At 40.5% G+C, this 50,408-nt stretch carries 42 protein-coding genes and 1 pseudogene; 16 read left to right on the plus strand and 27 right to left on the minus strand.

The window, feature by feature from the left end; all coding sequences use genetic code 11:
* Positions 1-231 precede the first annotated feature (231 nt).
* Together B4F08_RS06550 and B4F08_RS06555 are read left to right on the plus strand one after the other, a co-directional pair.
* The gene (locus tag B4F08_RS06550) at positions 232-576 is read left to right on the plus strand and encodes a hypothetical protein (protein ID WP_291373869.1); all 345 of its coding nucleotides are present in this window, start codon (positions 232-234) and stop codon (positions 574-576) included.
* Between the two features lie 119 nt (positions 577-695).
* Entirely contained in the window at positions 696-1,394 is a 699-nt protein-coding gene (locus B4F08_RS06555; protein WP_291373870.1) for a VIT1/CCC1 transporter family protein, read from the plus strand.
* A gap of 93 nt (positions 1,395-1,487) precedes the next feature.
* Here B4F08_RS06555 and B4F08_RS06560 read toward each other — a convergent pair whose 3' ends face one another.
* The 3 genes from B4F08_RS06560 to B4F08_RS06570 form a co-directional block, all read right to left on the minus strand.
* Complete coding sequence (locus B4F08_RS06560) at positions 1,488-2,009, minus strand: hypothetical protein (protein WP_291373871.1); 522 nt, start codon at positions 2,007-2,009, stop codon at positions 1,488-1,490.
* A gap of 63 nt (positions 2,010-2,072) precedes the next feature.
* Positions 2,073-2,849, minus strand: coding sequence for a TIGR03915 family putative DNA repair protein (locus B4F08_RS06565; RefSeq protein ID WP_291373872.1), 777 nt, complete (start codon positions 2,847-2,849; stop codon positions 2,073-2,075).
* Position 2,850: 1 nt separating this feature from the next.
* Positions 2,851-4,110, minus strand: coding sequence for a putative DNA modification/repair radical SAM protein (locus B4F08_RS06570; protein WP_291373873.1), 1,260 nt, complete (start codon positions 4,108-4,110; stop codon positions 2,851-2,853).
* Positions 4,111-4,316: 206 nt separating this feature from the next.
* Between B4F08_RS06570 and B4F08_RS06575 the strand changes: the two genes are divergently transcribed.
* Positions 4,317-5,369, plus strand: coding sequence for an NAD(P)H-dependent flavin oxidoreductase (locus tag B4F08_RS06575; protein WP_291373874.1), 1,053 nt, complete (start codon positions 4,317-4,319; stop codon positions 5,367-5,369).
* A gap of 43 nt (positions 5,370-5,412) precedes the next feature.
* Here the strand turns inward: B4F08_RS06575 and dusB are convergent, their stop codons facing one another.
* The gene (dusB, locus tag B4F08_RS06580) at positions 5,413-6,438 is read right to left on the minus strand and encodes a tRNA dihydrouridine synthase DusB (protein ID WP_291373875.1); all 1,026 of its coding nucleotides are present in this window, start codon (positions 6,436-6,438) and stop codon (positions 5,413-5,415) included.
* Between the two features lie 193 nt (positions 6,439-6,631).
* On the opposite strand from dusB, the pseudogene B4F08_RS06585 reads away from it, so the two are divergent.
* A pseudogene (locus tag B4F08_RS06585) lies at positions 6,632-6,803 on the plus strand (IS982 family transposase); the annotation flags it as partial.
* A 206-nt stretch (positions 6,804-7,009) separates the two neighbouring features.
* On the opposite strand, the gene B4F08_RS06590 reads toward B4F08_RS06585, so the two are convergent.
* The 5 genes from B4F08_RS06590 to B4F08_RS06610 are packed head-to-tail and all read right to left on the minus strand — an operon-like array spanning position 7,010 to position 11,027.
* Positions 7,010-9,007, minus strand: coding sequence for a hypothetical protein (locus B4F08_RS06590; protein WP_291373876.1), 1,998 nt, complete (start codon positions 9,005-9,007; stop codon positions 7,010-7,012).
* 35 nt (positions 9,008-9,042) lie between these two features.
* Entirely contained in the window at positions 9,043-9,699 is a 657-nt protein-coding gene (locus B4F08_RS06595) for a hypothetical protein (RefSeq protein WP_110975871.1), read from the minus strand.
* Entirely contained in the window at positions 9,699-10,109 is a 411-nt protein-coding gene (locus B4F08_RS06600; protein ID WP_110975870.1) for a PulJ/GspJ family protein, read from the minus strand. The genes B4F08_RS06595 and B4F08_RS06600 overlap by 1 nt, the downstream gene beginning before the upstream one ends.
* Complete coding sequence (locus B4F08_RS06605) at positions 10,096-10,584, minus strand: pilus assembly FimT family protein (RefSeq protein ID WP_110975869.1); 489 nt, start codon at positions 10,582-10,584, stop codon at positions 10,096-10,098. Before B4F08_RS06605 ends, B4F08_RS06600 begins: the two co-directional genes overlap by 14 nt.
* Positions 10,578-11,027 carry a type IV pilin protein gene (locus B4F08_RS06610; protein ID WP_110975868.1) on the minus strand — a complete coding sequence of 150 codons (450 nt, stop codon included), beginning with the start codon at positions 11,025-11,027 and terminating at the stop codon, positions 10,578-10,580. Before B4F08_RS06610 ends, B4F08_RS06605 begins: the two co-directional genes overlap by 7 nt.
* Before the next feature lie 1,079 nt (positions 11,028-12,106).
* On the opposite strand from B4F08_RS06610, the gene B4F08_RS06615 reads away from it, so the two are divergent.
* Positions 12,107-13,387 carry a sensor domain-containing diguanylate cyclase gene (locus B4F08_RS06615; protein ID WP_291373877.1) on the plus strand — a complete coding sequence of 427 codons (1,281 nt, stop codon included), beginning with the start codon at positions 12,107-12,109 and terminating at the stop codon, positions 13,385-13,387.
* Positions 13,388-13,559: 172 nt separating this feature from the next.
* Here B4F08_RS06615 and B4F08_RS06620 read toward each other — a convergent pair whose 3' ends face one another.
* Positions 13,560-14,420 (minus strand): DMT family transporter, encoded by an 861-nt coding sequence (locus B4F08_RS06620; protein WP_291373878.1) that lies wholly within the window; start codon positions 14,418-14,420, stop codon positions 13,560-13,562.
* 126 nt (positions 14,421-14,546) lie between these two features.
* Between B4F08_RS06620 and B4F08_RS06625 the strand changes: the two genes are divergently transcribed.
* The 4 genes from B4F08_RS06625 (at position 14,547) to B4F08_RS06640 (ending at position 18,348) form a co-directional block, all read left to right on the plus strand.
* Positions 14,547-15,941, plus strand: coding sequence for a PLP-dependent aminotransferase family protein (locus tag B4F08_RS06625; RefSeq protein ID WP_086209354.1), 1,395 nt, complete (start codon positions 14,547-14,549; stop codon positions 15,939-15,941).
* Positions 15,942-16,158: 217 nt separating this feature from the next.
* Positions 16,159-17,364 carry a DUF1615 family protein gene (locus B4F08_RS06630; RefSeq protein ID WP_291373879.1) on the plus strand — a complete coding sequence of 402 codons (1,206 nt, stop codon included), beginning with the start codon at positions 16,159-16,161 and terminating at the stop codon, positions 17,362-17,364.
* The gene (locus B4F08_RS06635; protein WP_119063822.1) at positions 17,331-17,987 is read left to right on the plus strand and encodes an HAD-IB family hydrolase; all 657 of its coding nucleotides are present in this window, start codon (positions 17,331-17,333) and stop codon (positions 17,985-17,987) included. Before B4F08_RS06630 ends, B4F08_RS06635 begins: the two co-directional genes overlap by 34 nt.
* A gap of 160 nt (positions 17,988-18,147) precedes the next feature.
* On the plus strand, positions 18,148-18,348 hold the full coding sequence (locus B4F08_RS06640) for a hypothetical protein (protein WP_291373880.1): 201 nt from the start codon (positions 18,148-18,150) through the stop codon (positions 18,346-18,348).
* A gap of 37 nt (positions 18,349-18,385) precedes the next feature.
* Here the strand turns inward: B4F08_RS06640 and B4F08_RS06645 are convergent, their stop codons facing one another.
* On the minus strand, positions 18,386-19,480 hold the full coding sequence (locus B4F08_RS06645) for a fatty acid desaturase family protein (RefSeq protein WP_086209358.1): 1,095 nt from the start codon (positions 19,478-19,480) through the stop codon (positions 18,386-18,388).
* Positions 19,481-19,494: 14 nt separating this feature from the next.
* The gene (locus B4F08_RS06650; protein WP_291373881.1) at positions 19,495-20,562 is read right to left on the minus strand and encodes a ferredoxin reductase; all 1,068 of its coding nucleotides are present in this window, start codon (positions 20,560-20,562) and stop codon (positions 19,495-19,497) included.
* A 140-nt stretch (positions 20,563-20,702) separates the two neighbouring features.
* Between B4F08_RS06650 and fabR the strand changes: the two genes are divergently transcribed.
* A complete protein-coding gene (gene fabR / locus B4F08_RS06655; RefSeq protein WP_291373882.1) occupies positions 20,703-21,398 on the plus strand; it encodes an HTH-type transcriptional repressor FabR in 696 nt (231 codons plus the stop codon).
* A 31-nt stretch (positions 21,399-21,429) separates the two neighbouring features.
* On the opposite strand, the gene B4F08_RS06660 is transcribed toward fabR, so the two are convergent.
* The 8 genes from B4F08_RS06660 to B4F08_RS06695 all read right to left on the minus strand — a co-directional run bounded on the left by B4F08_RS06660 (position 21,430) and on the right by B4F08_RS06695 (position 31,830).
* Entirely contained in the window at positions 21,430-22,245 is an 816-nt protein-coding gene (locus B4F08_RS06660; protein ID WP_086209361.1) for an alpha/beta fold hydrolase, read from the minus strand.
* Positions 22,246-22,389: 144 nt separating this feature from the next.
* Positions 22,390-22,656, minus strand: a complete 267-nt coding sequence (locus B4F08_RS06665) for a PAAR domain-containing protein (RefSeq protein WP_086209362.1) — start codon at positions 22,654-22,656, stop codon at positions 22,390-22,392.
* Between the two features lie 158 nt (positions 22,657-22,814).
* Positions 22,815-25,652 (minus strand): RNA polymerase-associated protein RapA, encoded by a 2,838-nt coding sequence (gene rapA, locus B4F08_RS06670; RefSeq protein ID WP_291373883.1) that lies wholly within the window; start codon positions 25,650-25,652, stop codon positions 22,815-22,817.
* Positions 25,653-25,789: 137 nt separating this feature from the next.
* On the minus strand, positions 25,790-26,476 hold the full coding sequence (locus B4F08_RS06675; RefSeq protein WP_291373896.1) for an RluA family pseudouridine synthase: 687 nt from the start codon (positions 26,474-26,476) through the stop codon (positions 25,790-25,792).
* A gap of 131 nt (positions 26,477-26,607) precedes the next feature.
* The gene (locus B4F08_RS06680; protein WP_291373897.1) at positions 26,608-27,723 is read right to left on the minus strand and encodes an ABC transporter permease; all 1,116 of its coding nucleotides are present in this window, start codon (positions 27,721-27,723) and stop codon (positions 26,608-26,610) included.
* Between the two features lie 19 nt (positions 27,724-27,742).
* Positions 27,743-28,873 (minus strand): ABC transporter permease, encoded by a 1,131-nt coding sequence (locus B4F08_RS06685; protein ID WP_291373884.1) that lies wholly within the window; start codon positions 28,871-28,873, stop codon positions 27,743-27,745.
* A 25-nt stretch (positions 28,874-28,898) separates the two neighbouring features.
* On the minus strand, positions 28,899-30,809 hold the full coding sequence (locus B4F08_RS06690; RefSeq protein ID WP_291373885.1) for an ATP-binding cassette domain-containing protein: 1,911 nt from the start codon (positions 30,807-30,809) through the stop codon (positions 28,899-28,901).
* A 4-nt stretch (positions 30,810-30,813) separates the two neighbouring features.
* The gene (locus B4F08_RS06695) at positions 30,814-31,830 is read right to left on the minus strand and encodes an HlyD family efflux transporter periplasmic adaptor subunit (RefSeq protein WP_291373886.1); all 1,017 of its coding nucleotides are present in this window, start codon (positions 31,828-31,830) and stop codon (positions 30,814-30,816) included.
* Positions 31,831-31,946: 116 nt separating this feature from the next.
* Between B4F08_RS06695 and B4F08_RS06700 the strand changes: the two genes are divergently transcribed.
* On the plus strand, positions 31,947-32,582 hold the full coding sequence (locus B4F08_RS06700) for a TetR/AcrR family transcriptional regulator (protein WP_291373887.1): 636 nt from the start codon (positions 31,947-31,949) through the stop codon (positions 32,580-32,582).
* Here the strand turns inward: B4F08_RS06700 and B4F08_RS06705 are convergent.
* Positions 32,573-34,327, minus strand: a complete 1,755-nt coding sequence (locus B4F08_RS06705; RefSeq protein ID WP_291373888.1) for an amidohydrolase — start codon at positions 34,325-34,327, stop codon at positions 32,573-32,575. The two genes, B4F08_RS06700 and B4F08_RS06705, sit on opposite strands and share 10 nt — an antisense overlap.
* Positions 34,328-34,480: 153 nt before the next feature.
* Positions 34,481-35,365, minus strand: a complete 885-nt coding sequence (locus tag B4F08_RS06710) for a LysR family transcriptional regulator (protein ID WP_086209596.1) — start codon at positions 35,363-35,365, stop codon at positions 34,481-34,483.
* A gap of 108 nt (positions 35,366-35,473) precedes the next feature.
* Between B4F08_RS06710 and B4F08_RS06715 the strand changes: the two genes are divergently transcribed.
* Both B4F08_RS06715 and B4F08_RS06720 read left to right on the plus strand, forming a co-directional pair.
* A complete protein-coding gene (locus B4F08_RS06715; protein ID WP_291373889.1) occupies positions 35,474-36,049 on the plus strand; it encodes a chromate transporter in 576 nt (191 codons plus the stop codon).
* The gene (locus tag B4F08_RS06720; RefSeq protein ID WP_291373890.1) at positions 36,046-36,561 is read left to right on the plus strand and encodes a chromate transporter; all 516 of its coding nucleotides are present in this window, start codon (positions 36,046-36,048) and stop codon (positions 36,559-36,561) included. Before B4F08_RS06715 ends, B4F08_RS06720 begins: the two co-directional genes overlap by 4 nt.
* Positions 36,562-36,707: 146 nt before the next feature.
* Here the strand turns inward: B4F08_RS06720 and B4F08_RS06725 are convergent, their stop codons facing one another.
* From B4F08_RS06725 to B4F08_RS06740, 4 genes are read right to left on the minus strand one after another with little or no spacing between them, the layout of a single operon-like run.
* Positions 36,708-38,105: an efflux transporter outer membrane subunit gene (locus B4F08_RS06725; RefSeq protein WP_291373891.1), complete on the minus strand. Its 1,398-nt coding sequence runs from the start codon at positions 38,103-38,105 to the stop codon at positions 36,708-36,710.
* 21 nt (positions 38,106-38,126) lie between these two features.
* Positions 38,127-41,234 carry an efflux RND transporter permease subunit gene (locus tag B4F08_RS06730; RefSeq protein ID WP_291373892.1) on the minus strand — a complete coding sequence of 1,036 codons (3,108 nt, stop codon included), beginning with the start codon at positions 41,232-41,234 and terminating at the stop codon, positions 38,127-38,129.
* On the minus strand, positions 41,231-44,344 hold the full coding sequence (locus B4F08_RS06735) for a multidrug efflux RND transporter permease subunit (RefSeq protein ID WP_291373893.1): 3,114 nt from the start codon (positions 44,342-44,344) through the stop codon (positions 41,231-41,233). Before B4F08_RS06735 ends, B4F08_RS06730 begins: the two co-directional genes overlap by 4 nt.
* 3 nt (positions 44,345-44,347) lie before the next feature.
* Complete coding sequence (locus B4F08_RS06740; RefSeq protein ID WP_086209375.1) at positions 44,348-45,556, minus strand: efflux RND transporter periplasmic adaptor subunit; 1,209 nt, start codon at positions 45,554-45,556, stop codon at positions 44,348-44,350.
* A 296-nt stretch (positions 45,557-45,852) separates the two neighbouring features.
* On the opposite strand from B4F08_RS06740, the gene B4F08_RS06745 reads away from it, so the two are divergent.
* The 3 genes from B4F08_RS06745 (at position 45,853) to B4F08_RS06755 (ending at position 49,928) form a co-directional block, all read left to right on the plus strand.
* Positions 45,853-46,368, plus strand: a complete 516-nt coding sequence (locus B4F08_RS06745) for a sigma-70 family RNA polymerase sigma factor (protein ID WP_110975441.1) — start codon at positions 45,853-45,855, stop codon at positions 46,366-46,368.
* Between the two features lie 20 nt (positions 46,369-46,388).
* The gene (locus tag B4F08_RS06750) at positions 46,389-47,345 is read left to right on the plus strand and encodes a FecR family protein (protein WP_087527872.1); all 957 of its coding nucleotides are present in this window, start codon (positions 46,389-46,391) and stop codon (positions 47,343-47,345) included.
* Positions 47,346-47,411: 66 nt separating this feature from the next.
* Complete coding sequence (locus B4F08_RS06755; protein ID WP_291373894.1) at positions 47,412-49,928, plus strand: TonB-dependent siderophore receptor; 2,517 nt, start codon at positions 47,412-47,414, stop codon at positions 49,926-49,928.
* Between the two features lie 124 nt (positions 49,929-50,052).
* Here the strand turns inward: B4F08_RS06755 and B4F08_RS06760 are convergent.
* On the minus strand, positions 50,053-50,408 hold a 356-nt coding region (locus B4F08_RS06760), incomplete at its 5' end, for a GNAT family N-acetyltransferase (RefSeq protein WP_291373895.1).

Here is a 50,408-nt window from a genome sequence, read left to right on the forward strand (position 1 = left end):
GAAAGCATCTCTGTCTGCTTTTGACTATATTATTCGTTCTGGGCTGTAACCCTCCCCCTCTCTACCCCCTCTAAAGGCTTATAGGCAACTCAGCTTATAAGCCTTTTTATCACGCTGTTTTTTATAAAAAATTACATATTTTTAACAATAATGTAGTCTGCTTTTCACACAAATTAGATTATATTTTGCCCACCCCCTACTTTTGGGTATAAAACGAAAAGGATAGGAAAAATGAATAAATTACTTATTGCTTTAGGTCTTGCTGCGACTGTTGCTCTTGTTGGTTGTTCAAAAGAAAAAGCACCTGAAACAGGTGCAACGACAGGTGAACACCTTGAGAATGCTGCTGAACAAGCAGGTCATGACATTAACAAAGCTGCAAGTGAAGCAGTATCTGACACTCAAAAAGCTGCAGATGAAGCATCTGCAAAAATTGGTGCTGCCGCTGACGAAGCTGCTGCAAAAACCGAAGCTGCTGCTCAAGATGTGAAAAATGCTTCTAAAGAAGCAACTGCTCATGTTGCTGGTGCAGTTGAACAAGGTGCTGCTGATGTGAAAGAGAAAGCACAACAATAATATCTAATGCCATAAAAAGGCCTCCTACTGGGAGGCTTTTTTATGGTCTGTGCTATAGTAGATGCAGAACGTATTATCAAATAAATCATAATTTTAAAATTTGAGGATGATCTATCACCATGTCTTACTCCCACCATGTTGAACCACATCTCATTCATCGTACAGGTTGGTTACGTGCTGCCGTTTTGGGTGCTAACGATGGCATCATTTCAGTGACCAGTTTAATTATGGGTATGGCTGCGAGTGGTGCATCTAGTCAAACCTTGCTCATTACTTGCATTGCTGGACTCATTTCAGGTGCAAGCTCGATGGCTGCTGGGGAGTATATTTCAGTTAAGTCTCAATCCGATATTGAAGAAGCAGATTTAAAACTTGAAGCTCGAGAACTCGATAAAAACCCACACTTAGAACTAAAAGAACTGACTCAAATTTACATACAACGCGGACTCAATCCCGAACTTGCTCATGAAGTTGCTGTGCAACTCAGTGCACATGATGCACTTTCAGCACATGCACGTGATGAAATAGGCATCCATGAAAATACCAGAGCAAAACCACTACAAGCAGCAGGCTCTTCTGCCCTCGCTTTTTCACTCGGTGCATTGCTTCCAATGCTGGCTATTCTTTTAAGCCCAGAGGGGCATTTAGCACAGTCTGTTGCCATTACAGGAGTACTGTCTTTATTAAGTTTGGGTGCTTTATCGAGCTACTTTTCTGGCACTGCAATCTGGACAGGTGCAATTCGTGTCACCCTTTGGGGCATTTTTGCAATGCTCTTTGCAAGTTGGATTGGTTCACTTTTTAATGTGCATGTCTAAACCCATACTACATTTACCAATCCGTTAAACATTCATAAAAAAATTCTTAAAAAGCCCACAACATTTTGGGCTTTTTACATTCATTCATCAGTATCAATTCAATGCTGCTTTTAAGTTACAACCATAATTCATCGTCTGCTGTACCTGACGATATGTACTATAACGATTGATAATAAAATCATAAAACTGTTCAGGTGAGCTAAAATTTTGCTTTAAGTTTTCTTGTTCAGTATGTGGAATATCCACATCACTGATAAGCTCTAAATTATAATGCCCTAAACGATACATTTCAGCAAAATAACCGTTCATCACATCACAATAAGCAATTTTGCTGGGTTTAAGCGCGCTACGGCTAACCAAATGTTGATTCAATGTTTGAAGATTATTTACATCCAAAGGCAGTTGCTGAGCAAAAGCAACACTTTCTTTTTTCTTTAATTGTTGAAAATCTCGCACTAATTGTTCATTAAGCTGACTAAAGCGCTGTTGCAAATTTGCAGCATCTTTAACGTGATAATGACTCGGATTAACTTTCACGCTAGCTTGATCTGCCTCTGAACATGCAACAAGACTTAGACTTGAAACAATCGCAGCGGTGGAAATGTACTTTATCATGCGATAGACACCTAAAAATAATCATGCTGCGGCATTATGCCCTAAAGCCTTGTTTATGGGCAGTTATATTATTTTCTCATTCAAGTACCGCCAATAGCGCTTAGGTACAAATTGAACATGCAGCTTGAGGTTTTTTCTCGCTTCGATATTGATACTTTTAAAATAATCTTTCCATAATTGATCATACAGTCGTTCATCATCATCCAATTGAATACTAAATGACTGACTATGCCCTACTTTGTAAGCAAGGTCGAGTTGCTCAACCTCCATCTTCACTTGATGCACCGTTGTTAAATCATAATAAATACCGAAATGTCGTTTTTCATCATAAATCAGCCATCTTTGATCTTGATAACGATTTTTAAAATGCCGTTCAATTAAGGGAAGAACATTAAAATCAGGTTGGATGAGACTCAAAAATAATCCATCACGGCATTTTTTAAACCGCACAAAAGCCTCCATACGATGCTTCTCACGACCCACCTGTTTGGCCCACTGCGAAACAGCCAACACATCCGCATGTGCATAGTTTTGGTCAACTACTTGTGTATTTTTAAATATATAAATACAAAAGTTAAAAAGATGCTGATGTGCCTGCTGTTGCTCTGACAGAAAACAATAATAAAAATACCGTAAACTGATGGGGTTGACTCTTTGTCTCAAGCCCTGCCACACTCGCTGTGCATGCTCCTCATTTGAAGCAACCTCAATACACTCATCAAACAAGCTGGCTTGGGAGTTGTTAGATGCAAGCTTGACGTCAAAATCTTTAAACTGAAAGCTTCTATATACACAACTCAGTAGTCCAGTCATGGTTTGATCAAAGCGATAGATCGACATACTAAAAGCCAAAGCCCAGTTGAGGTGAAAGCTGTTTCTGATATTTAGATTGCCCCGATTGCAAAATGTGCTGCCGAATTTGGCTCGCTTGTTGTTCTTTTTTAAACTTTGGCGTGTCTGCACAGCGAATAAAATGCTGTGCCCGATTGTAAGCAATACCCATACGCTTTAGTTGATCGATATGAATCTGCCCAAAACGCCGAGCTTGCACAATTTTTTTAGCCGATTGAACACCTATACCCGGAACACGTAAAATCATACGATAGTCTGCATATTGAATATCGACAGGGAAATGCTCAGGGTTACGCAGTGCCCAGCTTAGCTTCGGGTCAATGTCCAAATCTAAATTCGGATGCTGATCATTCACGATTTCCTGCGCATCAAAACCATAGAAACGCATGAGCCAATCCGACTGGTACAGCCGATTTTCTCTTAATAATGGTGGCGTAGAACCCACGACAGGAAGCATTTTCTCCTGTTCATTGATTGGGATATAACCTGAAAAATATACTCGTTTGAGCTGATACACTTTGTAATGGTGATCTGCCATTAAAATAATATCTTTGTCTGTTTCTTGATGTGCACCTACCACCATCTGTGTAGTTTGACCTGCAGGTACAAACTTCGGTACGTGCCGAATCAAACGTCGTTCATCACTCAACTGAATCAAGCGATCTCGTACAATAGCTAAATCCTTTTGTACCTCAGCATGTGACTTCTCGGGTGCAAACTGCTTTAAGCCAACTTCCGTTGGCATTTCCAAGTTAATACTCATGCGGTCTACATATAAACCAGCCTCGGTAATAATCTCTTGGGAAGCGCCTGGTATCGTTTTTAAATGAATATAACCATTAAAGTTTTCTTCAAGGCGTAACTTTTTCACCACCTGTAGCATTCGCTCCATGGTGAAATCAGCTGATTTGAAAATACCTGAACTGAGAAATAACCCTTCAATATAATTGCGGCGGTAAAAGTTGATGGTTAAATCTACTACTTCTTGTACGGTAAAAGCGGCCCGTTTGACATCGTTAGAGCGTCTAGAAACACAATACGAACAATCAAAAATACATACATTTGAAAATAGAATTTTAAGTAATGAAACACAACGTCCGTCTTCCGTATAACTATGACAGATGCCATTTCCTGTATTACCTAACCCTTTCGCTTTGTTTTTACGATTGCTACCACTAGAGGAGCAGGACACATCATATTTAGCTGCATCAGCTAAAATTTGTAACTTTTCACGAATACGATCGCTCATGACTCACTTCGGTAAAATCAAAAACAAAAGTATAAAAAATTTCGGTCCTAAAACATGTAGAAAGACTGCTTTCAACGACACTGTTTGTCGCTATACAATAAAATATGATACTCAAGGTTTTCTGTATTTTTCGATAAAATAATGAATATTATTTGCCAATTCTGCTGTGCTTGGGCAAAGTGTTGATATGAAAAAGGAGCAAGCACATGTCTTTATTATTAGAACGCCTTGGAATTAAGCATCCTATCTTTCTCGCACCTATGGCAGGTGTCTCTACTCCAGAACTTGCAGCAGAGGTTTCAAATCAAGGTGGACTCGGCTCACTAGGCTTAGGTGCCAACACCGTAGAAACAGCTCATGCACAAATTTTAAAAACTCAAGAACTGACTGAGCAACCATTTCAGGTCAACTTTTTCTGCCATCAAAGTGTTGAACTTGAACCCATAGCATCACAGGCATGGATTGATTTTCTAAGACCTCATTTTGAACAATACCATGCAGAACCCCCTACACAGTTGCACTGTATTTATCCAAGCTTTTTAGACAACGATGACTACTTAAATGTCGTACTCGAAACTCGCCCTAAAGCAGTAAGTTTTCATTTTGGAATCCCACACCCTCATCAAATACAAGCCCTAAAGGATGCGGGTATTTTGACCATGGTCTCTGCAACAAACTTAGCGGAAGCACGGGCAATTGAAGCTGCAGGTATAGATATTATCATTGCGCAAGGCACTGAAGCTGGCGGTCACCGCGGAATATTTAATGAACTTTTTGATAGCGCAATTCGGACTGTCGATCTGGTTCAGCTTTTGGTAGAGCACTGTCAGTGTCCAATTATTGCCGCTGGCGGCATCATGAATGGTGCGCAATCTCAACAAATGTTAAACCTAGGGGCGAGTGCAGTCCAATTGGGTACAGCATTTGTACAGTGTAAAAGTTCAAATGCAAATGATGCCTATCGTCATGCGTTATTTCATGAGCAAATTACGCAAATTAGCGCCAGCATCTCAGGTCGTCCCGCACGAGGACTTCTAGGTCACTGGCATACACAAGTCGACTTACCAAACCGCCCTGCAGTCGCTGCTTATCCATATGCTTATGATCTTGGAAAACAATTACATACTGCTGCAAGTCAACAAGGTGATCACGGCTTTGGTGCTTTTTGGGCTGGAAGCAATGTTTCTCAGATTCGTGAACTTGAAGCTCGTGATTTAATTAATCAACTCTTAGTCGAAATGCAACAAGCCAATTATTAAGTCATTCTATCTTTTAGCTAAGCTCCAATAATGGAGCTTTTTTTTATTTGGTTTCCAATAGATTAACTTGTTCCACCTGCACATCACTCATGGTTTCACCATGCGCAAGCAACTGATCAAAGTAGTCTGCAACCACTTTAAATTGCTCAGTTGTGCTTTCAACTTTATACATGTTTTGGCGGAACTCATTACTTGAGCGTAAGCCTTTGGTGTACCAAGCAATATGTTTACGTGCAATTCGACAGCCAGAGTATTCACCATAAAAACTATACAATTCAGAAAGATGCCCCTGCAACACCTCTTTAACTTCCTGAATATTAGGTGCAGCCAAATGCTCCCCTGTGTCCAAATAATGTGCTATTTCACGGAAGATCCATGGACGCCCTTGCGCTGCACGACCAATCATAATCGCATCTGCGCCAGTATAATCAAGCACATATTTAGCCTTTTCAGGACTATCAATATCTCCGTTGGCAATGACTGGGATTGACAATATTTGTTTGACTTCTTTAATCAGACTGTAACGTGCGGTATGCAAATACATATCTTCCCGAGTACGACCATGCAGTGCTAATGCTGCAATACCCGCCTCTTCTGCGCGCTTCGCCACCCGTAAAATATTTTCATGGCCATTTAAAAAACCTAAACGCGTTTTGAGCGTCACAGGAACATCAACCGCAGCAACAACTTCATCTAAAATACGAGCCACCAAGTCTTCATCTTTTAAAAGTGCAGAGCCTGCCAATTTATTACAGACCTTTTTTGCAGGGCAACCCATATTAATATCTACTATTTGCGCACCATTTGAAACTTGATAGCGCGCGGCTTCAGCAAGCTCTTTGGGATCTGATCCTGCAATTTGTGCAGAAATCGGTGCTAGTTCACCATCAAAATTTGCACGGTATAAACTCTTCTTACTCATGCGAAGTGTCTGATCTGCAGTCATCATTTCGCTGACCGCATGCCCTGCACCAAAATATTTGCATAATGTGCGGAATGGACGATCAGTAACACCTGCCATCGGTGCAACAATCAAATTATTTGAAAGTTGGTATGGGCCAATATACATATAGATTCATCATATTTTCGACCGAAACAGTATACTGCATCTATTCTTTCGGCTCATCTTTTATGATGTGATGTCTATTTATAAGTATAGAATCTTTATATAAGCTTTAACTACATGACCAGTTTGTAAAATCTGCAAATACAATATTATAAGTCTTAGTCAACTATTGTCGCCCATGGAAGAAGCTCTATAGGAGCACAATAAAATAGAAACTTTATTCAGTTTGCTGAAAGGGGCTTACAATCTAGTGACGACTAGACGAGAAGCATTGCAGGCTATTTGACGAGATTCATACTTCTTTATGTGCTTATCAAATATGTCATCAAAATAAGCCGATGATTCGTATTATGGAAATATCGACTTAAATAGGTTGCGGGTTCTTTAATATTCTATGAAGTCTAACAATTAATAAATACATGATGTGAATTTTCGAAAATACCAAAATTCACCTTTAAATTGCATTTCCATCTAAACGATAAATTCATTTAGGAGTTTAAAACTCCTAGATAAATTTACCTAAAATATAAATAATTAAAGTTAAAAATATTCATCATAATTATATAAATAACTCTCAAATATACCTTGCCCATTTAACAGACACTGTTTCGGTTTCATCACTACTTTCTGAATCATTATTACCTGTATTCGGAACAGTAATTGTATTCTGATCACTCGTTGTTCCATTAAAATCAATAGTTGTACTACCACCTAAAGTAGAACCAGTATTTTTTCCTAATGCTGCGGCGAGAATTGAACCTTTTACAATAGTTTGCCCACCAGTAATAAGCCTATTACCTGCAATAACATTTCCCTCAATTGTTGCTTGAGATGTTAAAGTTATATCTCCGCCTATATATGTTGCAGAACATTGTGCTGTGGAACTGGTATCCGTACAAGAGCCTGCAATTAAGGCGATGTTAGCAATACTAGCCAAACTCAATGTATCTTTTGATGCACACAAATTTGTAGGCGTTGGAAAATACGATGATCCACACACAACAGAAGCACCCGCATAGTTTGGTGCTTTCATAGATATGCTACCACCATAATTAATATTACCTGTTGAAATAATTGTGTTTGCATAGTTCCCCATTTCTAAGTTTACAGATGTGCCCTTAAAAAATATTACGCCACTAGCAATCGAACTTTCTGAATTTTGCATATCTCTTAATGTCCAGATACCATTAGAATAACTTATGATCTCGTTCACCCAGCCATATTTTTTGGCAAAGTTTGCCACAATACTGCTTGTACAAAAGTTATCCGAATCTACCTCTTTACATAAATACCCCCATGACTGAGAATAATTTATTTTTGTTTTGCCTAAATGATAACTACCTTCGGCTACGCCATTTACATTTCTAACATAAACTAAAATTTGATTCTGACTATTTACACTAAATACATAATTTGCCTGTTCCTCATAAGCAGACGCATTGATGAGAGGTTTCTCATCCATGGTCACCGTAACGAGTGCTCCTGTTGGAAAAGCAACTTTTGTGCCCGTAGCTACTTGTGTTAATTTATCAGCCGCATTCGTAGGGCATGACATAAAGTTTACGGCAGCTATATTCGTAAAATTATTCCAGTAAGGACTTACACAGGTAAAAACACCACCACTTTTTGCAGTATTAAGCTGATTCCAAACATTATATTTAATATCGGAATTTGCTAATGAATTCAAAATAGTTCCATTGTTAACGGTTATTTTATTTCCCGCTGTCGCCTTAGTAATGGTTGGGTTTGTGTCAACAGTGATGGAACCCTTGGTATCAATACTATTAAAATTACCACTACTTTTGATATTTACATCACCATCAGCATAAATATCTTTTACAGCAACACCGCCTGTTGTCGTAACACTCCCTTTTGCGGAAACCAGTGATGCTGTCCCGCTAGCATTTAAATTTACATTCCCATTTGAATAAATATTTTCCAGACCTGTAATCCCCCCTCCACCAATGTTCACATCTCCGAGTACTTTGAGCTCTTTAATTCCAGTTAAACCTGAACTAGTCGAAAAATTGCCAGAAACATTAACAATAGCCCGATCTCCAACATTAGAAAATGTAATGCCACCATTAGCATTAAGATCACCATAGAAGTTCATCGCACTTGGTAACTTTGTTGTATTTCCAGAACTTTGATGGTCCGAACCTGAACCCTCTGAAAACAAAATTTCATAAACGACTTGTATAGTTGATGATGATTCGGATTTATCGCTAATATTCTGAATGTTCGCAGTGACTTGATATATTTCGGGTGTTGTTCCCTGCGCTTTTACTTTGACATTATTTACATTTAATGTACGACCTTCTGGAATATTTAAGGTAAATGTTTGGGGAGATTTTTCCAAGTTTGAAAAATCATCCTGACTCAACGTTTTTAGATATTTGCGGAATATTTCGACGCCAGACCACGCACCAGATTGGGCATTAGTCAATGCATGACTCGATACTAATGTACGTTGCGAGATATTTATATAATATGCTGTCCCTAAAGCTGATACCGCAACAGCTAATCCTACAAGTAAAACGATTAAAACTGTTGCAAAGCCATGCTGTGACATTGGGCGCTGTTTATTCCTGATTATCATTTCTTTTCCTAAGACACAATATTGACAATACAAACAGGTACTTTTACTTGGCCTAATCCTGCAATTTTTTGTGTGCTAGTTTGTGCTGAAATCATTATAAGTGGGTGAGAAACACTATCACTTGAACCACCAACACCAAATGGCGTGCAAGTTGATACCGTTTGTTCAAAGCTAATTTGATTCGGGTTCGACTGATCTGAAGAGTAATCATCAAGTTCAGCCAAATTTGTCTGAATCTTCCATTTAAATGAACCTAAATTCGCTGTTTCATTACAGTCAGCTCCAGCATCATCTAAAAGTCCTTTTAACAATACAAACCTACGCTTTTTATTGTTAGAATTCTCTACATCTGCTAAACCTTGGCAGGAAATTTTTGTTCCCAATTTTAACCGCCAAAGAACAACCTTTACACTTTTTGACTCCATCTGAAGAGTCGTTGACAGTAAGTTTGATGACCCATCAAGACCAAATCCTGCATTTTGTAAAAGCATTTGGGCTGTCGTTAAACCACTTTGCAACTGAGTATCATGCGTCGATGCTTTGCGAGACTCAACACCTGCTTTTACGATAGTCCTGTAAGCACTTAATACAGCCAAAATACATAAGATACCTATGAGCAATCCAACCAAAAGGCTAATTAAAGTAACACCTGATTGATTATTCACTACAAAGACTCCCCTACAGTGACCTTGCCACCAAGTAAAGTACTTTCAATTTCAAATTTAACTGGTTGCCGCTCAGAAACCGTTCCATTAAGACTTATATTGGTACTATTTACAGTAACATTCATTGACTCACATATTACTGTGACTTCTGACGCATTCTTTTCATTGGGCAAATTAATGGTTGGATGAGCACTACCACTGCACCAATCTTCCTTTTCACTAACAGATGCATTTTGAAGTTTTGTACGTAGCTCATTAATTACAATATATTGAAGATTATTTTGTTGCTGGCTGACCAGCATTCGCCCCGTACTATATACTGCTCCCAAAATAACGATACTAGATAATGCTACTGCAATGAGTGCTTCTAACAAACCAACGCCTTTTTGCACTTTTTTAGCTAAGATCATATGCTTCACTAAGGGATCCACTACTTACCACCAAAGATAAATTTGTTTTACAATTTTCCGTGACTTCAGTAATGACTTGCCCTAGATTATTAAAGGCGAAACATTTGAAATCAGTCGAACTAACATTCTTAATTTCTATTGCTTGGTTTAATGCATAAGCAAAAACTATAGGGCTAGTACAACTTGCAGATTCTGTTGAAGTTGCTTTATGGACTGATAATTTCTTAGCACTTAAATCAAAACAAATTTGGCTAGCAGCCAAATCAGCTGTTTGAGCATATTCATTTCTGATCGCTGTTGCTCTTGCTAACCCCATAGCACTTTTCAATGACATAGTTGCTTTATCTAATTCAGCTTGTTTAGACCACAACCCTGTTAAGGACGCTGCTCCCACAACCAGAATCGCTAAAATAGTAATAGCAATCATTAACTCAATCAGACTAACTCCTGACTGCCTAGATCGCTGAATTACCATGTGCTTGTACCATTACAACTCGTAGTAGCTGTTCTTTCATTCGTATTTTTGATTTTTAAAGTACAACCAACTAAGTTACTCGAATCTTTAGCTGTAGCTATTAATTCATATCCTTTACCGCTATCCACTTTTTTGCTAGAAAACTCAAAAATATCTGTTTTACTGGCTGACCACTGAGGAAAAGCTGAAGTAGCAATCAATGCATTCGTATTTGCATAATCCTGATCAGGATAAGATAAATTACGTTGATAATAATTTTCAAAAACCAAACTTAACGAAACAAGATCTGCCTGAGCAGCTCTAATATTTGTTTTCTTAATATAGCTTTGGTAGGAAGGAAGTGCTATTGCAGCCAAAATAGCGACTATAACAACTGTTATCATTAACTCTATTAGGGTAAAACCAGAGATTTTAGGCAGATTAGCACTAAATTTAGGATGCATACGAAGTAGACATATGATTTATAACAAAGAATTTAAATTATCACATTAACCAATCATTTTTTCAACAAATTAAACAATAAAATATTTTATTAAGTTAAGCTTAATAAAATATTAATAATAAAGTGCATTCAGTCTAGCTGGATATTAATTGTAATAATAGTCTATGTTCTTTTAAATATAACACTTTCGGTTTAATATATTTACTTATTTTCTACAGAAAAATCATTAAGAAAATAAACCCAATATAAAGTTATATTTAATGATCTTGCTGTAATAAAATTAAATATTAAACAAAAAAGTAACAATTACATTTGATATTATTATAATTTTCATTAAAACATAAAAAAACCAGTGACTATAAGGTGTCTATCGACGTCCAAGAGCAACATTAATTATAAAAAACCTTATAAAATACCAACTAAAAAAGTCAGGATTTAAAATTAAACCTAGACTATAAAACAAACTCCTTATTCTGATTCATTGATACCTATATATTCAAAAAAGTGTATAAATCCTATTTTAATGCAAAAAATTATGACTAAATGATAGTTAATATTTTCATCAGAATTAGCGCGTATCAAATGCTATTTTTAAAAATAAATCCACCTAAAAATCACTTAGATTACCAATGAAGATTTGAACTCTCTATACTTATAAAAATCATATTTTCACAACAATCAAAGAACAAAAAACATGTTCCAAAACCCTATTGGTATTACCATTGTAACTAATAAAGAATATGCATAAATCATTACATTCACATCTCTCTCACAAAAAAAAGAATATCTCCCCATTACCAGAACCGAAGGTCTAAATAGTTAGAAAATCAATATCAAAAACAATTAACTAATAAATGATAATAAAATCAATAAATTAAACAAAAAAATTAATTAAAAACTGTAAATGAAATGCTTCTTAGCTTTTAAGACTTATAGAAGAACATCTAAATCAGCCTAAAAAACACTCACCCATAGAAGAAAAATCATGCAAATCATCTACACCAATTGAATCCAAATTCATGATTGTGTTATTAATATCTTCTACTTTTATTATAAAGAAATATAGAGGCTAACTCTAATATGTCTCAAGATTTTGAATATAAAAAACCCAGCCTAACTGAGCTAAATAGTTTAATGACTATGGCAATCCAACAATCATTTAATGCAATTGTCATAACAGATGCCTCTTTTGAAAAAGAAGGTCCAAATATTATTTTCTGCAACCCTGCTTTTTGTAAAATGACAGGCTACAGTGAAAATGAACTAATTGGCCAATCACCTCGTATTTTACAAGGTCATGATACAGACCCTGCTGTAATTCATGAGCTGAAACGTTGCTTAATCGAGGGGAAATTTTTTCATAACAATACAATTAATTATCGTAAAGACAAAACTGCATATCATGTAGAATGGAATATTTCTCCTATAAAAAATGAGTTTGGAAAAATCACTCATTTTGTATCTGTTCAACGGGATATTAGTGAAAAGAATGAAAATCTGAAGTATCAAACAATGCTGATTGCGACAATAAATACAACTCCAGATACAATAGTAATCACAGATGATCAAGCTAAAATCCAATTTATTAATCATGCAACAGAAACACTTTCAGGATACACCTTTGCTGACCTAAAAGATGAACCTATAACAAAACTATACCCTAGTAATCAACAACTTATAGAAATAAGAAAAATAAAAAAGCAGAAAGTTGAAAATACATGTGATGCCGAAGATAAAAATGATCATTCTGAAAAGCACTTTTTAGATCTGATTTCCTCTCCTCTAAAAGATCATAATGGAAAAATCACCCACTATGTCAGTATCGGTAGAAACATTAATCATCATATTCAGCTTAAGAGCCAACTGGAAGAATGGGCCAATTATGATAGTCTGACCAACATTTTCAACCGTCGATATGGTGAACGTTTATTAGATACTCTTCAAAAAGATATGTGTGCTGAAGATAATTCTTGTTGTGTGCTACTGGCTGATATTGATTATTTTAAAACGATCAATGACTCATACGGACATGCCCTAGGTGATGCAGTATTACAACAAGTAATCAATGAACTCTCCAAAAATTTGCGCAGCAGAGACACCCTCATTCGTTGGGGTGGAGATGAAATCTTGATAGTACTATCAGATATAAAACTGGTTTTAGCGTTAAAAATGGCAGAACGCTTACGGACAGTTATTGCTTCTTGCGCATTTCCAGTTGTCCAAAAAGTTACGATGTCTTTTGGAGTTGTTGCTTGGAAAAGGAAAGAATTGAAAAAGAGTGTTTTGCATAGAGCTGATGAACAATTATATATATCGAAAAGAAATGGCCGTAATTGCATATCACCAAAATTCCCACCCTAGTCTCAAATTAAATATACAAGCAAATGCATCTGAATTTTCGTAGTCCTACCCCTCTAAATCCTGAAGCTCAATACATCTCCAAAGCTTTAAAGGAGTTTTATGATCCACACTTAAATTCAAAACAAAACCCTCACCATGTTGAAAGTCGACTGCTGAAGATAAAAATTTTCCTTTAGGCATATTTCTTTGCCCCAACAACACAAAGTACAGCAGCCAAAGTTACAACTAACATCGTCCAACTTACTGTTTCGTGTAACAACCATCCTGCCAATGCAAGCCCAATAAAAGGCTGAAATAATTGCAGTTGCCCCACAGCTGCAATTCCACCCTGTGCCAATCCACGATACCAAAAAACAAAACCCAACAACATGCTAAAAAATGAAACATATCCCAATGCAATCCATGCAGATGTACTAGTAGCATGAAAAGATGCTGGCATCGTAAATAGTGTTAAAAATAACATCGGCGGCAAAGATAAAACCAAAGACCAACTTATTACTTGCCAACCGCCTAAATTTCGAGATAATTTCGCACCTTCTGCATAACCCAATCCACACAGAATAATTGCTATAAGCATGAGAATATCCCCCTTCCAAGAAACTCCCATATCCCCAGTAGCAGCATAACCTGCGACAAAAGATGCTCCAGCAAGTGCAAATAACCAAAAATATGGTTTGGGACGCTCCCCACCACGTATAACAGCAAATATTGCGGTACAAATAGGTAACAGACCTAAAAAAACAATTGAATGTGCAGATGTAACAGACTGTAGTGCAAAAGCTGTTAACAATGGAAAACCTATCACTACACCTATTGCAGTGACCACAAGTGAAGGAATCTCCTTTTTCTGTGGATGTGGCTGACGGAATAATAGGAGTAAGGCTAACCCAAATACTCCTGCAATTGTGGCACGGGCACTGGTCAAAAAAATCGGTGTAAAATCTGCAATCGCTACGCGTGTTGCAGGTAGAGATCCAGCAAAAATTACAACACCAATCAATCCATTGATCCAACCATTTTTCAGTACTTTCATTTAACAGGTCTCAAATATTCAACCACTCAAGTTGAACATGAATCCCTCTTTTTAAACCAGAAACAATTCAGTACAATTATTAGAAACTGTTATGTATATAAATCCAATACAGCTTAGAGTGAAGTCATGCGAAGCCATACCCGTATTAATGCAGTCATGCAAGAAATTAAGCTAAAAATTACTTCTCGTACTTATTTACCAGGTCATCGACTCCCTTCTGTCCGGCTCCAAGCTCGAACAATGCATGTGTCAATTTCTACCGTTGTTGAGGCTTATGAACGTTTAATTGCGGAAGGCATGATTATTTCCAAAGCTGGTTCTGGCTTTTATGTCTCAGGACCAATCGCTCCTCTTTCGTTGACTCAAATTGAACCTCAGCTTGATCGGGAGGTCGATCCTTTATGGGTCTCTAGACAAGCTCTTGAAACAGGCGTTAATGTTTTAAAACCAGGATGTGGGTGGCTCCCGCCAGACTGGTTATATGAAACAGGGGTGAGACGTGCACTTCGGACTATGGCAAAAGCAGATTCACTAGAGTTAGTCGAATACGCAACACCACTAGGGCACCCAGAATTAAGACAATTTATTTCGCGTCGCTTAAGTTCAGTTAAAATTGATGCATGTTCCAATCAAATCATGCTCACGGAATCAGGGACTCAAGCAATTGATTTAATATGCCGGCTGTTATTAGAAGCAGGCGATACTGTTATTGTCGATGACCCATGTTATTTTAACTTTCATGCTCTGCTAAAAGCCCATCGTATTAAAATTATCAGTGTGCCTTACACCCCCATAGGCCCTGATCTAAAAGTGTTTGAATCCATTCTAGAAGAACACTCCCCGCGACTGTATATTACAAATTCAGGTATTCATAACCCTACAGGTGCAGTGCTTTCCCCAGTAATCGCTCATCGTTTGTTAAAGCTAATTGATCAGACTAATTTAGTCATTGTTGAAGATGACATCTTCGCAGACTTCGAACAAAGTCCCGCTCCTCGTTTAGCCTCTTTTGATGGGCTAAATCGCGTCATACACATCAGTAGTTTTTCCAAAACAATTTCTGCATCTATACGTTGTGGCTACATCGCAGCCAAAGAATCTTGGATTGAAAATTTGATAGATTTAAAAATAGCCACTTCTTTTGGGGGAGGAAGGCTGGCTGCTGACATGGCGCTAATTGCATTAAAAGACAGCGGTTATCGAAAACATATGGAAAACATTCGCGCACGATTAGCGTATGAAATGCTGCAAGTAGCTACCAAACTTGAAGCATTGAAAATTCAGCCATGGATCATGCCACAATCAGGTATGTTTTTATGGTGTAAACTTCCCGATGGTTTGGATGCAGCCGTTATTGCTAGAGAATGTTTAAAAGATGGGGTGGTATTAGCCCCTGGAAATGCATTTAGCCAATCATTGAGTGCTCAAAACTTTTTAAGATTTAATGTTGCCCAATCTAGGGATGAACACATTTTTTCGACTTTAAAGAAAGTTCTTGCACAGTATTCTGTTGAGTTATAAATAAAACGAGAAAACCTAATCTCTTTATTTCCAACATATAACAAAGAACAGTCTTAATCCTTATTTTGGCTATAGACCTCACATGACAACCATACTCAATCAAATGATTTGACAGTTATCATCAACCAATATACATATAAAATTCATCACTTTTTCGACCAACATAGTATACTGCATCTGCTGTTCTAGCTTGTCTTTTATCATGTGTTCTCTATTTATGAATAAAAAGCTGTTTCTTTCTTCTGGTTTAAAAACATTAAGTGTCTTGGCCATATCTATAGGCTTAACCGCCTGTGGTGATCGCTCATGGTGGACAGATGATGAGCCAAAGCTCAATGCCGAGCAAATTGCCCGTATCATTCCAGCACGTGTCAATGATCGAAGCTCATGGGCAAAAGACATCTACGAAATTTCAGAACAGTTAGGTATTCCTCAAAACAAAGAGAATATGTGTTCAATTATTGCTGTAGTCGATCAAGAGTCGAATTTTGTGGCTGACCCAGAGGTCTATGGTCTAGGCGAGAAAGCAGTAAAAGAAGTTCAAGAACGCTTGGATGAAAAATTTAAAGATAAACTGGGTGATGCCATTGGTGGCACCATTGCAGGCTATTTTCAGCAGGTACTAAAAGAACAGCCAAGCCCTGAAGATAACTATTTAAGCCAAATGCGTCGTGTCAAAACAGAACGTCAGTTGGATGAGCTTTACCGTGAAATTTTTGACTATATGTCTAATCATTATCACGTCAGTGCTTTGACTGGAGCCGCTAAACTTGTAGGGCAAGACGTTGGTGAAAAAATGAACCCCGTTACAACCCTTGGATCAATGCAAGTACACATTGGCTATGCTAAAGAACATAAACGCGAAGGTGGTAGTATGGCTGACTTGCGTACAGACCTTTATAGCCAGTATGGGGGGCTTTACTATGGTATCCATCGACTCATGATGTACCCTGCTGACTATGACAAACCCCTTTATCGCTTTGCTGACTATAACTCAGGCATGTACTCTAGCCGAAATGCTGCGTTCCAAAGCATGCTAAATGACTTAACTGAAGCAGAACTTGATTTAGACGGCGACTTGTTACTTTATGGCAAAGATGGCTCCCCTAAGTCGGCAAAAAGCCAGTCTGAACGTGAATTGATTACGGTGTTTGCTCAACATAACATTTTGGTTACACCCCGTCAGATTCGCTCAGATTTAAAGAAAGAAAAAGAGAAAAAGTTTGAAGATACGGCAACTTATCGTGCAGTAACCAAACTTTATCAAGAGGTCACAAAAAAGGAACCTTTCTATGCCATGATGCCTGAAGTCGTGATTTCTGGTCCAAAGTTGAGTCGTGATTACAATACAAATTGGTTTGCAACCCGTGTCAATGGACGTTACCAATCATGCATGCAACGCTCAAAGCGCATAAAAATTTAGCTTTATTTGACTTTGATGGCACCCTGTATGGAAAAGACAGTTTTACAGGGTTCATTTTCTATGTGCATTCAAAGCGGCATATTGCTTTACAAGGGCTAAAAGTCCTCCCCTATATTCAAAGCTATTATTTAGGTTTTTATCCTGCACATCAAATGCGCCCGAAACTTTTTCAGGCCATGTTTAAACAGGCCGAAATTAAGGAAATTGATATGCATGCAAAGCTCTATGCAGAGCGCCTCATGCAAGGTCTTAATCCTGCGTTGTATAGCCAACTTAAACAACACCAAAACTTAGGCGATGATGTTGTCTTAGTCTCCGCTTCAATTGATATTTATTTAAAATATGTGTGTGAAATACTCTCGATTGATTTGATCTGCACGCAGGTAGAACAAAATCAACAGCGTTATACGGGACGCTATCTAACTCCTGATTGTAGCTGTGAGCAAAAGGCTGTCCGTATCCAAGAAAAATATGAGCTTGATCGCTACCATGCTGTTTATGCTTATGGCAACAGTGTTGAAGATATGCAAATGTTGTCCTTAGCCGATTTCACTTATTTTGCTGGAACAGATGCACAGCTTCCTGACCTCTCTAATCACCCCAATCATCGGCAAATTAGTTAATTATTAAGGCGTGCTTAATATTTAACCATATTAAAATTTTAAATATATTTATTATTAAAATTCAGCCATCTTTATTTACCAAAAAATATATTTATGATAAATTTTTACGAATAAAAATATTTTTGAAAACCATCCCACTTTATTATAAAAAGGCATCAATATGGATCAGTTTTCTCCACCAAAGTATGTCAAGGGTCTTTCTATCAAATTTGGTGAGAGCCCTTTTGTGCTATTGGCGCAGTTTGCTTTTAATGCATCTAAACAAAAATGGTTAAAACATGAAATTGAGCATGTACTCCACATCGCAAAACAAGGTGATTACGATCATTTAGTAAAAACCTTACGTCAATTTATTAAATAGCATAAAAAAGCCACTTCATATGAAGTGGCTTTTTAACTTACTTTTTAAAAGGAAATGCGTATTTAACAATACGTTTTATCACACTGCCATATTGTTTTACCAAGCTGGCATTATTGTAATTTAAACCATATTTTTCACATACTGCTTGTACTTTTGGCGCCATTTTACGGTAGCGACGTGCAGGAACATCAGGATACAAATGGTGTTCAATTTGGTGACTTAAATGTCCAGTCAAAATATGGAACGCTTCTGATCCAGTTAAATTTGATGATCCACGAATTTGACGCATATACCAGTGACCACGACTTTCATTTTCCAGTACTTTTTTCGGGAAAACTTCGACATCCTTAGTAAAGTGCCCACAGAAAATGACACTAAAAGTCCAAATATTACGGATGCCATTTGCTACCATATTCCCCGCAAATACAGGCAATGCAGCAGGACCTGCAATCAGTGGGAAAAATACATAGTCTTTAAACAGTTGCTTACCAATCTTACGTTGCATCGGTTTCCATTCAGCTAAAGTTTGCGCTTTACTCTTACGACCTTTGAAATATTTACCCAACTCCAAATTTTGAATCGCAACTCCCCATTGGAACAATAAGCAAAATGGAATGCTGTAAAGGGGTTGTAATAAAAAGCCAGGTTTCCAACGCTGTTCGGGGAATAAGCGAAGCAGTCCATAACCAATATCATCATCCATTCCTTTAATATTGGTATAGGTATGATGCTTATAATTATGGGTTTGACGCCAATTATCTGATGTGCCGACAATATCCCATTCATAGTTTGGACCATTAAATTTAGGGTCATTCATCCAGTCATATTGACCATGCATTACGTTATGGCCCAACTCCATGTTTTCCATAATTTTGGAAAAACCAAGTAGCCCCGTACCTAGAACCCATGCTGGCGGAAACCACCCAGCAAATAAACAGGCGCGGCCTGCAATTGATGAGTAACGCACTGCTGCATACACACGACGAATATATTGCGCATCTTTTTCACCAATATCATCGAGCACTTCTTGTTTAATGGCATCAAGCTCACGTGCAAGCTCGTCCAACTCAAATGAAGTCAACTCACGATTCTTTGGATTTTTAAAGTATTCAACTTTTACTGGCATATTCATTGTATTTATTCCCCTTATAAATCAACAATAAGATCAGTTTGTGCTGTATTCACACAGATTTTAAGAAAATTTCCAGGCTCAGAGTTTTGCGTACCATTAACCAAACTTTGAGTTGAACCTTCTACTTTATTACATGCACATTTATTACAAATTCCCATACGGCAACCATGTTGCGGTTTGACATTTTGCTGTTCTAAACTAGCAAGAATAGATTGTCCTTTTGGAATACTTAAAATCTTCTTCGACTTGGTTAATGTGATATTGACAAAACCGACTTCATCATTTGTAAACTGGCTCATGCTAAATGCTTCGGTTTTTAGGATTTTCGCTTCACCGAAAAGTGCATCAACCGTAGCAACAAAACCAGAAGGACCACATGCATAAACCGTGGCCTGATCAATCTGAGTCAATCCAATTAAGTGATCCGCATTTAAGCGCTGATCTGCATCTGGTTCTTGTGTGTAGAAAATACTGAACTGAAAACTTGGATATTGTGTAGCCAATTGTTCAAAATAAGTCTTGAATGCTGCATCTGCATGCTGTTTCACCCAATACATCAAATGTACAGGCTGTGTTTTAAGTTGAGTAGTATGATCCAAACGTTTAAGTAAGCTCAACATGGGTGTAATACCACTACCAGCAGCCAACAGGATCAATTCTGGATCATTTACAGTCAACTTCATGTCACCATAAGGCTGGCCAAACTCTAAAATATCGCCAATTTGAGTCTGTTCACACAGCCAATGACTCACTTTACCTTGATCCACTTTTTTCACGCTAAGCAACACATGCTGAGCATCTAGTTGAGTCAAACTGTAAGTTCGTTCGTAACGAATGCCCTGTACATCAACATAAACGGGATGATGCTGTCCCGCTTGGCCCATTTGAAAATGACGGTTAATTTGGATCGTCAAACTCACCATGTCATGTGCTGCTTCTTCTTTTTTCACCACTTTGCCTAATGCTTGGTGGATTGACCATAGTGGGTTAATTTTCTGGAGCCAAAAGTTTGCTGTATGTCTATCTACAACACTCTCAGCGAATTCAGTTAAAGGAGATTTTGTTCTTTCAAGGATATGCATAGTAAACGACCACGCCATAGATTTTGAATTATTATACACATGTATATATATTTGTATATATATTCCAATTGTTTCGTTTCGTTTCACAATGCCGACCAGTGGGGCTATAATAAAAGTCTTGATTTAATTGCTTGATAAATATGACACCGACCACCATTCAAACTCATACAACCAACACCGAGCATGAAGCTTCAAAACCCCATGCACCAGTGCTTGCACGTAGTGTCGGTCGAAAAGCAACAATCACAAAAGACGAACTGTTCCAAGCTGCTTTAAATTTAATTGGTCCTGAAAAAAGTATTGCATCTCTAAGTTTGCGTGAAGTTGCACGTGAAGCAGGCATTGCACCGAACAGTTTCTATCGTCACTTTAAGGACACAGACGAACTTGCAATTGAGTTAATTCAGCGTGCAGGTGTTGTACTACGTCAGATTTTGCATGAAGCACGCATTAAGGCGATTCGCCAAGAAAGTATTATTCGTAGTTCTGTTGAAGTATTTATTGAACAGTTAGATGCTGACGATGGCAATTTGAGTCTGTTATTACGTGAAGGTTATACAGGTTCCACTTCGTACAAAAGTGCAGTTGAGCGACAGTTAAACTATTTCCAGCAAGAACTTAAAGACGACTTAATTCGTTTAGAACGTTTAAACAACAGTAAACTCTTCCACCCTGAATTAGTCGCAATGGCAATCACCCAATTGGTATTCAATATGGGCGCCAAAGTGATTGATATGCCAAGTGTAGAGCGCAAGAAAATGGCTGAACAAACCATGATCATGATCCGCATGATTTTAGAAGGTTCACGTCATCTTGACGAAGCCATGATTCGTTGATGGCTTAACGCGAACATTCTTTACTCAGGGTTTAGTTAACTTGGCCTTGTTTTTCAATCAATTGCTGTACAAAATCTGCAGTCTGTTCAGGTTTCTCAAGTGGAAACATGTGGCTACCTTCTAGCACACTATAGTTGATGCCATAGGTTTTTTTCATCCCTTGTGGCAAACCCTGCTTATAAAAATGACTATTTTTTGCAGTAATAAGATGTATTGGCATGTTAGGTGCTTTGCGTGGGGTACGCCACCACCATGCAGGGACTGTTCTAAAAATTTTGGCTTCAGTCTGTTTAGGAACAGCAAGTGTCACGCCACTTCGTATTGGATCAACTTTCAAACCGCACTCAATAAAATCAGCAAAACACTGTTCATCAAAGTCCTTAAAAATACGATTAGGTCTTAGTGTTTGACTGGCTTGTTCAAGGCTTTCCCAATGATCTCGACGCTTAACGGTGACTGCCGCTGGGGTCAATTTATCAACCGACTTTGAACCCAGTTTTTGCAAAACTTCAAATAAAAATGCTTTAGGCCCGATCACAAATGGTGGGTCCATGATAATCACTTGCGAAAACAGCTGTGGTTTTTTATAGGCCGCCATCAAAGTGAGTAAGGAACCAAAAGAATGCCCTAAACCAATCACTTGTTGCTGGGGGAACTGCTGTTCTATATCTAAAATGACTTGATCCACCAACGCTTCCCAACGATATTCCACAGGATAGTGCGGATCTAGACCAATCATCGGAATGGCTTTAACATTAAAATCGTTGCTTAAAAAACGGAATAACTTTTGATAACTAGCAGATGGAATACCATTTGCATGGGTAAAGTGTAAGGCAGGTTTGCTCATATCTCTTTAAATCTATTTTTTCATACCGTGTTTACCATAGTCATTTTTGAAAATGAACGGAATGGCAAGACATGAAACATACGTCCCAACATTTGAGCATTTATGCCAGTTTCATGACTAGCAATAGAAGCATTCTAAATGACATCACTTGGCTGAAACTGTTAAGTTCTGATTACCTAGAAAAGTAGCGCCACAGTTAGTTTTGTCTCCTGCAATCACCACAGCACGCCCCAAGACTGTTGTGCTCTGGTCTGTTGCAATCGCAGAAACCACCATTCGGCACTTCGGACAAAAGTGTTTCATTCCATTTAAGTGCACAGCGATACCATTAATTACAAAACTGTTTTCACACTCAATGACTACACCACCATGTGTTGTTTTTGAACCCATTGTTATTAAAGCTTTAGGCATAATTTATTATTCTATAAGTTAGAGTTTTAATGCTGAAAATTCTAGCATAAGCAAGCGCTTAAAATTTCAATAGATTACTTTTCAAATACAACGTAGACATCCCTTTTTGAAGTTCATTAAAAAAGCACCCGAAGGTGCTTTTCATACAGCAATTGCGATTATGGTTTAACCACAACCATCACTTGAATGGCTTCTGGTGTGACCGATAGGCCATCGAGTAAACCAAGACCTTCTTTTTGCAGTTTTTGTAGACGCAAGATCTCATCTTCACGAATACTCGGATTAAACTGCTTTAAGTAAGTCAGACGGTCAATTTCGTATTGCCACTTACTACCGTAGACTTCTTTCGCTTGTTGCACAAAATTCGGTAAAGCCGAACGTGCAAGCTCTAATGCTTGCACATAACGCTGTTCAATCACTTCACGGCGTGCTTTCACCACTTGACGACAGCTATTGCCATCCAAATGATGCAAATACGGTTTTAAAATTTCAGGCGCAATTTTCTGCGACAGGTCTTGACCTTTTTCACTAAGCAAGACACGAACCAATTGTTGCGGTAAGCTTGAAGGTAAATTCAATGCTTTCGGTGCCACCACATCGACCTTAAACCAAACTTCTAACAGCACCGAACCTTGCGGTAAAGCAGCTGACTTCAACACTGCAACGTTAGTACTACCAAAACCTTGAGTGTTGATCATTTCCATCACACTTTCAGTAAATGGATGCTCAAGGGTTAAATACTGAGCATCTTCACGTACCTGAGCCTGATCACGATAGAAAGTCGCTGTCATACCTTCTTCGTCCAAGGTTAAACCTTGAACTTGCATTTGATCGGTTGGTTTAATGATGACTGTACCATTGCTTTGCTCGTCAAAATCAATATTTGTCGACGCCATAAAGCGCTTCATAAACATTGGCAAAGTGGTATTGTCATCATATTCTTCAAGCGCTTGCACGATTTCTTGCGCCACAATTGGGCGGCATGAGTTGTATTCAAGCAAACGGTCACGACCTGATTGTAACTCAGCCTCTAATGCTTCGCGTTGTACGCTGACCGCTTCGAGTAAGTCATCAAACTGCTGACCTTTATCTGCCAGTAAGCAATCTTTCAATTCAACAATAAAGTTTTCTTGTAAAGTTTGCGCAGTTGGAGAGATATTACTGAAAATATTTAATGCTTCGTTATACCAACGGAACATGCGTTCTTGCGCTGTGCCAATTAGATATGGCACATGAATTTGAATGCGGTTTTCTTGACCAATACGATCCAAACGACCAATACGTTGTTCAAGTACATCTGGGTTTGCAGGCAAATCAAATAAAATCAGATCTGATGCAAACTGGAAGTTACGACCTTCAGAACCAATTTCAGAGCACAGTAAAATTTGTGCACCATAAGACTCTTCGGCAAAGTAAGCCGAGGCTTGGTCACGCTCAAGTAAACTCATGCCTTCATGGAACATCGCGGTACGAATACCTGCATGTAAGCGGAGTACATTTTCAAGTGCTTCAACAACTGGACCACTACGTGCAATCAGCAACACTTTTTTGTGTTTTAAGTCTGTACGTAGTTTTTCCATGAGCCACATGACACGTGGGTCAGCTTCCATCCAAGCACCATCAAGTTGTGCTTCTTCTGGCCACATTTGTTCACGTAATTTACCGTCTTTAGACCAGTTTTCTGGGGCAGGCAAAGGTGCAGGCTGACAGTCACGACCAGGGAAGCCTTGAATAGCTTCACGGGTGTTGCGGAACAAAATACGCCCTGTACCATGACGGTCTAAAAGCTCATGAATGGCACGGAAGCGTTGTTCAGGTGCATCTTCAATGCGGTGCCCCAACAAACTTTCAAGCGCTGTCAAATGCCCTTCTTCAAGTGACATATCTGACATGAGCACTTCAGCAATTTTTGCAGTTTGCTGATACTGGGTTTCTTCATCCAAGAAGCGATCTAAAGAGCTAAAACGCTGCGGATCAAGTAAACGTAAACGCGCAAAGTGACTTTCCACACCCAGCTGTTCTGGAGTTGCCGTTAACAGTAAAACACCCGGTGTTTTTTCTGCTAACTCTTCGATCAAGTCATAACGGTCATTGCCACCGTCTTCCTCATTCCACATCAAGTGATGTGCCTCATCGACCACCAACAGATCAAAACCAGCTTCTAGGGCTTGTTCACGTAAGTCATCATGGTCAATCATTAAATCAATTGAGGCAATGATGCATTGTTCTGTTAAAAATGGATTGAGATCAGGGTCATGCTCTTTGATTGAAGCTGTACGGGTTAAATCAAATAACGAGAAGTTCAAATTGAAACGGCGGCGCATTTCAATCATCCACTGATACTGCAGTGAATCGGGTACCAAAATTAGGATGCGTTCTGAACGGCCCGTTTTAAGCTGTTGATGGATGATCAACCCAGCTTCAATGGTTTTCCCTAAGCCAACTTCATCGGCTAAAAGAACACGGGGAGCAAAACGCTGACCCACTTCGTGTGCAATATATAACTGGTGTGGAATCAGGCCGACACGTGAACCAACCATGCCACGTAAAGGACTCGACTTCATATTGGCTTGCATCAACATCGCTTCAATACGTAAGTCGTACCATTCTTTATAGTCAATTTGACTTGCCAATAAGCGATCAAGCGGTTTAGACAACTGAATTTGAGCGCCAATGCGAGTTTCATTCAGCGATTTACGCTCTTCAGTGCCATCTTCTAAACGACGTACAACGTTATAACGCACAACGCCGTGACGGTCTTCTTGAGACTCAACGATCCACTTCGTCCCTTCTTGATCTTGCAGCTCATCGTTCACGTTGAAGATGATACGGGATAAAGGTGCATTATTTCGTGCATAAACACGCGTTTCATCACTTTTAGGGAATAAGATGCTGACAGATCGCTCATCTACATCAATAAGAACTCCTAGACCTAGTTCCGTTTCAGTATCTGATAACCAACGTTGACCAATAGCAAACTGCTGCAATTTTTCCACCTTTATCTACAAGTATAGGACTGCAAATTTAATGCTCAAACACTGTTTGATATTTGAGCAAAATTATACACCTTTAAGCAATATATTTTGACATAAAGCTCACTAAAAAAGTGAGCAAATTTGATGATTCCAATGACTTAAAACGGTACTGGACAAATAAATTCGACACGTTCATCCGTTTGAGGATGATGAAAGCTCAGACGCTCTGCATGTAAACACAATCTTGGCATGAGAGCTTGCTGCTCAGGAGAAGCATAAAGCGTATCCCCAACGATAGGATGACCTAAAAACTGCATGTGCACACGAAGTTGATGTGAGCGTCCTGTAATTGGGGTGAGTGCTACGCGGGTCACGGACTGGCCCTGTATTTCAAAATGCTCTAAGGCCTTCCACTCCGTCACAGCAGGCTTGTTATGACTGGGCTCTGCAATATGTAACGGTGGACGTGCAGGATCATAAATAACAGGTACATCAACAATACCCTGACCCTCTAAATAACCAGCCACAATCGCTTGATAGGTTTTATCGGTTTGACGTTCTTGAAACTGACGAGAAATGGATTTTTGTCCCCAACGACTGAGAGCAAAAACCAAGATACCAGAAGTATCACGGTCAAGACGGTGGATCAGTAGAGTTTTAGGTTCAAGTCTGACTAAACGATTGATCATGCAATCTTGTAAGTCTTCTGTCTTCCCTGGAACGGTGAGTATACCTGCAGGCTTATGGATGACCATGAAGTCTTCATCTCGATGAATCAGGTGTTCGGTTAGAAAATTACTCAAGGTTCCATTCCAAGCTGATCGCGAAAACAAGCGGGCAATAATAAAAAGCTTAAGCTAGAAATACAATGCAAAAATCGTTTTTTTTGATGCTTAGGCAAGATTGAATGCGTTATTTAACGACAAACACATGTACTTCCTCGTATCACATAAAATATGTATCACCCATATTTCCGCTATGACAAACGATTTTTAAATAACCATGCAGCCAAAGGCAAGGTGATCAACGCCAAAATCAGCATCGGCAAAAAGTCCCATTTCACCTGACTAAAGCTTGCACCTTCTAAATACACCCGTTGTACCAAGTCAATACCGAAACGAAGCGGATTGGCATAAGTCAGCCAATTCAACACATTTGGCATATTTTGAACTGGCGTTAATAGACCTGATAAAAGCGTCAAAGGCATAATCAGAAAAAAAGTATACAGCATGGCTTGTTGCATATTCAGCGCAATCGCCGAAATAGACAACCCAACACCAACGACTGCAATATTAAAAGCAAACAATCCAAAATAAATCAGCAATAATGAGCCATTCATCGGGATCTGAAACCAAAACAGGATGATCGCTAAAATAATCGAAGACTGAATCACACCAATCAGTATGGGTGGAATTGCCTTACCAATCATAATCTGCGTCGGTGTGTAAGGCGTCACCAAGAGCTGATCGAACGTTCCCTGCTCCCGCTCTCGCGCCACAGATAAAGCGGAAAGTAAAAGCGTCTGCATCATACTTAATGTTGCAATCAAAGATGGCATCATGCCCCATCTGGACTCTAAATTTGGGTTATACCATGTGCGTGACTGAACGGTAACTGCAGACGTTGAACCCAACCGCTCTTGATTGACCTGAGTCACTATACTGCTGATATAAGAGCCCGCCATGCCTGCCGTAGACGAGTTCCTACCATCCAAGACCACTTGGATTGCCGAAGATTCATTATTATTGAGTTTATCCTCAAAATCTGCGGGAATCGTAATCACTGCAAGTGCTGAACGGTCATTAATGACCTGTTGAATCTGGGCGGTATTCTGCAAATCTGCTGTGCGTTTAAATACACCCGAACCATCCAAATGCGATAGTATTTGCTGCGAAGCCTGACTATGACTTTGGTTCAGCACAGCATAATCCACATGATTGACATCATAACTGGCAGCATAACCAAAGAGCAGAGCTTGCAGAAATATAGGAATAATCAATGTTATCCGATTAGCAGGATCAACCAAAATAGTCAAAAATTCTTTTTTGGTTAGCACCACAAGATAATGAAACCAGCGCTGAAATGTCGCCATGAATTGTTGCATGATGTTCTTACCTCAGACGCTTTTTCAATGTACGCGCTGTAATCACAGTGAGCACGACAATATAAATCAACAAAATGCCACATTCTTTGAGCCATAAAGACCAGTCATCTCCACCTAAAAATAAGGTTTTGACCAATGTCATATAATGTGTTGCAGGCAATACATTGCTAATAATCTGCACCACTAAAGGCAGATTTCGTGTATCAAACACAAAACCTGACAGCATCATGGCAGGCATGAAACTCGCTAAAAGTGCCATTTGACTGGCTTGGAACTGACTTTGCGATACCCCTGAAATCATTAACCCTAATAATAAAGACACCATTAAATATAAAAATGATGCACTGATCACCGATAAAAGTGATGCGCGAATAGGAACTTCAAATAAATAATGTGCCGCCAACAGACAGACCACAATATCGACCATACCAATCACGATATAAGGGGCTAACTTAGATAAAACAATTTCCAAAGGGCGAATGGGCGTTACAAACATTGCTTCTAAAGTGCCACGTTCTCGCTCACGTGCAATCAGTAACCCCGTTAAAAATGCACCGACCAAAGTCAAAATCAACACAATCAAACCAGGCACTAAAAACCAGGTACTATTGCCCGACTCATTGAACCACATGCGCTGATCTACACTGATTACACCTGCAGTTGAACTGCTGTTGGTACGGTCAGCTTGTATTGAACTCACCGTATTTAAGGCACTGGCAATATAGCCCTGTAGTGAAGACGCTATACTGGTGGAACGACCATTATTGATAATCTGCACCGTGGCAGAACCATTGGCATATTGCGCTGCAAAATCACTGGGCATATTGAGAATGGCATCAATATCATCATTCCCCATTGCCGCTTGCGCTTGTGCAAAACTTGGATAATGGATCACTGTGATATATTTCGAGCCGTTTAAACCACTGAGGACTTGGCTACTTTGTGGTGTCGGATTTTGATCGACCACACCGACACGACCATTGGTCAAGTCAAAAGACAGGCCGTATCCAAAAAGCAATATCAAAATAATGGGTAAAATAAAACCGATCGCCATGCTACTTTTATCACGCAATAACTGCTTCGTCTCCTTGCGTGTCAGTGCAATGAGCCTTGTCCAAAATGCTGAGCGATGACTCATACGGCTCTCCTCATTTGATCTCGTCTCATACGCTCGCCTCTTTTACTTGCTGACTCGCACGAGATTGCTCCACAATGGCAATAAAAGCACTGTTCATATCATTGACACCTTCACCATGCACCATACTTCGGATGTCTTTGGGTGTACCAAGTGCCAACATTTTCCCTGCATCCTGAATCGCGATACGATCGCAATATTCTGCTTCTTCCATAAAATGTGTGGTGATAATAATAGTAATGCCTTGATTGGCGAGCTCACCAATGGTGTACCAGAACGCACGTCGTGCCAATGGGTCGATACCACTGGTCGGTTCATCTAAAAACACAATTTCAGGCTGATGTAACAGTGCTGCTGCCATCGACAAACGCTGCTTAAAGCCATTGGGTAAATCACCACTTTTAGCATGTGGCTTGAGTTCAAACTGATGTAATGCCTGATCAACTTGTTGCTTTAGATGTTTGCCTGATAATCCATACGCACCGCCAAAAAACTTTAAGTTATCCAAAACACTTAAGTTGCCATATAGGGCGAATTTCTGAGATACATAACCAATTTTGGCTCTCGCTTGTGCACGTGCTGTACGCAGATTCATCCCCGCTACTTCGAGTACACCACTACTGGCAGGAAGCAGACCACACAGCATACGAAACGTCGTGGTTTTGCCTGCACCATTTGGCCCGAGCAATCCAAAAATTTCGCCACGTGATACATCAAACGAGGTACTGGCCACGGCGGTAAAATCACCAAATGTACGCACGAGATCCTGAACCACAATGACAGGTGCTTCTGCGTTACTATCTAAATCTGCGTTGCTGTCTAAACGCACTTTCGTATTCGGGACTTTTTCAGCATTGATCGGCTTGGTCTGAACGATATTCGCATTAATGCTCTGCTCATTGCTTTGGGCATAGCTTTGATCTGTGTTTAATCCTGTTATCGCCAGTTCGTTATTCTCAGCCGCACCTGAGTCTACGGTGTTTTTTTCTACATGCTTTGCTTCATGCAAAAGCAACATAAATGCATCTTCAAGTTCTGCTGCTCTCGCTTCTGCAACAACACCTTGTGGCAGTTGATCAGGCGGAAGAATTGGATGTTCAGTTCGGGTAATAAAACGTACCGCATCGCCTTTAGGCACTGCATCTGCAATGTATTTGTGATTATCCAGTAGATGTGCTTGTAACACCCTCGCCTTCATCCCTTGACTCGGTTTCACTTGCCAGGTTTGACCTTTGGCATAGTCTGTCAGTGCTTCAGGTGAACCCTGTTTGAGGACTTGACCCTCCAACATGACATACACATCATGACAACGTTCCGCTTCATCCATATACACTGTGCTGATAATGACACTCAAGTTCTCATCTTTCACTAACTGTTCAATGATGATCCACAAATCACGGCGTGATAGCGGGTCAACCCCAACACTGGGTTCATCGAGGAGTAATAACTCTGGTGAACGAACTAAAGTACAAGCCAAGCCCAACTTTTGCTTCATCCCTCCAGATAACTTCCCCGCAGGTCGCTCTGAAAATCGTGCTAAATCGGTAATTTTAAGCAAGCGATCAAAGCGTTCTTTACGTACATCCGCAGGTACACCATGTAGGTCGGCATATAAATCTAAATTTTCTTGAATGCTTAAATCTTCATATAAACCAAATTTCTGAGGCATATAGCTAATACGATCTTGTACAGACTGAGGGTCTTTGGCCACATCAATCCCAAGAACTTCCAAGCTTCCAGCAGTAGGCTCATACAAACCTGCAATCAATCTAAGCAATGTGGTTTTCCCCGCGCCATCAGGCCCAACCAAAGCAGCCAATTGTCCTGCCTTGATTTGCATATTCAGTCCTTGCAGCGCGTACACATCTTCAGCGCCTTTTTGCTCAGCTTTGAAAACTTGCTTTAAATCCTGAGCGATCATCACGCAATCTGAAGACATCGACTTACTCGCTTGTTTTTGCTTTGGAAGATTTATCAATATTGACCGTCACAGGTTGTCCCATTTTCAACTGGTCATTCGGATCATTGACATGAATACGAACTTCATAGACCAACGTGGTACGAATGTCTTCGGTCTGAACGGTTTTCGGGGTAAATTCAGCAACAGACGAGATATAACCAATTTTTCCAGTGATTGGCTGATCTGGTTGTGAATCACGCAGAATGGTGGCCGTTGACCCCATTTTGATTTGTCCAAGCTCTGTCTCACTGGCATAGACGCGTACCCATTTTGGATCAGTTAAAGCAATGGTATAAACCGATTTGCTAGATGTCGTCATATCGCCCACCTCTTGTAAGCGTGCCCGTACAACACCATCCACAGGTGAGCGTAATTCACTTTGTGCAATTTGATATTTGATCAAATCCAAACTCGCTTTAGTCGAGTCATATTGTGCTTTTGCCGCTTCGCGATCTTCTTTGCGTACCCCTTTTAACAGCAACTGCAAATTGGCTTCACTTTCACGCAAAGCTGCTTCGGCTGTTTTCATAGTGCTTTTAGCTGCATCAACTTCTTGCTTACTCACCGCTTGGCCTAACGAACTATTGTTTAACACCGCTAGACGTTGGTATTGTTTATCGGCATTTTCGAGTTGTGCTTTAGCTGATCCAACTTGTGCCTTTGCTTGGGCAATCTCTTCAGGTCGATTGCCCGCGGCTTGCTCATTTAAAGTTTGCTGTTGAACCTGCAATTGCGCATCCGCTTGTTGGGCTTGGATACTTAAAGATTCTGTATTTAAATGCGCTAGCACTTGGCCTTTTTTGACACGATCGCCTTCCTGAACAGTCATATTTTTAATACGCCCTGCGGTTTCAAAAGCAAGAGAGACTTGTCGAATATCAACATTGCCATACAACACGATGTGCTGCGCATCGTCCTTATCTCGATTCAACCACCAATATGCGACTGCCGATCCAAGCAAGACCAATCCAATCAGCACCGCAACATGACTCTTTTTCATGCACACCAGACCTTTGCTTATTTTTAATACAAGTTTAAATTTAAATTAAATTTAAACTACAATAATTAAGTAAAAAAAGATATACTCCTCTCATAATTTTTTACGCAGAGTAAACAATGTCTAGAGCTGGACGTAGCGATGGTGACTTAACCAAGTCGAAAATTTTGGATGCAGCAGGTCGTTTAATTGCTCAGAATGGTTTTGCAAAAACCACCAGCAAAGCGATTGCGAAGCTTGCCGAAGTCGATTTGGCTGCCATTAACTATCACTTCGACGGTCGTGATGGTCTATATCGTGCCGTATTAGCCGAAGCACATACGCATTATATTGATGAAGAAAAGCTGTTGGCTTTATTAAACAGCTCCCGCACCCCAACTGAAAAACTAGAAGTTTTTTTTGAAACCCTGATCAGCAAATTGGTTGAAACGGATGTGTGGCACAGCAAAGTATTTATTCGTGAACTTTTTTCGCCCACCACACATTTATACGATTTTATGCAAACTGAGGGCGCAAGAAAATTTCTATTAATCAAAAAGATCATTAGCCAAGTCTCAGGTATTGATGAAAACCACCCTGCATTATTAGCCTGCGTTTTGAGCACAGTTGCACCATGCATGATGCTGATTCTCGCTGATTCAAACTTACCTGGACCACTTAAAAATGTTTCGAAAGTTGAACCTGCGCTTTTGGTCAAACATCTCATGACCTTTTCAGTCGCAGGTTTAGCCGCCGCTAAACAACTTTATCTTTGATAAACCAACTGTCCTTGCTTATAAGTTGCAAGAACTTTGATGTCTTTGATTTTAGACGGTTCAATAGTGATTGGATTGGCGCTTAAAATAACAAAGTCACCGTATTTCCCTGTACTTAAAGTGCCTTTAATATCTTCTTCAAAATACTGATATGCAGCCCAGTCTGTCATCGTTTTAAGTCCGATATACGGGCTGACTTTCTGCGCCTCACCCAAAACTTTTCCTGTTCGCGTAGTGCGATTAACCGTTGCATCCAGTACCATCATGCTTTTCGGTGGGATGACAGGAGCATCATGATGCTCGGTGAAAATCATGCCTTTTCTTAAAGCTGAACCTGTCGGTGAAATATGTTCAGCACGCTTTTCACCTAATGTTTGTGCCACATGCCAATCCCCCCAGTAGTAGGTATGCAAAGAAAAAAATGAGGGAATTAGGTGAAGCTGTTTCGCCCGATCCAGTTGATCTTCACGCATGGTTTGCGCATGAATAATCACATCACGTCGCTTTGAAGCATCATATTTCTTTTGCGCATTAGCAATCACATTGAGGTATTGATCAATCGTGGCATCACCATTGGCATGTGCCAAAATAGGCCATTGTTTCTCGAAAGCCAAATCAATCATTTGCTGAACTGTTTTTTGTTCTGGAAATGCAGGATAACCACGATAGTTTTTATCTTTCCCTTCGGGTGGAACCACATAAGGTTCGGTTAACCATGCTGTTTTACCTTGGGGTGAACCATCTAAGCTAATTTTCACGCCACCAATTCTAAAGTGATTCACATAATTTTTACTTACCCCTTTTTCAAGCATATATGCCTGTTCAGAACTAATATCGGGATAAGAGACAACATCAATCGCTAATTTGTTTTGATTGGCCAAACTACGCCAAAGCTCTGAAGTGCCACGATCAGCTCGTCCCTCTTGTACCGTGGTATAGCCATTTGCCATATAGGTCTGTACTGCAGTCAATGCCATCTGTTGCATGATTTCAGGTGGTACGGTTTTAAAAGCTTGCAGCATTGCCTCAATCACGACACTTTCTTCCAGTACACCATTTGGAATATTTGTCCCGACCACGCGTCGAATCACCCCACCACTAGGATTGCTACTTTTTTCATTAATGCCTAACAATTCGAGTGCCTTGTGATTTGCAGAAGCCAAATGTCCAGACTGATGCAAAATCAGCACGGGTTGAGTCGTTGAAATCTGATCTAAGTCCGAGGCTGTTGGATGAACTTTCTCTTGTAGCTGGGCGTCATCATAACCATTGCCAATCATCCAACCAGAAGTGGCTTTTATAAACTGTGGATTTTGCTTTGCCCACGCCTTCATTTCTTGAACCAATGTGGCAATACTCACCACCTTGCCATCTGGTGGCGGATATAAATTAGCCACGGTTTGCTGCATACCGACAGAGTTTAAATGGCTATGGGCATCAATAATGCCTGGGATGACTGTCTTGTGATTCAAATTCAGACGTTTCGCCTGTGGCGCAAGCTTTTCAGCCTCAGACAATGCGCCTGTATAACGGATCTTTCCATCTTGAATTAACATGGCATCGACATAGCTGGGCTGCATGCCTTGCATGGTTAAAATGGGGCCACCATAGACCAATAAGGCATTTTTCATTTGTTGTTGTGTATTTGAAACCGTACTAGACGGACTGGATGTACAACCGCTTGTCAACAACACAGAGGAAGAAAGCACAGTTGTGAGTGCAAAAGAAACTTTATTAAAAAACATGGGCTAAACACCTCATATCACTAAATATTATATTTTTACTCTGTACGAGCATTCCTTATATCTATAAAACTTGGATACATCACATCATTACTCTACCTTAGCACTTTAGGTCAGCGCTTGTCAGGCAGAATAAAGTGCTAGATATACAACAGATTATTGTAATAATTTTAAAATGTGCTGCAAACGGATGTGATCTATATTTTCTTTATACACTGCATAAATGGGTGCAATACACGGATTATTGGCCTTGAGCGCTTTATAAACAATCTGCTTATTCCAAAAGTCACGGATGGCTTCAGGCACGATGGATAAGCCAATTCCGGCAGCAATCAAATTTAAACTTGAAGTTAAACGTGGTGCTTCTTGTACGATTTTTGGACTAAAGCCTGCTTGATAACAACTGGCCAAAATATTATCGAATAGATCTTGCCCAGCTAAACGTCGGTATAGCACAAAATCATGCGGTTCAAGATCCAGCAAATGAATCGGTTCGGCTTGCTCAGCCAAAGGATGATTGTTGGGTAGAGCCACAATGAGCGGCTCATCCAGTACATGCAAACTGGTTAAACCGAGGCCAATAGGTGCAGGTTTGCGTAAGAACACAATGTCATTTTTTTCATTGCTAATGGAATCAATCAGCGAGCTACTGCCATCTTCTTCCAAATGAATTGAAACACGTGGAAAAGTTTCCCGAAAGTTACGCAGCAACGCTGGTAAAAATGGATGTAAGCCAACCGAGTTGGTAAAGCCAATATTAATCTGACCTTCGACCCCCAAAGAAATATCCTGCACACGTTTGGGAATTAACTGTGCATGCGCCAATATCGCAAGGGCTTCTTTGTACAAAACCTTACCTGCTTCTGTGACCTCAACACCACGCGGCAAACGCTTTAATAGCTGCGCATTCAGTTCTTCTTCCAAGCTTTTGATAATCCGTGTCAACGGTGGTTGTTGCATATTCAAACGAACAGCGGCATGCGAAATATTACTTTCTTCTACCACTGCAACAAATGCTCTGAGTTTATGGATATCAATCATGTCTGCCCCATCAAACATACTTTTTCAGTATATATAACGTCAAAAATAGCATTTTTCAACATATCTCTACAGGTTCATACTGAGCTCATTCAACAAAAGGTGAAAGACATGAACACTGAAGTGCTCCCTGCTGAACAAATAACCCACCCGACTTCTCGGGAACTATTTGCAGGCTTTATGAAGCTGGGACTCATGGGCTTTGGTGGTGTATTGCCACTTGCACACCAAATGGTTGTAGAAGACCAAAAATGGCTCAACACGGAAGAGTTCACACACTTATTGGGTGTCTGTCAAATCCTCCCTGGTGGAAACATCATCAATATGGCTGTTGCGATTGGCTATGAATTTCAGGGAGTTAAAGGTGCGATTAGTGCCGTTCTCGGATTAATTTTTGCACCGACGGTGATTGTGATTTTTCTGTATGAACTCTATGCACAATTTCAAAGTATCCCCGTGATTCAGCACATGATTCAGGGGCTGGCAGCAGCGGCAGCAGGTTTACTGTTTGCCATGGGTTTAAAAATGTTGAAACCGATTCTCAAAAGCTACCTCACAATCTTTACTATCGCGCTAACCATCGTCTTTATGTTGATCATTAAAATTCCACTGGCACTGACTTTACTGATTTTAGTAGGCATCAATGTCGCTGTCTTAAGCTTGAAAAAAAGAGGAAAAAACGCATGATTTTACTCACCTTAGCCATCGTTTTTACCCAGCTTTCTATATTGGCCTTTGGTGGAGGCAATGCCATTTTGCCTGAGATGCAACATCAGGTGGTTGAAGTGCATCGCTGGCTTACTGCTACAGAGTTCAGCACCATGTTTGCCATGGCTCAAGCGGCTCCTGGCCCCAATATGATGATTGTACCTTTGGTCGGCTGGCATGTGGCTGGGCCTACTGGACTGTTCGTGACTTCACTGGCGAAGTTTGGTCCCTCTTCTGTACTGACTGTATTTGCACTCAAATTTTGGAATCAGTTTAAGGATCACCCACTACGTAGCATGTTTGAAAAGGCATTGAAACCCATTACCGTCGGCTTGGTTTTGGTTAGTGCCTATATTATTGCCGCTGCATCTGCTCAGAACTGGTTACTCATCGCAATCGTTATCGTCGCTACTGGTTTAAGCTTAGTGAAAAAACTTCATCCACTGTGGGTCATGCTCTTTGGGGCAGTATCAGGCGCACTGTTTTTATAAACAGTCTGTTCATTATAATCAGTATCCAATTACACATGCTTTCTGTTTCACCGTTACTTTCAAATAAATAGTTTAAGCCTTGCATCTGAAAACCAAGATGCAAGGCTTTGCCATTTGAGTCAATAAACATGTGAAAAAATCAAGGGTTAGGAAATATTTCCACCCAATGCAGTGATTAATTGCGCTGTATTTTTTAATTGGATTTGTTGCAACTCTAATGTGCTCTGTTCAGCTTGTAGCCTTAAATTCTGCGCCGTGACCACTTCCAAATAACTCACTAAACCTGCGTTATAACGTCGCATCACCACTTGTTCATTTTCTTTGCTCAGTTGTAGTAACTGAGCTTGTTCCAGTTGTTGTTGCTTCAAACTTGAAGTCTGCATTAAGGCATCATCGACTTCCTTCCAGCCCGTAAGTACAGCTTGCTTATAGGCTGCTAATTTTTCGTCATAGCTTGCCTGCGCTTGGGCAATTTCAGCTTGACGTTTTCCACCATCAAAAATAACCGAAGCCGCTTCTAATCCCGTAGACCATAAGTATGCAGGGGCTTGAAACAATTGGCCCAACACTTGACTATTTAAACTCGCATTAAGACTAATACTAAGATCTGGTAACCAAGCCGTTTGCGCTAAACCCAACTGCGCATGTGTGCTCGCAAGCTCCCGCTCTGCACGAATCACGTCGGGACGTTGCATGAGTAAACGACTGGGTAGCTGGGCAGGTACAGCAGGAATACTCAGACCTTGCTGACGTTTTGCCAATTGAAACTGAGCCACACTTTTACCCTGTAAGACTGACAGCACATTTTCCTGTAAATTGCGTTCACGCTGCGTTTCGATTTGCTGTATTTGCACTTGTTTCAACTGCGTTTCTGCCTGTATTACATCTGCCCGCGCAATCATCCCTGCTGTATATTGATTTTTTAAAATTTGCACCGAACGTAGGTAACTTTTTTGGGTTTGCTGTAATACATCAAGCTGCGCATCCAAAACACGAATGTTCCAATAAGCCTCAGTCGCCAATAACTGCTGATTTAACTTGACTGCGGCTAAGTCAGCCTGCACCGCTTCTAAATTTGCCTGTTGTTCCTCTATCGCTTTTGCTACACGTCCCCACACATCGGGAATCCAACTGGCCTGAACCCCTGTACTAAACTGGCTATTTGGAGAAACATGCTTTGCACCATTACGGTTGGCAGCACCTTCTAAGCTTAGACTGACAGAACGACTGGCTTTTTGCTGTTCAAGTAAAGCATTTGCTTGTCTATAGCGTGCTTCGGCCTGTTTCAAATTTAAGTTTTCTGCATTTAACTGTTGCAACAGTTGACTTAAAATAGGGTCTTGATAAATGTCCCACCATGCAACTGCCTTACCTTTTAACTTTGCGGTTTCTGTCCAATTAAGCATCGCATATTTGTATTGATCAGCCACTTGAATCATCGGTGTTTTATATTCAGGAGGACGTACGACCGCCGTAGAACTACATGCAGTCAACAACAATACACAACTTAGGCTGAAGACATTTTTATAAACCAAACCTGACATTCTATTTTCCTATTTTTTTATCTATTTGCCTAAGCTTTGCAGCATAAATTTACGTTTAAATCTTGAACAAGATTCAGCCCATTTTTCAAAGAGCAGATACAAAACAGGCGTTGTATACAAAGTTAAAAGCTGCCCAAGCGCTAAGCCACCCACAATGACCACACCTAAAGGCTGACGTAACTCTGCCCCTTCTCCCCAACTACAAGCCAGCGGAATCGCACCCAATAATGCTGCAGTATTGGTCATTAAGATCGGGCGAAAACGTAGAGCTGCAGCAGACAACACAGCTTGATATGCTGACTTTCCTGCACGCCGTTCATATAAAGTAAAATCAATCAATAAAATGGCATTTTTCACCACGATACCAATGAGTAAAAACATGCCCAACAATGCAATCAAGGTGAACTCAAAGTTAAATATCCATAAGGTTAACAGTGCGCCCAAAGCCACAGCGGGTATGGTCGATAAAATCGTTAATGGATGCACCACACTTTCATAGGTCACCCCAAGCACGATATAAATCAGCACAATCACCGCAAGAATCAGTAAGGGGGTGCTTAATCCCGCTTGTAAACTTTCTGCCTCGACATCTTTATCTGTGGTCATAAAAACATTATTTGGCAACATCACTTCAGTGAGGACAGATCGGATCGCGGCATCAGCCTGTTCATAGCTATAGCCCTGTTTCACCACATAACCAATACCCATCGCGGCATATTGATTACGTCGATACACCCGATCATTGCTAATTCCATAAGACCATGTCGCAAAGTTACGCAGTGGCACAGCCTGTCCATCTTTATTGGGAACTTGTACATTGGCTAAGGATTCAGGATGTTCCGTGAAGTGTTTATCTACTTCCATGACCACATGAAACTGTTGGGTCTGATCATAAATGGTTGAAATCTGGCGCTGTGAAAATGAGTTATTCAATACACTCGAAATGCTTTCAATATCAACGCCCAAACGACGTGCTGCTTCACGGTCTACATCTAGGGTGACATGCTGTGCACCTTCATCCCCCATGGTTTCGACTTCCTCAAGTTCAGGCAGTTTTTGCATGGCCTGTGCAACTTTTGGCACCCATTGGCGTAGCTGTGCAACCTCGTCTGACTGTAGTAACAGCATATAATCTTGACCACTACCACTTGAAAAAGGATCATCCAGTTCTAATTCTTGTTCCACACGTGCTGAGAAAATTGCCCCAGCCTGCCACGGCGCATTTTTTTTCATACGCTCGACAATGGCATGTGAACTTTGCCCCTCACGTTCCGATTTGGGTTTTAAACTCACCATGAAAAAGGAATTGGTGGTTCCACCTGCTCCCCCTGAAGTTCCAACCACATCTTTTACAGCAGGATCACTCAGCAAGCTTTGGCTAAAGGCTGCAATTTTGGGTTGCATAATTTGAAAAGAAAACCCGTCATCACCACGAATAAAAGCCTCAACTCGTCCTGTATCTTGCTCAGGCAATACTCGTTTAGGGAGGTGCTGATAGACATAGAATGAAGCACCTATCGCACCTAACCAAAATAAAATCACGACATAGCCATGTGCTAGCATCCATTTTAAAGATGTTAAATAAGCATGATTGAACTGCTGCATGCAACGATGGCTAAATTGATATAAAGGCTGATGTTGGTCGCTCTCTAGCGATTTTAAACAACGTGCAGATAAGCTTGGTGTTAGTACCAAGGACACAAAAACCGATAACACTACAATAAAAACTAAGGTCAGTGAAAACTCGCGGAACAGCCGCTCAATCACACCGCCCATAAACAGCACTGAAATAAAAATCACCACCAATGCCAAATTCATGGCCACTAAAGTCAGCCCCACCTCCTGAATCCCTTTAATGGCAGCCTGTACAGGAGAATCTCCCTCCTCAATATGACGTTCAATGTTTTCCAGCACCACAATCGCATCATCCACCACCAATCCAATAGCGACAATCACCGCCATAATGGAGAGGTTATTGAGCGAAAAGCCTGCCAAATACACCAAACTACACGCCCCGACCAAAGTCACCAGCATGGCAATACTTGGTACAAGGGCGCTTTGTACACGCCCTAACATTAAAGCAACGACAATAATCACCAACAGCATGGAAAACAACAGCGTATCTCGGGCTTCCGCTAAGCCTGCGCGAATGATTTCAGAACCATCCATCACCGTAGTCAATTGTGCATCTGCGGGTATGAGTGATTTTAGTTCAGGCAGTTTTTCTTTGATTTGATCAATGGTCGCCACAGTATTGGCATTAGGTTGACGGCTGATTTTGATAATCACTGCTGGTTGACCATTATGAAAACCACTGACATAGCGGTTTTCAACAGAATCTTGCACCTCAGCCACATCTTTTAAACGCACAATTGCTTGAGCATTACGATGAATCACCAAGTTGGCAAAATCTTGCGCTTGCTTTAAATCATGCGACAGTGCAACTTGCCAACGAAGTTGATCGCTTTCAATCACGCCCAACGCTTGTACTGTATTACTTTTTTCAATTGCGGTACGTACTTGTTCCAATGAAACACCCTGTGCAATGAGTGTATTCGGATTTAAGGTGATCCGCACCGCAGGCATAGACGCGCCATCAATTTCAACCTCACCAACTCCACTTATCTGCGCAAGATTGGGCTGGAGTTGATTGCTGGCAATTTCATATAATTTACCCGCAGATAAATGCTCTGAACTCAATGCCAAATAAAAAATTGGGCTTTGGCTGGGATTAACCTTGAAATATTCAGGTGGGCTAGGCATCCCTGATGGAAGTTGCGACATTGCAGCATTAATCGCAGCCTGTACTTCTCTCGCCGCTTCATTAATGTCCGTATCTAAGTCAAAGTGCAAAGTGACTTGCGTTGCATTTTGACTACTGGAAGAGTTAATCGCTTTTACCCCAGAAACACCCATCATGGCCCGTTCTAAAGGTGTTGCAACGGTTGCCGACATACTTTCAGGACTTGCTCCAGGTAAACTGGCCCGCACCACAATGGTCGGAATATCTGCCTGAGGTAAGGACGCCACGGGTAAGCGGAAATACGCCAATACACCAAGCAACACAATTGCAATGCCCAATAACACACTGGCAACAGGACGATGAACCAAAGCAGAGAGCAGTTTCAAGACTCGCTCCTTGTTTCATCAAATTCAGCTAAAGGCAGCTTTGGTTTTTGAAAAGCATGCTGTAAACGGTCAAAAAACAAATAGACCACAGGCGTGGTAAATAAGGTCAGCACCTGACTTAAAATCAAACCACCAACCATGACAATCCCCAGAGGCTGGCGTAATTCAGCCCCTGAACCAGATGCCAACATGAGTGGAATTGCACCGACCAATGCCGCCAATGTCGTCATTAAAATGGGGCGGAATCGCATCAACGCTGCCTGATAAATCGCTTGCTGAGGTGAAAGACCCTCTTGGCGCTGCGCTGCCAAAGCAAAGTCCACCATCATGATGCCGTTTTTCTTCACCAAACCGATCAATAAAATAATGCCGATTAAAGCAATCATATCGAGTGGTCGACCTACCATAAACAGCGCCAGTAAAGCACCAATTGTAGCAGACGGTAAGGTTGAAAGAATGGTGATGGGATGAATAAAACTCTCATACAGCATCCCAAGCACGATATACATGGTCACAATCGCTGCAATCACCAACCAAAAGGTATGCTGTTGCGAGTTTTCAAATGCAGCAGCCGCCCCTTGTAGCTGAAGCTTAACTTCAGCAGGTAAATTGAGCTGCTGTTCCACACGTTGAATGGCTTGGATGGCATCTCCCAAAGCGACGCCTGTTGCAAGGTTGAAAGAGATACCGTTGGCAGGAAATTGAGCTTGCTGCTGTAAAATAATTGGGACACGTTTTTGCACAATACTGGCCACAGAACTGAGTAAAATCGGCTCTCCGCTGGCATTATGGATATAGCTTTGTTCTAAAGCTTGTATACCTTGAGTTAATTCTGGCGCCAGCTCGAGCACAATGCGGTACTGATTCGACTGGGTATATAAAGTTGCAATTTGTCGCTGTGCAAACAGATTTTGCAAAGCCAAACTAATGTCTTCTACTGTTAAGCCGAATCTCGCTGCTGCATCTCGATTGACATCAATATACGCCTGTAAACCTTGCCCAGCATTTTCACTGCTCACTTCTGCAAACTCAGGTTGTTGGCGTAAAGCATCTACCAAGACAGGTGTCCATAACGCTAAATCTGTGTTTTTTGCTGCTGTCAAACTAAGCTGATATTGAGTTCGACTAATTTTATCTTCAATACTTAACTCCTGCACAGGTTGCATCCAAGCTTGAATACCCTGAACATGAACCAACTCTTCACGCAGACGTGCCATCACTTGATCTGCACCCGCTCGTTCTGCATGGGACTTTAAGTTAATAAGAATTCGGCCATTACTGAGTTTCGGGTTATTGGCATCAATACCAATAAATGAAGACAGGCTTTCAACAGCGGGATCTTTTAAAATTTTAGCCGCTAGTGCTTGCTGGCGCTCACTCATGGCTTGAAATGAAATATCGTCTGGGGCTTCGGTCACTACTTGGATAACGCCACTGTCCTGCACAGGGAAAAAGCCTTTCGGAATCATCCAATACAAGAACCCTGCGAATAACACTGTACTGAGCATAACTGTCAGTGTCAGGGTTTGATGCCGAAATACCCATTGTAAAGCTTTTCCATACTGCTGAATGATGCCATCCAAACTCCATCTATTCGCTGAAGTTTGATGCTCTGCTTCTTTTAGTGAAGCTTTGCCTTTGAGCAAATAAGCACACATCATCGGCGTTAAGGTTAAAGAGACCACTAGAGAAATCGCAATTGCAGCCGCCAAAGTCACTGCAAACTCATGGAACAAACGTCCGACGACATCCCCCATAAACAACAGTGGAATGAGAACTGCAATCAATGAAATGGTTAAAGAAATGAGCGTAAAACCAATTTCCTTCGACCCTTTGAATGCCGCTTGCATCAGGCTTTCACCCGCTTCACGATGTCGTGCAATATTTTCCAACATCACAATCGCATCATCCACCACAAAGCCTGTGGCAATGGTCAGCGCCATTAAAGTCAGGTTATTGACTGAAAAACCTAAAAAATACATCAGTACAAACGTACCAATGATTGAAAGTGGAACGGCAATACTCGGAATAATGGTGGCAGATAAATTTCTCAAAAAGAGAAAAGTTACCATTACGACTAAACAAACCGCAAAGACTAATTCCTTTTGCACATCGTGGATTGAACTACGAATACTCTCTGTACGGTCGGTCAGTACTCGAATTTTGACGTTTTCGGGCAGGTTCTTTTGCAGCTCAGGCAACAATTGCTTAATCTGATCGGCCACTTGAATCACGTTGGCATTCGGTTGACGCTGTACATTCACCAAAATGGCAGCTTGACTGTCTGCCCATGCCGCCATATAGCGGTCTTCACTGCCTTCAATCACCTGTGCCACATCTTTTAATCGAATTGGGGCACCATTATTCCAGCGTAAAATAAGGCTTTCATAGTCTCCAATTGAACGAATTTGATCATTGGCATCCAGCATCGTACTGCGATATGGCCCATCAAAACTGCCTTTGGGTTGACTGGCATTGGCGGCATTGATTGCCGTGCGGACATCTTCGGCACTTATTTTATAAGCGGCAAGTGCAGCAGGATTCATTTGCACCCGTATTGCTGGTCGTTGCCCACCAGCAAGGCTCACCATCCCCACACCCGTCAGTTGAGATAGCTTTTGTGCCACCCGAGTATCCACCATGTCATAAACCGTGGTGAGGGGTAAAGTTTCTGAACTAATTGCTAAGGTAATGACCGGCACATCGGCCGGATTGACCTTTCGATATACGGGTGGTGTTGGCAAATCACTTGGCAATTTACTGCTAGCAGTGCTTAGTGCAGATTGTACTTCTTGCTCCACTACACCCAATTCAGCACTTAACTCAAACTGTAAGGTAATGACAGATGCCCCGACAGAACTCTGCGAAGACATTTGTTTTAAGCCCGCAATTTTGCCCATTTCCCGTTCAAGCGGTGCGGTGATAGTCCGTTGTACCGTGTCAGGGTTTGCCCCAGGCTGAAAGGTATAGACCTGAATAATGGGATAGTCGACCTGTGGTAGGGCTGATACGGGTAAAAGTCGCCAAACCAATAGTCCACTAAACAGCAATGCCAACATCAACAACGTGGTTGCGACTGGACGGACAATAAAGAACTTTGAAATATTCATGTCTTATCCAACAGCAGGTTTTGATGTGGCCATCGCTTGAGGTTGATCCGAGACAATTTGAACTTCTTTGCCTTCTGCAAGACGATCAATCCCTTCTAAAACCACCTGCTCCGTTCCGTTTAAGCCTGTTAAAACTTGAATCTGACCGTTAGAACTTAAACCCAAAGTGAGCATACGAATTTCTGCTTTTTTCTTCGGATTAACGATATACACATAAGTCCCTTTGGCCCCATGTTGCACGGCGTCACTTGGAATGCTGACAGCATTTCGAATAGTGTGTGCATTTAAACGAACATTGACAAACTGATTGGGAAATAAGACATCATCACGATTATCAAAAATGGCTTTAATCTTTAATGTGCCTGTATTGGCATCAATCTGGTTATCCAACGCCTGTACATGACCAACCGCAAGCTGCTTTTGTTCTGCTTTATCCCATGCCTTGACTGGGACTTGATGTCCCTGTTTCATGTTGTTACGCAAATGAGCCAAATCATGTTCAGCCACTGAAAACTGTACATAAATAGGATGAACTTGAGTGATGCTGACCAAACCTGTCGTGTCATTGGCCTGTATTAAATTACCTGCATCTTTCTGCTGAAAACCAACTCGACCATTAATCGGCGAATAAATTTTGGTATAAGACAATTGTAATTTGGCTGCATCAACCTCAGCTTGATTGGCCTGTATTTGCCCTTTCAACTGATTGACTAAAGCTTGCTGTTGCTCTACTTGTTGTTTAGCAATTGAGTCTTGCTTAAAAAGCAGTTGATAACGTGCTAACTCCGTTCCTGCATTTCGGAGTTGCGCTAAGTTTTGCTGTTGTGTGCCTTCTGCCTGTGCCAAAGCCACTTGAAATGGTGCAGGGTCAACTTGAGCAAGAAGTTGTCCTTTTTGAACCGTCTGACCTTCTTTAAAATAAATCTGCTTGAGAACACCAGAAACCTGAGTTTGCACATTCACTGTATGGGTCGGAACAACTGTACCGATGGCTTTAATTTCCACCTGCAAGTCTTGTCGCTGTACAGACACGATACGTACAGGCACAGGTTTATCCCATTGACTATATTCTTCGCTAGGCTGCGACATAGTATTTTTCCAATACAGCCCTCCCATGCCTAACAACAAAATGACAATAATCAAGCCAATATAATATGTTCGACGATGAAGAAAATGCTTTGCTGGGTCGTTATTGTTCAATGGCTCACTCATTACATTTCCTATTCATTACAAAAAATTCTCGCCCAACACGTACTGTTCAAAACGATAAGACCCATACAATTTTTTAAAATTTGATCAAATTAAGTATTTAAAAAATTGACACTTCTTATTACAAATCACGCATATCTATTTATAAGACGGATGAAAACCTAAAAAAGCTCACAGCAAATGTTGCGTTTTGTAATTGCATTTAATAATGATTATCATTAATATTCAACCATTCATTTACTTATTCCACTTTTACTGCTGAGATTCAGGATATTTTTCTAGGGTCATGAGTTGAAAATATGAACTTAAATGTCCAAAAAAAAATGTGGTTTAGCCAGATATACAGCACACACCAAACCACGCTGTTGTCATGGTTTAAACATAAATTGCAACATCATCATCAGTCTGAAGACCTGAGTCAGGAGGTGTTTTATCGTGCACTTAAAAGTGAATACTGTTTTGAAAAAATTAAAGAGCCTCAAGCATGGCTCATGGGTATTGCAAAACATGTGATTATTGATCACTGGCGACATCAACATGTTGAAAGGTTGTATTTAGATGCTTTGACTCAGTTACCTGAAAACTACTACCCTTCGGCAGAGCATGAGGTGTGCATTCGAGAAACGCTTTATCAAGTACATCGCATGCTTGAGAAGCTACCGACGCGTACAGCACAGGTCTTTCTAATGTCCCAGTTAGATGGTCTCACCTATCGGGTGATTAGTGAGAAATTGAATATTTCTGAAGCAACGGTAAAAAGAGATATGAAACAGGCTTTTTTAGCTTGTATAAGTCTTTATAATCCTGTTGATTAATTCATCTTATTATAACACTTATGCCACAGCACTCTTCTTTACCTAATCATATCCTAGATGAAGCAGCCGATTGGCTAGTACTGATTCATTCTGGAGAGGTAACCGAGGAACAACGAGAGCAATTTGAGCAGTGGAAGTCAAAAAATAAAGAACATGCTTTGGCTATTTCACAGATTGAACGTTTTACACAAGGATTGTCTGATTTACCCAATTCTTTCCAACCAGATACCTTAGTTAAGTCTAAACATACATTTAGCACCTCTTTAAAGCACAATATGCTGTTTGGATTATCAGGGTTCTGCATTATTGGCTTAAGTCTTTATTGTATCCCTTGGGCAAAGCTACAAGCTGATTACCATAGCCAAGTGGGTGAAATTAAAACTGTGCCTTTAGCGGATGGCACAGAATTGATTTTAGCCAGTAATAGTTATGTCAATATCGACTTTTCAAAACAAACCAGACAAGTTGAATTGGTTGAAGGTGAGATTTATATTCAGACGGCAAAAGATCCGAAGCATCGCCCATTTATAGTCACGACCAAAGATGGAAAGATTGAAGCCTTAGGTACACAGTTTACAGTTCGCCAAGAAGACGAATATCGCACTAAAGTCAAAGTTTATGAACATGCGGTAGCCTTATATCCTGCCAAAACAGATACACGCAAACTTTTACAACAAGGCCAACGTACCAGTTTTGATGCCGATACAATTTCAGTCATCTACCCGCTTCAAAATGACCAACCCTATTGGACACAACATTTACTGGTTGTAGAACAATGGCCACTTAAAAAAGTATTGGATGAATTGTATCGTTATCAAAATGGAACTTATTTTATTGATCCTGAGTTAGAAAAAATTCGTGTTTCAGGGGTGTTTTCATTAAAAAGCCCAAAGCAAAGTCTAGAGAACTTGGCCTATACTCATCAGCTTGAGCTGGATTATTACAGTTCATATCTATTAAAAATAAAAAAAAGATAAAAATATGACCCTTTTTTTGAGCTGACTCGACTTATACAGAAATACACTCCCAGTCGAGAACACCGCATGAAGGATTATCAGGCAAAAAGTAGATTAGCGATGGCTATTCGCGCTGTTTTATGGGGCATGCCACTGATGGCAGGAAGCTTTGCTACCACTGCTGTTTATGCTACCACAACGTATCCTGTGAACATTACTCAACTCCCTTTAGATGAAGCACTCAAACAACTCGCAATCCAAACAGGGACAACCATCAGCTATGACTCAAAGGCTCTTTCAAATTTGCAAGCGAAGGCGCTAAAAGGTAATTATGCTGTCGATCAAGCATTGGCTGCGTTATTGCAGCCCCATGCCTTGCTTGCAGTCAAAGTCAACAATGGCGGCTATAGTGTTCAAGCAAAACAACGAGTTCAAACTCAAACAAGAGAAGTTCAACTCGAAGCCATTCATAGCCAAGCCAAAAATGCTTCAGGTGCAAATAGTAGTCAAGTAATGAGTGCAGATGGAACGGCTCAGCTCGCGACTATTTCTTTAACAGCAAACTCAGGCAATAACTTAACGACTGAAGGCTCGGGTTCTTATACAGCCAAAGCCACCACAGCTTCGACAGGTTTGGCACTTTCACTCAAAGAAACGCCACAATTAGTGAGTGTCATTACCCGCCAACAAATGGAAGATCAAAACCTCACGCAACTGACCGATGTTGTTTCACAGGCCGCAGGTTTAACCATTAACCAAAGCGGCAACATTGGTAGTGACTTATCGCCTATTTATGCACGTGGTCAAACGGTTGATAACTATTTGCTCGATGGCGTAAAGCTGATGAGTTCATATAGCAGTATCTTCCAAAGTCAGGACACCGCTTTATTTGACCGAGTTGAAGTCGTACGTGGTGCCAATGGCTTAATGACGGGTGCAGGCTCTGCCAGTGCCAGTATTAATATGGTACGTAAGAAACCTTTACAAGACTTTAAAGCCTCGGTCAGTGCGAGCGCAGGTTCATGGGACACTTATCGTACCGATGTCGATGTCTCATCTCCATTAAACCAAACAGGAACGATTCGCGGACGTACCGTTTTAGCCTATCAAACAGGCGACTCTTATATCGACCGCTATAGTGAAGAACGTAAAATTGCCTATGGTGTTGTTGAGGCAGACCTTACAGAAAAAACTAAAGCCAGTTTAGGCCTCAGTTATCAAAAAATGGATATCTCAGGTATTGCCCGTGGTGGTTTACCTTCATTTTATACCGATGGCACCTTAATTGATTGGTCACGTTCAGACTCAAATGCTGCAAGTTGGAGTGAGTCCGATCGAACAACAACAGCTTATTTTGCAGATATTGAACACCAGTTTAACGAACGCTGGAAACTCAAAGGTGTCATATCTCGTACGATCACAGCATCTGATGAAATTGTCGGTTATGGGTACTCACGCTCAGGAATTAATAAAGAAACAGGGGCTGGTGCTGTACTTTATGGATCTCATTGGGACTATGAACCAACTCAGGACTTATTTAACTTAACCTTAAATGGTTCATTTGACTTACTCAACCAAACCCATGATGTGGTTTTAGGTACAACCTATGCCAGAAGTAAAAATAAACGTCCAACCTATTCGGGTTGGAGTGTAAGTACTTTAGATAATATTTTCGAATGGGACGGAAATACGCCTACACGCCCTGAAATGCCGATTGGAGGATGGTACAGCAATGATGAAAAAAGCCAGTCAGTATTTGGTGCAATACGTTTAAAATTGGCAGATCCATTGGCTGTGATTTTAGGAACACGTTTAGAAAATTGGCAACGCGTAGATAAAGACTACACCAACTCTGATCAGAAACTGGTTACCTCAATACGTGAAGAAAAAAATAAATTCATTCCTTATGTGGGCATTACTTATGACTTAACAGAGCAATGGACAGGTTATGCAAGTTATACCAATATTTTCTTACCACAAGACAAGCAAACCACCACAGGTAGCTATATCGATCCACTGGTCGGAAATAGTACAGAGCTGGGGATTAAAGGTGAATTCTTTGATAACCAACTAAACGTCGGTGCTGCCATTTATCAAACCCAAGAAGACAATAAAAGCATTGCAATAGAGGGGGAAACTGCACCAGACGGCTCTCAAGCATACCGTACAGAATCTGGTACAAAAAGTCGCGGTTTTGAGTTAGAAGCTACTGGGAAACTAACAGATACATGGCAAGTTTCTGCAAGCTTTTCACGAAATATCTCTCAGGACAAAGATGGTAATAATTTAAATACCAATATCCCAAACAATACCGCTAAATTATTTACCACTTATACCCTGCCTTATCTCGACGAAGCTTTAACAATCGGTGGCGGACTACGCTGGCAAAGTGAAATTTATCAAGATAATGTGCCAACTAAGACTCGATTCACACAAGATAGCTACGCATTGGTTGACTTGATGGCACGTTATAAAATCAATGAAAATCTTTTAGTGAATTTCAATTTAAATAATCTGTTTAATGAGAAATATCATCTATCGACCACCAACAGCTATTATGGTGCGCCAACCAACTTTAGAGTGGGTTTGAAATACGACTGGTAAATATAGGTCAAATATCATTGATCATATAGTTGCACATCTACGGCATTATTTTCATATAAAAATAATGCCGCTTTTTTATGTATTATTTTTCTCTCATGAAACGCGTCAACTAAACAAAACGTTATTACTGATTCAAGAGCGCTCTCAAATGCTGCCGCACCGCTGGCCATTCACTTTTCAAGATACTGTACACATATGTATCTCTTAAAATATCGTTTTGTACAATTTGATGACTTCTAAGCACCCCATCTAATTTTGCCCCCAAACGCTCAATCGCAGCCCGACTTTTAAAATTAAAATAGGATGTACGGAACTCAACCGCAATACAATTCAAAGTATCAAATGCATGCGAAAGTAGCAGATTTTTACACTCCGTATTGACATAACTGCGCTGCGCGGACTGGCTATACCATGTTGAACCAATTTCAACACGGCGGTGCTCGGCTTCAATATTCATAAAAGTCGTCATCCCTAACAGCC

Origin of the sequence: Acinetobacter sp. UBA6720 (assembly GCF_002454215.1) — a bacterium.
GTDB lineage: Bacteria > Pseudomonadota > Gammaproteobacteria > Pseudomonadales > Moraxellaceae > Acinetobacter.

What these genes read in the sequence shown, in the direction of transcription:
- B4F08_RS06565 (WP_291373872.1), bottom strand. Translation starts at nt 2,849, where the DNA reads ATGTCGATCTATCGCTTTGATCAAACCATGACTGGACTACTGAGTTGT.
- B4F08_RS06705 (WP_291373888.1), bottom strand. Translation starts at nt 34,327, where the DNA reads ATGTTTTTTAATAAAGTTTCTTTTGCACTCACAACTGTGCTTTCTTCC.
- B4F08_RS06605 (WP_110975869.1), bottom strand. Translation starts at nt 10,584, where the DNA reads ATGGTAATTCAGCGATCTAGGCAGTCAGGAGTTAGTCTGATTGAGTTA.
- B4F08_RS06715 (WP_291373889.1), top strand. Translation starts at nt 35,474, where the DNA reads ATGAACACTGAAGTGCTCCCTGCTGAACAAATAACCCACCCGACTTCT.
- B4F08_RS06550 (WP_291373869.1), top strand. Translation starts at nt 232, where the DNA reads ATGAATAAATTACTTATTGCTTTAGGTCTTGCTGCGACTGTTGCTCTT.
- B4F08_RS06590 (WP_291373876.1), bottom strand. Translation starts at nt 9,007, where the DNA reads ATGTCACAGCATGGCTTTGCAACAGTTTTAATCGTTTTACTTGTAGGA.
- B4F08_RS06665 (WP_086209362.1), bottom strand. Translation starts at nt 22,656, where the DNA reads ATGCCTAAAGCTTTAATAACAATGGGTTCAAAAACAACACATGGTGGT.
- B4F08_RS06720 (WP_291373890.1), top strand. Translation starts at nt 36,046, where the DNA reads ATGATTTTACTCACCTTAGCCATCGTTTTTACCCAGCTTTCTATATTG.
- B4F08_RS06690 (WP_291373885.1), bottom strand. Translation starts at nt 30,809, where the DNA reads ATGTCTTCAGATTGCGTGATGATCGCTCAGGATTTAAAGCAAGTTTTC.
- B4F08_RS06660 (WP_086209361.1), bottom strand. Translation starts at nt 22,245, where the DNA reads ATGAGCAAACCTGCCTTACACTTTACCCATGCAAATGGTATTCCATCT.
- B4F08_RS06640 (WP_291373880.1), top strand. Translation starts at nt 18,148, where the DNA reads ATGGATCAGTTTTCTCCACCAAAGTATGTCAAGGGTCTTTCTATCAAA.
- B4F08_RS06745 (WP_110975441.1), top strand. Translation starts at nt 45,853, where the DNA reads ATGAACTTAAATGTCCAAAAAAAAATGTGGTTTAGCCAGATATACAGC.
- B4F08_RS06710 (WP_086209596.1), bottom strand. Translation starts at nt 35,365, where the DNA reads ATGATTGATATCCATAAACTCAGAGCATTTGTTGCAGTGGTAGAAGAA.
- B4F08_RS06630 (WP_291373879.1), top strand. Translation starts at nt 16,159, where the DNA reads ATGAATAAAAAGCTGTTTCTTTCTTCTGGTTTAAAAACATTAAGTGTC.
- B4F08_RS06615 (WP_291373877.1), top strand. Translation starts at nt 12,107, where the DNA reads ATGTCTCAAGATTTTGAATATAAAAAACCCAGCCTAACTGAGCTAAAT.
- B4F08_RS06680 (WP_291373897.1), bottom strand. Translation starts at nt 27,723, where the DNA reads ATGGCGACATTTCAGCGCTGGTTTCATTATCTTGTGGTGCTAACCAAA.
- B4F08_RS06725 (WP_291373891.1), bottom strand. Translation starts at nt 38,105, where the DNA reads ATGTCAGGTTTGGTTTATAAAAATGTCTTCAGCCTAAGTTGTGTATTG.
- B4F08_RS06575 (WP_291373874.1), top strand. Translation starts at nt 4,317, where the DNA reads ATGTCTTTATTATTAGAACGCCTTGGAATTAAGCATCCTATCTTTCTC.
- B4F08_RS06620 (WP_291373878.1), bottom strand. Translation starts at nt 14,420, where the DNA reads ATGAAAGTACTGAAAAATGGTTGGATCAATGGATTGATTGGTGTTGTA.
- B4F08_RS06750 (WP_087527872.1), top strand. Translation starts at nt 46,389, where the DNA reads ATGCCACAGCACTCTTCTTTACCTAATCATATCCTAGATGAAGCAGCC.
- B4F08_RS06610 (WP_110975868.1), bottom strand. Translation starts at nt 11,027, where the DNA reads ATGCATCCTAAATTTAGTGCTAATCTGCCTAAAATCTCTGGTTTTACC.
- B4F08_RS06685 (WP_291373884.1), bottom strand. Translation starts at nt 28,873, where the DNA reads ATGAGTCATCGCTCAGCATTTTGGACAAGGCTCATTGCACTGACACGC.
- B4F08_RS06600 (WP_110975870.1), bottom strand. Translation starts at nt 10,109, where the DNA reads ATGATCTTAGCTAAAAAAGTGCAAAAAGGCGTTGGTTTGTTAGAAGCA.
- B4F08_RS06695 (WP_291373886.1), bottom strand. Translation starts at nt 31,830, where the DNA reads ATGAAAAAGAGTCATGTTGCGGTGCTGATTGGATTGGTCTTGCTTGGA.
- B4F08_RS06635 (WP_119063822.1), top strand. Translation starts at nt 17,331, where the DNA reads ATGCATGCAACGCTCAAAGCGCATAAAAATTTAGCTTTATTTGACTTT.
- B4F08_RS06560 (WP_291373871.1), bottom strand. Translation starts at nt 2,009, where the DNA reads ATGATAAAGTACATTTCCACCGCTGCGATTGTTTCAAGTCTAAGTCTT.
- fabR (WP_291373882.1), top strand. Translation starts at nt 20,703, where the DNA reads ATGACACCGACCACCATTCAAACTCATACAACCAACACCGAGCATGAA.
- B4F08_RS06700 (WP_291373887.1), top strand. Translation starts at nt 31,947, where the DNA reads ATGTCTAGAGCTGGACGTAGCGATGGTGACTTAACCAAGTCGAAAATT.
- B4F08_RS06650 (WP_291373881.1), bottom strand. Translation starts at nt 20,562, where the DNA reads ATGCATATCCTTGAAAGAACAAAATCTCCTTTAACTGAATTCGCTGAG.
- B4F08_RS06570 (WP_291373873.1), bottom strand. Translation starts at nt 4,110, where the DNA reads ATGAGCGATCGTATTCGTGAAAAGTTACAAATTTTAGCTGATGCAGCT.
- B4F08_RS06735 (WP_291373893.1), bottom strand. Translation starts at nt 44,344, where the DNA reads ATGAATATTTCAAAGTTCTTTATTGTCCGTCCAGTCGCAACCACGTTG.
- B4F08_RS06740 (WP_086209375.1), bottom strand. Translation starts at nt 45,556, where the DNA reads ATGAGTGAGCCATTGAACAATAACGACCCAGCAAAGCATTTTCTTCAT.
- B4F08_RS06645 (WP_086209358.1), bottom strand. Translation starts at nt 19,480, where the DNA reads ATGAATATGCCAGTAAAAGTTGAATACTTTAAAAATCCAAAGAATCGT.
- B4F08_RS06625 (WP_086209354.1), top strand. Translation starts at nt 14,547, where the DNA reads ATGCGAAGCCATACCCGTATTAATGCAGTCATGCAAGAAATTAAGCTA.
- dusB (WP_291373875.1), bottom strand. Translation starts at nt 6,438, where the DNA reads ATGTATATTGGCCCATACCAACTTTCAAATAATTTGATTGTTGCACCG.
- B4F08_RS06555 (WP_291373870.1), top strand. Translation starts at nt 696, where the DNA reads ATGTCTTACTCCCACCATGTTGAACCACATCTCATTCATCGTACAGGT.
- B4F08_RS06755 (WP_291373894.1), top strand. Translation starts at nt 47,412, where the DNA reads ATGAAGGATTATCAGGCAAAAAGTAGATTAGCGATGGCTATTCGCGCT.